The organism is Streptomyces sp. NPDC090022 (assembly GCF_044748145.1).
In the GTDB taxonomy this organism is placed as follows: domain Bacteria; phylum Actinomycetota; class Actinomycetes; order Streptomycetales; family Streptomycetaceae; genus Streptomyces.
Map to the genome: position 1 here is coordinate 166,334 of NZ_JBIVFN010000008.1, position 56,416 is coordinate 222,749.

Sequence of the window (56,416 nt, forward strand, 5' to 3'; positions counted from 1 at the left end):
TGATCCGGCTGCGGCGTGTGTACGAGGCACCGGACCCGGTGGCGGACGGCGTACGGGTGCTGGTGGACCGGCTGTGGCCGCGCGGGCTGGCGAAGGCGGCGGCGCGGGTGGACGAGTGGCCCAAGGTGGTGACGCCGTCCTCGGAGCTGCGCACGTGGTGGCACGGCGGGGGGTCGTGGGAGGAGTTCCGGGCCCGGTACGAGGAGGAGCTGCGGACGCCCGAGGCGGAGGCGGCGCTGGCGCATCTGCGGGCGCTGGCGGCGGCGGGTCCGCTGACGCTGGTGACGGCGGTCCGGACGCCGGAGTCCAGTCACGCGTCGATCCTGGCGGAGCTGCTGGCCGCGCCGTCCTGACGGCGCGGCCGGCGGCTCCGGGTCAGAGGCTGCGGCTCCGGGCCGGAAGGCCGGTCACCGCGCCCGTGGCACCGCGAAGCACAGGGCGTAGACGATGTAGAGGCCGATGGCGATGGCGATCAGCGACCACCACGGCTGGTAGGGCAGCCAGATGAAGTTCGCGATCACCGACAGCGTCGCGAGGACGAGGCCGGCGTACCGCGCCCAGGCCTGGCCCTTGAGGAGGGCGAGGCCGGTGACGAGCGAGAGCACGCCCAGGATCAGGTGGATCCAGCCCCACGTGGTGAGGTTGAACGCGAAGGTGTAGTCCCCGACGCCCAGGTAGACGTCGTCGTTCGCGAGGGCGGCGATGCCCTCGAAGATCGCGGACACGCCGAAGAGGCTGAGCATGAACCCGGCGAACGAGGCGGGTCCGGAGACCCATCCGCCGTACGGGTCCTTGGCGGCGGACGGGGTGGTGCGGGGTGCGCCGCCGGGTGTGGCCGTCATCGCGCCACCTTCCTCTCGTGGGACGGTCGGGCGATTCGAGCGTCCGCCGCGCCGCTGCCGGCGGCGACCCGCGGGCGGCCGAACGGGTGACGTGAGGGGCCACGGCGCACGGGCATGAGGTACGGAAACGGGCCGGGCCGGGAACCTTTCGGTTCCCGGCCCGGCCCGTGCCGATCGAGGGGTGGTCAGGCCCAGAGCTGGCCCTGGAGGACCTCGATGGCCTCTTCCGTGGTGGCCGCCGTGTAGACGCCCGTCGAGAGGTACTTCCAGCCGCCGTCGGCCACGACGAAGACGATGTCCGCCGTTTCGCCCGCCGCGACGGCCTTGCGGCCCACCCCGATCGCCGCGTGCAGGGCGGCGCCGGTGGAGACGCCGGCGAAGATGCCCTCCTCGCGCAGCAGTTCGCGCGTACGGGTGACGGCGTCCGCGGAGCCCACCGAGTAGCGCGAGGTGAGCACGGAGGCGTCGTAGAGCTCGGGGACGAAGCCCTCGTCGAGGTTGCGCAGGCCGTAGACCAGGTCGTCGTAGCGCGGCTCGGCCGCGATGATCCTGATGTCGGGCTTGTGCTCGCGCAGGTAGCGGCCGACGCCCATCAGGGTGCCGGTGGTGCCCAGGCCCGCCACGAAGTGGGTGATGGAGGGCAGGTCGGTGAGGATCTCCGGGCCCGTGGTGGCGTAGTGGGCGCCCGCGTTGTCGGGGTTGCCGTACTGGTAGAGCATCACCCAGTCCGGATGCTCCGCCGCCAGTTCCTTCGCCACGCGCACGGCGGTGTTGGAGCCGCCCGCGGCCGGCGAGGAGATGATCTCGGCTCCCCACATCGCCAGGAGGTCACGCCGCTCCTGCGAGGTGTTCTCCGGCATGACGCACACGATGCGGTAGCCCTTGAGCTTCGCGGCCATGGCCAGCGAGATGCCGGTGTTGCCGGAGGTGGGCTCCAGGATCGTGCACCCCGGGGTCAGGCGGCCGGCCTTCTCGGCCTGCTCGATCATGTGGAGCGCCGGGCGGTCCTTGATCGAGCCGGTCGGGTTGCGGTCCTCCAGCTTGGCCCAGATCCGCACGTCGGCGGAGGGCGACAGCCGGGGCAGCCGGACCAGCGGGGTGTGGCCGACCGCCGCGAGCGGGGAGTCGTAACGCATTACTTCGAGCCGCCGGCGACGGCCGGGAGGATGGTGACGTTGTCGCCGTCCTTGACCTCGGTGGCGATGCCGGCGAGGAAGCGGACGTCCTCGTCGTTGAGGTAGACGTTCACGAAGCGGCGCAGCTCGCCGCCCTTGGACTCGTCGACGATGCGCTCCTGGATGCCCTTGTGGCGGGTCTCGAGGTCGGCGAAGAGCTCGGCGAGCGTGCTGCCCTCACCGCTCACGGCCTTCTCGCCGTCGGTGTAGGTGCGGAGGATGGTGGGGATGCGGACCTCGATGGCCATGACAGGCTCCTGTTGTCACATGGGGCGCGCGGCTCTGAGCCCCCGCGCGAGAGGGGCTGTGGTGTGGTGCGGAAGGTACTGCGGCGGGCTCAGACAGCAGGACAGATGGCGCTGGCGAGGCGGCACAGGTCGACGTGCAGCCGCGCCACGAGCAGCACTGTGCCGGGCGTCTCGATGCTCACGTCGTGGGAAACCATGCGGTCATGTTAACGATTCCCCGATGGCGGTTTGGAGTGTGATCCCACATTCCGGACGCACCCTTCTCGCATGGTGGTCAGTAGGCCGCCACGACCTGCACTTCCTCCTCGGTGATCACGCCGTCGACGATGCGGTACGAGCGGAACTGGAACTCCCCCGCCCCGTCGGTGTCGGCCGTGGAGACCAGCACGTAGTGCGCGCCGGGCTCGTTCGCGTACGTGACGTCCGTGCGCGAGGGGTAGGCCTCGGTCGCGGTGTGGGAGTGGTAGATGATCACCGGCTCCTCGTCGCGGTCGTCCATCTCGCGGTAGAGCGCCAGCAGGTCCTTGGAGTCGAACTCGTAGAACGTGGGCGAGCGGGCGGCGTTGAGCATCGGGATGAACCGCTCGGGGCGGCCGGTGCCCGCCGGGCCGGCCACGACGCCGCACGCCTCGTCCGGGTGGTCCTTGCGGGCGTGCTCGACGATCTGGTCGTACAGGGCCTGGGTGAGGGTCAGCATGAGCGACAGGATAAGCAGACGGGCCCTCCCGTACCGAGGGGTGGTACGGGAGGGCCCGAATGCTGGACGGGGGTGCCGGGAGCGCCGGATCAGGCGTCGATGTCGACCGAGATCTTGACGCTGGTACCGCCGGAGCCGCCGGCGCGCTTGGTCAGCACCAGGTAGGACACGCCGAGGAGCAGACCCCACAGCGGGGCGCAGTACAGCGAGACGCGGGCGTCCTTGTCGGCGCCCATCATCACGATGACCATGCCGATGAAGAGCAGGGCGAACCAGCTGGTCCACGGGGCGCCGGGGGCGCGGAACGGGGACGCGGGCAGCTCACCGCGGTCCGACTTGGCCCGGTAGCGGATCTGGCAGACCAGGATCATGATCCAGGCCCACATGCCGGAGATGGTGGCGAAGGAGACGACGTAGTCGAAGGCCTTGCCGGGGGCCACGTAGTTGATCCAGACGCCGACCAGCATGAGCGAGGCCGAGAAGGTGGTGCCGACGAGCGGCGTGCCGTTCTTGGTCAGCTTGGTGAACAGCTTCGGGCCCTGGCCGTTGAGCGCGAGGTCGCGCAGCATGCGGCCGGTGGAGTACATGCCCGAGTTGCAGGAGGACAGCGCCGCGGTCAGCACGACGAAGTTGACGATGGCCGCGCCGACGCCGAGGCCCATCCGCTCGAAGGCGGCGACGAAGGGCGAGACGCCGGGCTGGAAGTGCGACCACGGCACCACCGACAGGATCATGATGAGCGCGCCGACGTAGAAGACGGCGATGCGCCACGGCACGGTGTTGATGGCCTTGGGGAGGGTCTTGGCCGGGTCCTTGGACTCGCCGGCGGTGACGCCGACCAGCTCGACCGCGAGGAAGGCGAACATCACGATCTGCAGGGTCATCAGCGTGCCGCCGATGCCCTTGGGGAAGAAGCCGCCGTCGTTCCACAGGTTGGAGACCGAGGCGGTGGCCGCGGCGTCCGAGAAGCCGATGGTGAGGATGCCGGCGCAGATCAGGATCATGCCGACGATGGCGGTGACCTTGACCATGGAGAACCAGAACTCCAGCTCACCGAAGAGCTTCACGGAGATCAGGTTCGCGCCGTAGAGGATCACGGTGAAGATCAGCGCGTACGCCCACTGCGGGAAGCTGTCGCCCGTCCAGTAGGCCATGTACTGCGCGGCCGCGGTCACCTCGGTGATGCCGGTGACCACCCAGAAGAGCCAGTACGTCCAGCCCGTCGCGTACCCCCAGAACGGGCCGAGGAACTCCCGGGCGTAGTCCGAGAAGGAGCCCGAGACGGGGCGGTACATGAGCAGCTCGCCCAGCGCCCGCATGATGAAGAAGATGACCAGGCCCGCGATGGCGTAGGCCAGGATCAGGCTGGGTCCGGCCTTGGAGATGGCCTTGCCCGCGCCGAGGAAGAGGCCCGTGCCGATGGCCCCGCCGATGGCGATCATCTGGATCTGGCGGGCGCCGAGTGCGCGGTGGTAACCGTCGCCCTCGCCCTCGCCGCCACCTGCCGGCTTGGCCGGCCCGTTGTCGTGCTGCTCGACCTGCACAGAGGTCATGTCTGGTGCGCCTTTCTCCACGCCGACCCGCGCCCTGGAAGGGGCGGCGGATCGGGTTCCTCGATCCCCCCGGATACGGATGGAGTTGCACGCCGGCGGTCAGCCGGTTCAAGCAGCGCCGCGGGGACAGGGGTGGCGTCCCGGCGGCGGTCGTGAAGATCTATCACGGGCTTATGGGTGACCGGCGGGACCGGATGTGACACGCGCCACGACAAAATCCGGACAGACAGCCCGAAAACGATCAGATCACCACATGGTGGTGATCTGATCGTTATCCGGATTTGAGCGTCCGCTGAGCGAACGGAAGGCGCCCAAAGGGTGACGAACGGGCGACGGACCCACTCCGCCGGCCGGGCCGGCCGGGACGAGACCCCCGTCAAGGCCTTCCGGCCCGGCGGGCCGGACTAGAGGGTCTCGATGAGGGTCTCCTGGAGCCCGCCCAGCCACAGGTACGCCATCACCATGGGCTTGCGCGGGTCGTCGTCCGGCAGCCGGAAGAGCTGCGCGCTCTCGTCGTCCTCGGTGATCTCCAGCCGCGCCCCGATGGTCAGCCGCAGGTCGTTCAGGGCGCCCAGCCAGCGCATCGGCAGCTCGCCGGTGAGCTCCAGCTCGGCCTCGCCGCCTCCGGCCGGCGCCACGGCGTCCAGGCTCCGTACGACGGCCAGCGCGTCCTCGCGCTTGCGGGTGCGCAGGTCGTTCTCGGTGAACCGGCGGAACTCCGCCGACATCGCCGCCAGCTCCGCCGGGTCGGCCCCCGGGGCCTGCGGGCCGGCCGGCCCGCCGTAGGCGTCGGGGAAGAGCCGCGCCAGCGCCGGGTCGGACGGGGGCTCGCTCGGCCCTTCCGCGAACAGCGCGGCCAGCGGATCGGCGTCGGCGGCCGGCTCGGGCTCGCCCGGCCCGATCAGCTCCAGCAGCTGGACGGCCAGCGAGCGCAGGATGGAGATCTCGATGTCGTCGAGGACGATGGCCGCGCCCCCGCCGTCCAGGGCCTGGAAGGTGCCGCCCATCAGCCGCGGTCCTGCGAGAGGGTGGCCCACAGGCCGTAGCCGTGCATGGCCTGCACGTCGCGCTCCATCTCCTCGCGGGTGCCGCTGGAGACGACCGCCCGCCCCTTGTGGTGGACGTCGAGCATCAGTTTGTGCGCCTTGTCCTTGGAGTAGCCGAAGTACGCCTGGAACACGTACGTCACGTAGCTCATGAGGTTGACCGGGTCGTTGTGCACCAGGGTCACCCAGGGGACGTCCGGTGAGGGGACCGCGAAGGTCTCCTCGGCGGATTCGGTGCGTTCGATCTCAATGGGAGCAACACTCACTCGTCCCATGCTGCCACTGTGACCGGTCGGTCGCACAAACGGGGTGCCCGATCTCGTCAGTTTGACGAAATGTGCGCTAGCATCCGTGGCATGAACCCTGCGGACCTGGGCCTGCCGGTGGACGTGCCGTCGACAGCGCTCTTCACGGACCATTACGAGCTCACGATGGTGCAGGCCGCCCTGGCCAACGGCACCGCCGACCGCCGCTCGGTCTTCGAGGTGTTCACCCGGCGGCTGCCCGAGGGCCGGCGCTACGGCGTCGTGGCGGGCACCGGCCGGGTACTGGACGCGGTGGAGAACTTCCGCTTCGACTCGGCGGTGCTGGAGTTCCTGCGGGAGCGGGCCGTCGTCGACATGCGGACCCTGGACTGGCTGTCCTCGTACCGCTTCTCGGGCGACATCTGGGGCTACCCGGAGGGCGAGGTCTACTTCCCGGGCTCGCCCGTGCTGCGGGTGGAGGGCAGCTTCGCGGAGTGCGTGCTGCTGGAGACGGTGATCCTGTCGATCCTCAACCACGACTCCGCCATCGCGGCGGCGGCCTCGCGGATGGCCTCGGCCGCCGGTGGCCGGCCGCTGATCGAGATGGGCGCGCGGCGCACCCACGAGCTGGCGGCGGTCGCCGCGGCGCGGGCCGCGTACGTGGGCGGCTTCTCCTCGACCTCGGACCTGGCGGCGGGCTTCCGGTACGGGATCCCGACGGTGGGGACGGCGGCCCACGCGTTCACCCTGCTGCACGACAGCGAGCGCGACGCGTTCCAGGCGCAGGTGTCCTCGCTGGGCGGCGGGACGACGCTGCTGGTGGACACGTACGACGTCGCGGAGGCCGTGCGTACGGCGGTGGAGATCGCCGGGCCGAAGCTGGGCGCCGTCCGGATCGACTCCGGCGACCTGCTGCTGGTGGCCCACCGGGTCCGCCAGCAGCTGGACGAGCTGGGCGCGACGGGGACCCGGATCGTGGTGACGTCCGACCTGGACGAGTACGCGATCGCCTCGCTGGCGGCCGCTCCGGTGGACGCGTACGGAGTGGGCACGCAGCTGGTCACCGGCAGCGGGCACCCGACCTGCTCGATGGTCTACAAGCTCGTCGCGCGGGCCGGGTCGGCGGACCCGAAGGCGCCGCTGGTGCCGGTGGCGAAGAAGTCCTCCGGCGGCAAGACCTCGATCGGCGGCCGCAAGTGGGCGGCGCGCCGGCCGGACGCGGACGGGGTCGCCGAGGCGGAGGTCATCGGCACGGGCCCGGTGCCGGCGGCGCTGTCGTCGCGGCAGCTGCTGGTGGAGCTGGTCAAGGGGGGCGAGGTGGTCGCGCGCGAGCCGCTGGAGGCGGCGCGGGAGCGGCACGTGGCGGCGCGGGCCGCCCTGCCGTTGTCCGCGACGCAGCTGTCGCGGGGCGAACCGGTGATCCCGACGGAGTACGCCTGACCCCACCGGGGGCTCCGCCCCCGGACCCTCCCCCAGACTCCGTCCGGGGGACCCCCAGCGCCTCAATCGCCGGCGGCGCCGGGTACGGCTGCCCGGCGGCGCCGGAAGGCCGCCCGGGAGCAGGCTGCGCTCAAACGCCGCGCGGGCTGGATACGCGCCCCTCGGCCCCCACACTTGGAGCCCCGCCGGCGATTGAGGCGCGCGGGGTCGGGGACCGAGGCCCGCATGTGGAGCCCCGCCGGCGATTGAGGCGCGCGGGGTCGGGGACTGGGCCCCGTTTCGGGAAGGGGCGGGGTGGGGGAAAGGCCCCGCAGGGAAAGCCGGCCGCCGAAGACATCGACCTAAGGACCGCGTCATGCACCGCGCACTGATCGTCGTCGACGTACAGAACGACTTCTGCGAAGGCGGCAGCCTCGCCGTGGCGGGCGGCGCCGACGTCGCCGCCGCCGTCACCGAGCTGATCGGCCAGACCACGGCGGGCTACCGGCACGTCGTGGCCACCCGCGACCACCACGTCGACCCCGGCCCGCACTTCGCCCGGCCGCCCGCCGAGCCGGACTACGAGACGTCCTGGCCGGTGCACTGCGTCGCCGGCACCGAGGGCGTCGGGTTCCACCCGAACTTCGCGCCCGCCGTCGCCTCCGGCAGCATCGCCGCCGTCTTCGACAAGGGCGCCTACGCCGCCGCGTACAGCGGCTTCGAGGGCGCCGACGAGAACGGCACCGGCCTGGCCCAGTGGCTGCGCGACCGCGACGTCAGCGAGGTCGACGTCGTCGGGATCGCCACCGACCACTGCGTCCGGGCGACCGCCCTGGACGCCGTACGCGAGGGCTTCGCCACCCGTGTGCTGCTCGGCCTGACCGCCGGGGTGGCCCCGCACACCACCCGGCGGGCCCTGGAGGAGCTCCGGGAGGCCGGGGTGGAGCTGACCGGCACCCCGGTCGTGGCGGGCGGCTAGACGGGCGGCTGGACGAGGCGGCGGCACCGGGCGGCTGTGCGGCGGCCGGGCGGGCCCTACGCGCCCCGCAGGAGGGCGCGTATGGGGTGCCAGAGCTCCTCGACGTCGTCCGGGACCGTCCGCCACAGCAGGCCGTCCGGGTGGTGCAGCACCGCCGTGACCTCGTCGGGGGTCGGCGGCTGGGTGTTGCCCCGCAGGTAGACGGCCCGCATGCCGACGTTGCGCAGCCTGGTCAGGGCGCGGGCCCGGTTCGCGGCGTGCACGAGGACCCGGACCGGGCCGCCGTCCCCGGCCGGTCTGGGCAGGGTCAGGGCGACCACGACGGTCCCGCTCGGGAGCTTGGTGAAACCTCCGCCTGGCATGGTGCATCTCCCCCGTGAGATGGAAAGGGGTTCGCGGTGCCGACGCCGGCGGTCGTGCCGGTGTCAATAACGAACCTCGCCCCCGCATCTAAACGCGATCGGCCGCCGCCCGCTAGAGGGCGACGGCCGATCATGCTTTGACCTGCGGTTTTACCAATTACTTCGAGGAGGGGCCGACCTCGATGGTCATGACCTCGCCGTCGTAGGTCTCCTTCAGGATCTTGATCTTGGTGTTGGTGTCAGTGACCTTCACCGAACCGGTCGGGTTCTCGTCGTAGTAGTACTTACCCTTGCGGTCGTCGAAGACCAGGTTCGCCGGCTTCGGCTTCAGGAACAGCGACTCACCGTTCTTGTGGAGGGTGAACGCGTCCGTCTTGTACGCGCTGAAGGTCGCGTCGTACGGCTGGATCTTGTTGCGCAGCAGGGTGCCGTCCGCCCACTTCATGGGCTTGGCGTTCGCGTCGACCGGCAGGATCAGGCCCTGGCCGGGGTGGACGCTGGTGTTGTTGTCCTTCTGGGAGGTGTCCCACTGCCAGATCAGCAGGCCGTCCTGGTACGGGTAGTGCTCGACCCAGTCGGGACGGGTGTTGGCGAAGCCGAAGTTGTACGGGCCGACCTGGAGGGTCTTGTCGTACGAGACGTAGCGGCGGTTCTCCGCGATGTAGTACTGCGCGTACTCCTTGGTGAAGTCCGCGCCGATCCGGGAGAAGCCCTTGAGGGTCCAGCCGTTGTCGCCGGCCTCGGCACCGTCGGTGAGCAGCTGCGCACCGTCCGCCGTCAGGGTGATCGCGTCGGCGGTGAAGCCCTTGCCGCCCGCGCCGCCGTCCGTCTGGTAGCGGAAGCGGAGGTCGACCTTCTTGCCCGCGTAGGCGTCGAGGCCGAACTTCAGGTCCTGCCAGCCGCCCGAGACGTCGGTCAGCGACGGGGAGCCCGCGGCGTCGACCGGGATGGGCTGGCCGTTGGCGGTGCCGGCGAGGGCGGTCCAGGTGGCGCCGCCGTCCGTGGACACCTCGGTGTACAGGTAGTCGTAGTCCTTCTCGATGTCCCACCAGCCCTTGAGGGACAGGGACGCGGAGGACTTGCCGGTCAGGTCGACCGAGCGGGTCAGGGTGTTCTTGAGGTCGTCACCCATGCCGCTCCACCACTGGGTGGAACCCTCGGCGGGCGCGACGACCTCGGTCTTGACCTGCTTCTTGGGCAGCTCGACGACCAGCGCCTGCTTGTCCTTGGTGTTGAACTCGGCCACGCCCAGCTTGTGGGTGGACTTCGTCGCGGCCTTGGCCTTGTCGTAGTTCAGCCAGCCCAGCTGGAGCTTGTCCCAGGCGGTCATGTCGCCCGGCATGTCGCCTATGGAGTCCTTGCCCTCGCCGAGCCAGGAGCCCGCCGACATCAGGGACCAGAAGCCGACGCCGTTCTCGCCGCCACCGGAGGTGTCGTAGAGGTCCGGCAGACCGAGGTCGTGGCCGTACTCGTGGGCGAAGACACCGAGGCCGCCGTTCTCGGGCTGCATGGTGTAGTCGCCGACCCAGATGCCGGTGTTGCCGATCTGCGTGCCGCCGGCCTTGTTGTTCTCCGGGCCGGTCTTGCCCGCGCTGGTGCCGTAGGCGTACCAGCGGTGGGCCCAGAGGGCGTTGGTGCCCTCCTTGCCGCCACCGGCCGACTCGTCCTCGCCCGCGTGGACGATCTGGAAGTGGTCGATGTAGCCGTCGGACTCGTTGAAGTTGCCGTCGCCGTCGAAGTCGTAGCGGTCCCACTGGTCGTACTGGGACAGCTGCGCCTTGATCTGCTCGTCGGTCTTGCCGGCCTTCTTCTGCGCCTCGGTCCAGGCGGTGACGCCGTCACGGACGGTGTCCCACACGTTGGCGCAGTTGGAGCTGCCGCAGTAGTTCGAGCCGTAACGGGCCTCGTTGTACGGCACCTTGACCCAGTCGGAGACCTCGCCCTCGACCGAGTAACGGCCCGAGGAGGTCTTCTCGTAGTAGGTCTTCAGCGAGTGCTTGCCCTCACCGGTACCGAAGTACAGGTCCTGAAAGTAGTCGCGGCTGAAGTCGGCGCGCCAGGCGGTGCTGTTGTCCTTGGCGCGGTCCGGCTTCGGGATGGAGTTGCGCAGCGGGCCGGGCTCGCCGCCGTACTTGGGCACCGGCGGCTTGGGGCCGGGGCCGTCCGGGTCGTGCATGGTCGTGCTGTCGACCTGGTCGCCGAACTCGACGAGGATCGTGAAGATCTTGTCGGTCTTCTCGCGGCCGAGCTCGACGTACTTCTTGTCGTCGAGCTTGACGACCTTGGAGGCGCCGCGCTGCTCGACGTCCTTCTTGCCGGACAGCACCTGGTCCAGGGCGGCCTCGCGGGCCTGCTCCTGCTGCTTGCTGAACGGGCCCTGGAGGTCGTGGTCGACCTTCGTCTTCGCCGGGGCCGCCGGGTCCTGGCGGTCGACCGCCGGGGCACCCGGGCCGGAAACGGCCTGAGCCGTGGTGAAAGCGGCGGCGGTGGTGGCGCACGCGGCGAGCGCCACACCCACGGCCGCGGCGCGCAGGGCGCGCCGCCTCACGGAATTGCTGGTCACTTGATGTGTTCCCCTCCCGCGGCCGCATGGACTGTCGGAACTTCTCCATAGGAGTGGGGGGTTCCGCGCGGCGCGCGTCTCAAGTGACGACATTTGACCGGACAGGCTCAAGAAAAGACAGACCTTGACTTGACCAGGTCAACTGCACTATGCGGTCAGTCAGTTCCGCTATCCGGACGTTCCCCAGCCATATGGGGCGAACGGCGCGTCCACACCCCCGCGGGGCGTGCGCGATGCCCCTGTGCGCCCCCCTTGCTCCCCGGCACCGTGGGTCAGGTCACGCTTACTGGCGGTTCCCCCCGGGAATCCCCCGTCGTAGAGTCTCTTGACAGCGCGACCGAGTTGAGCCGACTCCCCTCCCCGCCTCCGAGGACGGAAATCGCCATGCCGCGACCGACTGCCGCACAGCTCGCCTACGGGACCGCCACCGTCGTCGTGTCGACCATCGCCATGCTGCTGCTCTCGCAGACGCGTACGGGGCTCGGCGTCGCGGTCATCGCCGCGGCCGCCCTCGCGCTCGGCCTGCTCGTGGCGCTCACTGTACCCATGCCGAAGCGACGCGGCGCCGGGCGTGCCGCGGCAGCCGCTTCCGCCGCCGCCCCGCAGGCGGCACCCGCACCTGCGGCCGCCCGGGTGCCGGAGCCCCGGGCGGCCGCAGCCGAACATCCCGTCCACCACTGAGTACTGACAGCGGGTCGTACCCGTGGGGCGCGCCTCAGGTCGTGGTGACCACCACCGTCTTGGCGACCTTGTCGTGCAGCGCCTGCCGGTAGGGCTTGTCGACCAGCATCGAAATGATGAGCGCGATCGGCCACAGGCAGAAGCAGCAGATCAGGGTCGGCAGCCACAGCACGGCGGCGCGGGCGAGCGCGGCACCGGAGGGCGGGACGCTGCCGTCGTTGAGCATCGCCACGCGCAGGCCCAGCGCCTTCTTGCCGAGGGTCTGGCCGCTCTTCTGGGTGAAGAACCAGTCGTAGCCGACGAACGCGATGATCCCGATCAGGGTCCAGATCAGCCCGGTGCCGCTGTACGACCTGCTGATGATCTCGGTGACGTCGTCGCCCTGGTCGGTCTCGACCGTGTACCGGCGGTTGTTGAACGGCAGCTGGATGAGGAAGAGCGGGATCGCCACGATCAGCACGTCCAGCACGCGGGCGGCCAGCCGCTTGCCGAAGTCCGCGAGCGGGGGCATGCCCGCGAGCGGGTCCGGCATGCCGTACCCGCCGGGGCCGCCGCCTCCGTACGGGCCACCGGGCGGCGGGGGCGAGGGAGGCGGGTACCCCCCGCCCCCGCCGGCGCCGCCGCCGTACGGGCCGCCGGGCGGCGGAGTGCCTTCCGGGGGCGGCGGTGAGCCGTACGGCGAACCGCCCGACGGAGGCGTCGGTTCCTGGGGCTTCTTGAGGAACGGGTCGTCCTCGGGTCGCTCGCCCGGCGGCGGCTGATCGGTACTCATGGCCCGAGTCGAACCCGGGTGTCCGCACCCCGCAACGGGAGAGCCGCCGTCCGGGCGACCCGTTGCGCTCAGCGGGCGACGAAGGTGCCCGCCGCCTTGTCGTGCCAGGCCTGCCGCCAGGGCCGGTCGACCAGCGCCCACAGGGCTCCGGGCAGACCGAGCAGCGCGTACACCAGCCAGCGCCGCAGCGCCGCCCCGAAGGTGGGCGGCCGCCGGGTCGCGGCGCCCAGGACCCGGATCCCGCACAGCTTCTTGCCGGGCGTACGGCCCCACTTGGCCGTCGGTACGGCTTCGTAGAACACCCCGAAGAGCAGCAGCGCGCCCAGGACGATCCCGACGTAGCCGGCGGTGGTGGCGTCGAGCAGCCAGACGGTGACCGGCTGCCCGCTCCCCAGCGCGGCGGCCGCGTCGACCTTGGCCTGGAGGTGGGCGGTCACGTCGGGGGCGAAGGGCAGGGCGACGGCCGTGCCGACGGCGGCGAAGACGAGGCCGTCGAGGGTACGGGCGAGCAGCCGGCGCCCGAACCCGGCGGGCCGGGGGTCGGGCTTCGCCATCCGCTCGAAGACCTCGCGGGTGGCGGCGGCGCCGCGGACGGGGCCGTCGGCGGCGGCGCCGTCGGTCCGCCGGTCCGGTTCCCGGCCCGGGGCACGCTCGGGCTCGGGCGCGGTCCTGGCCGAGGGCGCGGTCCTGGCCGCGGTCTCCGGCGCCGTGCTCGGCGTCGGCGCGGGCACCGGGTTCGGCGCCGGGGCCGGGTCGGGAGCGGGCGCCGGGCGCGGGGCGTGCTCGGCGGTGTACCGCGCGGGGGCCGGGCGCAGGGGCTCCGGTGCGGGTTCGCGTACGGGTTCGCGTACGGGTTCCCGTACGGATTCACGGACGGATTCACGGACGGATTCACGGACGGGCTCGTACGCGGGTTCCCGTACGGGCGGGGCGGGTGCCGGTGCGGCGGCGGCCGGGCGTACGGGCTCCGGGTCGGGGCGGGGTGCGGGCCGGACCCGGGGCTCGGGCTCGGGCGCCGGTACCGGGCGCAGCGGCCGGGGGGACGGCGGGTGCGGCGCGGCCTCCTCCTCGGCGCGCCCGGCCTCGGGCCAGACCGGGGCCGGCGGGGCGGCCTGGGCGGCGACGGCGGCACTGCGGCGCAGCGAGACGCCCGCCGGGGCCGGGGCGGCCGCGGCGGCCCGGGACGGGACCGGCACGTCGGGGTCGCCCCAGGAGACCCTGCGGTCGTGGGGGCCGCCGAAGCCGGCCTGGTGGAGGGGATCCGCCTGCCACGGGGAGGGGGCCGGTGCCGGGATCGGGGACGGGACCGGGACCGGGGACGGCCGGGGGTCGGCCAGGACCTCCGACAGCGAGGTGTCGTCGAGGAAGACCGGTCCGGTCTCGTCGGCCGGGGCGGCCGGGCGGCTCGTACCGGGCACCCAGGCCCCGCCGTTCCAGTACCGGACGTACCCGGGGATGGACGGGTCGGGGTAGTAGCCCTCGCGGGCCGCGTGCTCGCCGTCACCAGGGGAGGCCGTCAATGTCCCCAACTCCGATCGTGGCTTGAGGCTTGTGCAGGGCAGGACCATAGCCAAGAACCCCGCCCCGGCAGGCCGGGTAACGGGAGAATCCAGGCCTTCGGGGGAACGGGAGCCCGAAGGCCTTTTTCGGTCAGCCGACAGAATCCGGCCAGTTTTCGGAAAACCTCGCGAAGTCGCGTCACAACCGGGCGTCCCGGCGCTCTCACGGGTGTGGGGCCCGGACCGGGCCGCGCGCACCGCACCGAGCCGAACTGAACCGAAGCGAGGCACCCCATGCACCACTCCCCCGTCATCGAGCGCGAGCTGGAGCTCAAGCTGGTCCTGTCCCCCGAGCGCAGCGTCGCCGTCCCCGCCCGGCTGAGCTACCGCGCCGACGACCCGTACGCCGTGCACATCACCTTCCACACCGGGTCCAGCACCCCCGTCAACTGGACCTTCGCCCGTGAGCTGCTGGTCGAGGGGGTGTTCCGGCCGTGCGGGCACGGGGACGTGCGGATCTGGCCCACCAAGGTCGACCACAGGGCGGTGCTGTGCATGGCGCTCAGCTCCCCCGACGGCGACGCCCTGCTGGAGGCCCCGGCCGCCTCGGTGTCGGCGTGGCTGGAGCGGACCCTGCGCGTGGTGCCGCCGGGGGACGAGGCCGCCCTGCTGGGCCTGGACGACGCCCTGGCGGAGCTGCTGACCCCGACCCCGGCGGACGAGCTGTGGCTGCGCGACCCGTGGCCCTCGGACGACTCCGGGGAGGGCGACGCATGAACACCGTCACGACGACGCGGGAGCGGGAGCCGGGGCGCCGCCGTCAGAACAGCTTGCCGGGGTTGAGCAGTCCCAGCGGGTCGAAGGCCTCCTTGACCTTGCGCTGGAGCTCCAGTCCGACCGGGCCCAGCTCACGGGCCAGCCACTCCTTCTTCAGTACACCGACCCCGTGCTCGCCGGTGATGGTGCCGCCCAGCTCCAGGCCGAGCGCCATGATCGCGTCGAAGGAGGCGCGGGCCCGGGCGGCCTCGTCGGCGTCGGCCGGGTCGAAGCAGACCACCGGATGGGTGTTGCCGTCGCCGGCGTGGGCGCAGACGCCGATGGTGAGGTCGTACCGGCCGGCGATGGCGCTGGTGCCGTCGAGCATCTCGGCGAGCCGGGAGCGCGGCACGCACACGTCGTCGATCATGGTGGCCGGGCGCAGTGCCTCCAGGGCGGTCAGGGACATCCGGCGGGCCTGGAGCAGCAGTTCGGATTCCGCCTCGTCCTCGGCGGGGACGACGGCGGTGGCCCCGGCCGCCGTGCACAGCGCGCCCACGGCGGCGAGGTCGTCGGGCGCGTGCGGGGTGTCGAAGGCGGCGAGCAGCAGCGCCTCGGTGCTCTCGGGCAGCCCGATGCGGCCCAGCGCGTTGACGGCGCGGACGGTCGTGCGGTCCATCAGCTCCAGCAGGGAGGGGGTGAACCCGGCCTCCATGACCGCGCAGACGGCGGCGCAGGCGGCCGCGGCCGAGGGGAACTCGGCGGCGAGCGCGAGCTGCCGGGGCGGGGCCGGGCGCAGGGCGAGCACGGCCTGGACGACGATGCCGAGGCTGCCCTCGGAGCCGACGAAGAGCCGGGTGAGGTCGTATCCGGCGACACCCTTGGCGGTGCGGCGGCCGGTGCGCAGCAGCCGCCCGTCGGCGAGGACCACGTCGAGGCCGAGGACGTACTCGGCGGTGACGCCGTATTTGACACAGCACAGACCGCCCGAGGCGGTGCCGATATTGCCGCCGATGGTGCACTGCTCCCAGCTGGAGGGGTCGGGCGGGTAGTACAGGCCCTGGGCGGCGACGGCCCGGGAGAGGACGGCGTTGACGACGCCCGGTTCGACCACGGCGGTCCGGTCGACGGTGTTGATCTCCAGGATGCGGTCCATCGCGAGCAGGGAGAGCACGATGCATCCGTCGGAGGCGTTGGCGGCGCCGGACAGCCCGGTACGGGCGCCCTGGGGGACGACCGGGACGCCCAGGGCGGTGGCGGTGCGCATGACGTGCTGGACCTGCTCGACCGTACGGGGCATGACGACGGCGGCCGGGGTGCCGGCGGCGCAGAAGCTGGCCATGTCGGTGGCGTAGGAGGCGGTCACCTGCGGATCGGTGTGCAGGGCCGCGTCGGGCAGACCCGTCCGGAGGGCGGTGTGGAGCCTGGCGTGGAGATCGTCCTTGGGATCCATGAGGTCAGCGTGGCACTCGGGGCCATCGGTGTGAACCGTGCCGCGACCCTCTTCGGACACCGCCGCGCGCTCTTCATATTGACGCACAGTGAGCGCATGGACATGGACGAGGATTCGCACCCGGCGCCGCCCGTGACCTTCACCGGCCGCAAGACGCTCGTGGCGGCTGCGGTCGCCGTGGTCCTGATCGCCGGCGCGCTGCTGATCCGGCCGGCCCGGCAGGACGACGACGCGCGCCCGCCCGGGCCGAGCCAGCGGGCCGCGGCGGCGGTGGGGATGGGCTCGCCGGTGGCCGCGATGGAACTGACGGCCCTGGTCACCGACCGCGAGGCGTGGCTGAAGAAGCACGCGGACGACGACGCGTCGTGGGCGGTGCTGGGATCGGCGTACCTGGAGCAGGCCCGGCGGACGGCGGACTCGGCCTGGTACCCGAAGGCGGAGCGGGCGCTGAAGAAGTCGCTGGAGCTGCGGCCGGCGGAGAAGGACAACTTCGACGCGATGACGGGCATGGGCACGCTGGCCAACGCCCGGCGGGACTACGGGACCGCCAAGAAGTGGGGCGAGCTGGTCCGGGCGCAGGCGCCGAAGCACTGGACGGCGTACCCGGTGCTGGTGGACGCGTACAGCGGGCTCGGCGACTACAAGGCCGCCGACAGGGCGCTGGAGCGGCTGCTCGAACTGCGGCCGGGGCTGACGGCGTACGCGCGGGCCTCGGCCGTCTACCGCGACCACGGCTGGCGCGAGGACGCGGTGCTGTCGATGGAGCACGGCGCGGGCGCGGCGAAGACGCCGGCGGAGAAGGGGTACGCGCTGTACCGGCTGGGCGAACTGGCGTGGGAGCGCGGGGAGCCGTCGGAGGCGCTGCGCCAGTTCGAGGGCGCGCTGCGCGCCGACCCGGGCTCGGGCGCGGCGCTGGGCGGCCGGGCGCGGGTGCTGGCCGCGCTGGGGCGGGACGGGGAGGCCGTACGGGACTACCGGATGGCGCTGGGGCGGGCGGCGGTGCCGGCACTGGCGCTGGAACTGGGCGAACTGCTGGAGGCGCGCGGGCGGACGGACGAGGCGAAGGATCCGTACGCGAAGCTCGGCGGGCTGGTGGCGCGGGGGACCGCGCACGGGGTGAACGAGTCGGTGGTGCTGGGCCTGTACGAGGCGGACCACGGGGACGCGACGGCGGCGGTGACCCGGCTGACGGCGGAGTGGGCGCGGCACAAGAGCGTGCAGGTGGCGGACGCGCTGGGATGGGCGCTGCACCGGGCGGGGGACGACGAGGAGGCGCTGGAGTACGCGAAGAAGGCGACCGATCTGGGGCTGCGGAGCGCGGAGTTCTCCTACCACCGGGCGCAGATCGAGCGGTCGCTCGGGGACGCGGGGGCTGCGCGGCGGCACTTCGAGGAGGCGCTGCGGACGAACCCGCGGTTCTCGCCGCTGCGTGCCCCGTTGGCGAAGCAGGCCCTGGCCGCCCTGGGCAACCCGCCCCCGGGCGGCCCGGAGAACGTCCGCCCCCGGGGCCGGTGGGTCCAACCGGAGGTGACGGTGGTCCCCAAGTCCGCGCCGTAGCCCTTCCGGTGCCCGGCGGGCGCAGAACACACCAACCGTACGGGGGCTCCGCCCCCACTCCCCCGCGCCTCAAACGCCGGCGGGGCTGGACTGGGGGCCGGCGGCGCTGGAGGGCTGCCCGGCGAGCCCGGTTTCGGGGGCTCCGCCCCCACACCCCCGCGCCTCAAACGCCGGCGGGGCTGGAGTGGGGCCTGGCGGCGCTGGAGGATGCCCGGTGGGGCTGGGGTGGCAATTCCAGCCTGCGCGGCGTTTGAGCGCACGGGCGCGGAGCGCCCGTTTCCGGCTCGGGGCGAAGCCTCGGTATGCCTAGGCAGCCCCGCCGGCGCTTGAGGCGCGGGGGCCGGGCGCCCGGGGTCCGGTCCGGGCCGGGGGTGGGTTGCCCTGGCCCGGAACCCGGAATTACAGGTTGCCGCGCTTGTCCTGCTCCCGCTCGATCGCCTCGAACAGCGCCTTGAAGTTGCCCTTGCCGAAGCCCATCGACCCGTGCCGCTCGATGATCTCGAAGAAGACCGTCGGCCGGTCCTGCACCGGCTTGGTGAAGATCTGCAGAAGGTAACCGTCCTCGTCACGGTCCGCCAGGATCTTCAGCTCGCGCAGCTCGTCGATCGGGACCCGGGTGTCGCCGACCCACTCGCCCAGGGTGTCGTAGTAGGTGTCCGGCACCGTGAGGAACTGCACGCCCGCCGCCCGCATGGACCGCACCGTCGCGACGATGTCGTTCGAGGCGAGCGCGATGTGCTGGACGCCCGGGCCGCCGTAGAACTCCAGGTACTCGTCGATCTGCGACTTCTTCTTCGCGATCGCCGGCTCGTTGATCGGGAACTTGACCTTCTTCGTCCCGTCCGCGACCACCTTCGACATCAGCGCCGAGTACTCGGTCGCGATGTCGTCGCCCACGAACTCCTTCATGTTCGTGAAGCCCATGACCTTGTTGTAGAAGCCGACCCACTCGTCCATCCGGCCGAGCTCGACGTTGCCGACGCAGTGGTCGATCGCCTGGAAGGTCCGCTTGGCGGGCGCGGCCACCATCGGCTCGGCGGCCACGAAGCCGGGCAGGTACGGGCCGGTGTACGCCGACCGCTCCACCAGGGTGTGGCGGGTCTGGCCGTACGTCGCGATCGCCGCGAGGACGACCGTGCCGTGCTCGTCGCTCACCTCGTGCGGCTCCTCCAGACCCCGCGCCCCCTGCTCGACCGCGTAGGCGTACGCCGCCCGCGCGTCCGGCACCTCGATGGCCAGGTCGATGACGCCGTCGCCGTGCTCCGTGACGTGCTCCGCCAGGAAGCGGCCGTGGTCGGTCGTCGCCTTGATGACCGAGGTCATCACGAAGCGCGCCGAGCCGTTGGTGAGGACGTAGCTCGCCGTCTCGCGGCTGCCGGTCTCCGGTCCGGAGTAGGCGACGAGCTTCATGCCGAAGGCGGTCGAGTAGTAGTGGGCGGCCTGCTTGGCGTTGCCCACGGCGAACACGACCGCGTCCATGCCCTTCACCGGGAAGGGGTCGGCCTCACGCGCGGTGTCGGGGGTGTGATGCAGGGTCTCAGTCATGAGCGCAGAGTCCCGCCGAACCACAAGCTGCGCAATAGTTTCCATTTTGCCTGGACAAGATGTACAGCTCGGTCCCAGCATGGCTGGAGTATCTGTGCAGTATGACCAGCGAAGGGCTCCTCATGGGCATCGACAATCTCGATGGCAGGCTCATCGTTCTTCTGGCCCGTGAGCCCCGGATCGGCGTCCTGGAGGCCTCCCGCCGGCTCGGGGTCGCGCGCGGCACGGTCCAGGCCCGGCTGGACCGGCTCCAGTCGAACGGGGTCATCCGCGGCTTCGGCCCGCAGGTGGACCCGACGGCGCTGGGCTACCCGGTGACCGCCTTCGCCACGCTGGAGATCAAGCAGGGGCAGGGTGCGGACGTACGGGCGCACCTGGCCGGGGTCCCGGAGGTGCTGGAGCTGCACACCACGACGGGGCACGGGGACATGCTGTGCCGGCTGGTCGCCCGCTCGAACGCCGACCTGCAGCGCGTGATCGACCGGGTCGTGGGGTTCGAGGGCATCGTGCGGGCGTCGACCGCGATCGTGATGGAGAACCCCGTACCCCTGCGGATCATCCCGCTGGTCGAGCAGGCGGCCGAGGACGACTGAGCCGGCCGCCGGGCACCGCGTGCAAAAAAGGCGTTGCATAGGAGTCTTTGCAACTCTACCGTCGCGTCCGTGCCCGACAGAGAGCTCAACATCCGCACGCTCGACGCCCGTTCACTGCGCGGCCTCGCGCACCCGCTGCGCATCCGGCTGCTGAGCGCGCTGCGGCACCACGGACCGGCGACCGCCTCCCGCCTCGCCGAGCGGCTCGGCGAGTCCAGCGGCGCCACCAGCTACCACCTGCGCCAGCTCGCCGCGCACGGCTTCGTCGTGGACGCCCCCGAGCGCGGCAAGGGGCGCGAGCGCTGGTGGCGGGCCGCCCACGACGGCACGCTCTTCGACGAGAACCTGATCCACGACCCGGACCCGGCCGTGCGCGGCGCCGCCGACGTCTTCCTCCAGCAGGTCGCCTCGATCCACGCCCAGGAGCTGAACCGCTGGCTGGGCGGCGCACAGCACTGGCCGCTCGCGTGGCGGCGCGGCTCGGACCTCAGCGACTTCACGCTGCGGCTCGGCCCCGAGCAGGCGCTGGACCTCATCCACCAGCTGCACGCCGTGATCGACAGCTTCCGTGACCGGGTCCCCGACGGCGTCCCCGACGGGGACGCCCCGGGCGCCGAGGGCGTCGAGTCGGTGCGGGTGCAGGTCCACGTCTTCCCGCGCGCCGACAGGTAGCGGCGCGCGCCGCCCCCGCCACCCCCCGCCGCCCCCGCCGCCCTCTCCGCCTCCCGAAGGAGTTCTGCATGCACGCCATCAGCACCGCCGGGACAGCCGGTCCCGGCCCGGTGCGCCGCCGGGGCCCGCTGGCCGCCGTACTGGCCGCCAACACCGTGTCCATCGCGGGGAGTTCGCTCACCCTCATCGGCGTCCCCTGGTTCGTCCTCCAGACCACCGGCAGCGCCGGCCGGGCGGGCGTGGTCGCCTTCTGCGCCACGCTTCCCGTCGTCGTCGCGGCCCTGATCGGCGGGCCCGTGATCGACCGGCTCGGCCGCCGCCGGGTCTCGGTGGCCTCCGACGCCGTCTGCGGTGTCGCGGTGGGTGCGATCCCGCTGCTGCACTACGCCGGGCTGCTGCAGTTCTGGATGCTCTGCGCGCTCATGGCGGTCGGCGGGCTGGTCCACACGCCGGGCCTGACCGCCCGCTACGTCCTCTTCCCCCACCTCGCCGAGGAGGCGGGCACGACCCTCGGGCGGGCCGCCGGTCTCTACGACGCCGTCTCGCGCGGCGCCCGCATGATCGGGGCGGCCGTGGCCGGCCTGCTCATCGCCGTGCTCGGCGCCGAGGCGGTGCTGCTGCTGGACGCGGCGACCTTCGCCGTCTCGGCGGCGCTCGTCGCCTTCGGGGTGCGGGGTGTGGCGGCGGCCGAGCCGCAGAAGGCGGCCGGGAAGATCACCCTGGCCGGGTACCGGGCCGAACTGGGCGAGGGCTGGGCGTTCCTGGCCCGCAGCCGGATGCTGCTGGGCATCACCTTCATGGTCATGATGACCAACGGCATGGACCAGGGCTGGAGTTCGGTGCTGCTCCCGGTGCACGGCCGGGACGAGCTGGGCGGGGCTGCGGCCGTGGGGCTGCTGATCTCGCTGTTCGGCGGGTTCGCGCTGCTGGGCGCCCTGCTGTACGGGGCGTACGGCGAACGCCTGCCGCGCCGGACGGTGTTCGCGGTCGCCTTCCTCATCTCGGGGGCCCCGCGCTACCTGATGGCCGCGCTGACCGACACCACGCTGCCGCTCGCGGTGACGATGGCCCTGGCGGGGCTCACGGCGGGCATTCTCAACCCGGTCCTGACGACGGTCATGTACGAGCGGATCCCCGACGCGCTGCGCAGCCGGGTCGCCGGGGTGACCACGGCCGGGTGCGAGCTGACGATGCCGCTGGGCGGGCTCGCGGCGGGCCTGCTGGTGGAGGGCTTCGGGCTGACGTCGGCGCTGCTGCTGTTCGGCGGTCTCTACCTGCTGACCACGCTCTCGCCGCTGGTCTTCCCGGCCTGGCGGGAGATGGACCGGCGGCCGGCCGCCGCCGTCAGCAGGACGGAACCTCTCCCCCACGGTTCAGCGCGCGAAGAGAGTTCACCGCGTCCGACAGCGAAGTGACGGGGATCAGCCGCAGGCCCTTGGGCAGGTCGGCGCGGGCGTCGGAGCACTCCGCCGCCGGTACGAGGAACACCGTCGCGCCGTCCCGGCGGGCGGCCTGGGTCTTCAGCGCCACGCCGCCCACCGCGCCGACCTCGCCGTCGGCGCCGATGGTGCCCGTACCGGCGATGCTGCGCCCGCCGGTGAGGTCTCCGCCGCTGCCGTCGCCGTCGAGCTTGTCGACGATGCCGAGGGAGAACAGCAGGCCGGCGCTGGGGCCGCCGACGCCAGCGAGGTTGAGGTCGACCTTCACGTCGTCCGGGTTCTTGTGGAGGAAGCCGAGGGCCGCCTTGGCGGCGGTCGTCTGCGAGGAGGTCATTTCCTCCAGATTGTGCTTCTCGATCTCCTCGTCGCTTCCGCCCGTCGGGTAGACGGCCTCCTTGGGCATGACGGCCCGGTCGGTGCGGAACCACATCCGGGCCAGCTCCATGAGGTTGGTGTTGTCGGAGGGGCCGGTGGCGCTGATGGTGGTCATGCGCAGCTGGCCGGAGGTCTCGCGGGTCGGCGCGCCGCTGACGCTGATGACGGGCTTGCCGTCCTCGGAGCCGAGCACGTCGGCCGTCGGCCCGGGCAGTGCGATGGCGAAGGGCAGCGGCGCGAAGACCGCTACGGCGAGCAGGGCGGCCAGGGGCGCCGCGCAGATGGCCAGGGCGGCGGGACGCGGCAGACGTGAGAGGCGAGTGAGCACCCGGCCAATCTAACCGCCCACCGCGACGGGACCGGGAGCGGCGGTCCGCGCGTGCGGACGTACGGAGCGGTGGCCGCCGGGCCCACCGCGGGCCGGACCGCCCGAAGCCCGGGGGCCGCCCGGCCGCGGCCGACACCGGGCGGGGGCCGAGGGCCGGGCGGGGGCCGAGGGCCGGGCGGGGGCCGAGGGCCGGGCTCGTGCGCGGCCACCGGGCACGAATGGTGGCGCCCGTTCCCCCTACCGTCGGGCTGCAAACGTCGATTTTCGGTCAGCGGAGGGCGTCGGCCACCTCGCGGGCCGCGTCGACCACGCGGGGGCCGACCCGTTCGGGCACGGCGTCGGCGAGCATGACCACGCCGACGCTGCCCTCCAGGCCCGTGATGCCCACCAGGGGCGCGGCGGCGCCGCTGGCGCCCGCCTCCAGCTCGCCGTGGGTCAGCGTGTAGCCCGGCTCGGTCAGCGAGCCCTGACGGGCGGCCAGGATGGCCCGGCCGGCGGCCCCGCGGTCCAGCGGGTGCCGGAACCCGGCCCGGTAGGCCACGTGGTAGTCGGTCCAGGTCGGCTCGACGACGGCCACGGCCAGCGCCTCCGTACCGTCGACGAGGGTCAGGTGCGCGGTGGCCCCGATGTCCTCGGCGAGCGAGCGGAGCGCGGGCAGCGCGGCCTCCCGTACGAGCGGATGGACCTGGCGGCCCAGCCGCAGCACGCCGAGGCCGACCCGGGCGCGGCCGCCGAGGTCGCGGCGGACCAGGGCGTGCTGCTCCAGCGTGGCCAGCAGCCGGTAGACGACCGTGCGGTTGACGCCGAGTCGGTTGGACAACTCGGTGACCGTCAGCCCGTGGTCGGTGTCGGCAAGCAGTTTGAGGACCCTGAGCCCTCGGTCGAGAGTCTGGGAGGTCTCCGCGGTCACGACGCCTCTCCCTCTGTGGTGAGCGGCGGGTGACTCTCACGGGCGGAGCGTGCCGGTCCCTTTCGGCGACGCACGGAGAGGCCGCCGGTAAGGCCATGGCACCGGCTGCGCTCCCGCGGCGGCTCTGCCACGGGGCGTTCGATGCGGGGACAGTAGCGAGCGGGTCCGCTGAGCGGAAGGGCTCGTCCAGAATCCGGGCGCCGTCAACCGTTATGCGCGGGTACGCGACCGCGTCCACGGCCGTTCATGGCGACTTCGGGTCCATGCCGGGCCGTACCTACGCACCGCCCGCGCCCCGCGCCACCTTCGTCCGTTTCTCCCGGAATGACTGTTGGTATTGCGTTCAACTTGTGATCCGCCGTGGCCGAAAACCGCTTTACCTGCCGATTACCCTGATCCTGTTCAAAAAGTGAGTGGGTGGTCCGGAGCAGCGTGCCCGGCGCCCCTGTAGGGGGAGCAGCAACAGATGAAGCTCAAGCACGTGGCCCTCGCGGCCGCTGCCGCCGTCGCCGGTCCGACGGTCCTGATGGCCTCGCCGGCCATGGCCCAGGAGAACCCGGCCGTCATCGTCCCGGACGCCGAGCCGAAGGGCGACGGCTCGCCCGCCGCGGCCCCGGAGACCAAGACCGAGACCCCGGCGGCGCAGACCCCGGCGGCCGAGACCCCGGCCAAGGACGGCGCCGCCGTCACCCCGCCGGTGCCGGCGCAGCCCGCCGTGCAGCCCCCGGCGGTCCCGGCCCCGCCCGTCGCGGAGAAGCCGCAGACGCCGGCGCCCGCGGCCAAGGCCGACGAGGAGCTCGACCTCGACCTCGACGAGGAGTTCGTCGCCAACGGCCCGAAGGTCACGCTGAGCGGCGTGCCGTCCAGCTTCACCGCGGGCGGCGACTGGAAGACGTTCACCCTGCACGTGGACAACTCCGCCGGTGGCGACCTGGAGGACTACGCCCTGGGTCTGAACCTCATCGCCACGGACACCCTGAAGATGAACGCCGACCAGATCCACCTGGAGGCGTACGTCGAGGGCGACGGCGGGTACTTCGACTGGTACCCGGTCGAGGCCTACGGCTCCGAGGAGGCCTACGGCCTCTTCATCGGCAACGGCCCCATCGCCAAGAAGGACAGCGTCGACATCAAGCTGCGCCTGAAGTTCTCCAAGGGCACCCCGGCCACCGGCATCGGCCTGCACACGGTCGGCTTCAGCCTGACCGAGGGCGAGGAGATCTGGTCGGACAGCGTCATGTACCGCTCGAAGATCGTCACCGGTGGTGGCGGCACGGGCGGCAACACCGGCAACACCGGTAATACGGGCAACACCGGCGGCGGCAACACCACCAAGCCCAACGGTGGCACCACCACCACGCCGATCGTCGCCCCCAACACCGGCACCGGCACCGGCACCACCGCGACCGGCGGCGGCCAGCTCGCCGAGACCGGCTCCGACGCCGCCACCAGCTGGGCCCTCGGCGCCTCCGGCGTGGCCCTGGCCATGGGCGCGGCCCTCGTCGCCGGCACCGGCCGCCGTCGCCGCCCCACCGCGTGACGTGTGACGCGTGAGCGCGTAGCGCCGTAGCCCCCCGGCTCCGGCGCACACACGCCGACGGGGTCCGTGCGAACCTCCGCACGGACCCCGTCGTACCTTCCGCAGGACGACGCGGGCTACCGCATCCGCGTCGCCCACTCCTGAACCTTCTTGATCCGCTCCCGCAGCTGCCCCGCCGTCGCCTCCGCGCTCGGCGGCCCGCCGCACACCCGGCGCAGCTCGGTGTGGATCACCCCGTGCGGCTTGCCGCTCTGGTGGACGTACGCGCCGACCATCGTGTTCAGCGACTTCCGCAGCTCCAGCAGCTCCTTGTGGGAGACCACCGGCCGCCGCTCCGCCGGCAGCTCCAGCAGGTCCGCCGCCGCGTCCGGCTTGCGGCGGCTGTGCGCGATCTGCCGCGACTGCCGCTTCTGCAGCAGCAGCTGCACCTGGTCCGGCTCCAGCAGACCGGGGATCCCGAGGTAGTCCTGCTCCTCCTCGCTGCCCGGGTGCGCCTGCATGCCGAACTCGGCGCCGTCGTAGAGGACCCGGTCGAAGACGGCGTCGGACTCCAGCGCCTCGAAGGACATCTGCTCGTCCTCGCCGGTGTCCTCGTCCTCCTGCCGGTTCGCCTCCTCCATCTCCTTCTCGGACTCGGCGTACGGGTCCTCCTCGCCCTGCTTCTTCGGCCGGTCGAGGACGTGGTCGCGCTCGACCTCCATCTCGTTGGCGAAGCCGAGCAGGTAGGGGATCGTCGGAAGGAACACGGACGCGGTCTCGCCGCGCCTGCGTGAACGTACGAAACGCCCGACCGCCTGAGCGAAGAACAGCGGCGTCGAGATGGTCGTGGCGTAGACGCCGACCGCGAGGCGCGGTACGTCGACGCCCTCGGACACCATCCGGACCGCGACCATCCAGCGTTCGTCGTTCCCGCTGAAGGTGTCGATGTTCTTCGAGGCGCCGGTGTCGTCGGAGAGGACGAGGGTGGCCTTGGTGCCGGTGATCTCCCGGATCAGCTTGGCGTAGGCGCGCGCCGAGTCCTGGTCGGAGGCGATGACGAGGCCGCCCGCGTCCGGGATGCCCTTCCTGACCTCCGTCAGCCGCTGGTCGGCGGCGCGCAGCACGTTCGGCATCCAGTCGCCGCGCGGGTCCAGCGCCGTACGCCAGGCCTGCGAGATGGCGTCCTTGGTCATGGGCTCGCCGAGCCGGGCGGCGATCTCGTCGCCGGCCTTCGTGCGCCAGCGCATGTTGCCGCTGTACGACAGGAAGATCACCGGCCGGACGACGCCGTCGCCGAGCGCGTTGCCGTACCCGTAGGTGTAGTCGGCGGAGGAGCGCCGGATCCCGTCGTTGCCCTCCTCGTACGTGACGAAGGGGATGGGGTTGGTGTCCGACCGGAAGGGGGTTCCGGTCAGGGCCAGCCGGCGCGTCGCCGGGTCGAAGGCCTCCAGGCACGCCTCGCCCCAGGACTTCGAGTCACCGGCGTGGTGGATCTCGTCGAGGATGACGAGGGTCTTGCGCTGTTCGCAGCGATTGCGGTGCAGCATCGGCCGTACGCCCACGCCGGCGTAAGTGACGGCGACGCCGTGGTACTCCTTGCTCAGCGGCCCGGCCGAGTACTCGGGATCGAGCCGGATGCCTATCCGGGCCGCGGCCTCGGCCCACTGCTTCTTCAGGTGCTCGGTGGGGGCGACGACCGTCACCTGCTGCACCACGTGGTGGTGCAGCAGCCAGGAGGCGAGGGTCAGCGCGAAGGTGGTCTTTCCGGCGCCGGGGGTGGCGACCGCGAGGAAGTCCCGCGGCTGGGTCTGGACGTACTTGTCCAGCGCTCCCTGCTGCCAGGCACGCAGCTTGCTGGCCGTGCCCCACGGGGCACGGCCGGGGAAGGCGGGTGAGAGGTGGTGGGAGGCGGTAGTAGTCACGGTCTCCGGTTCGGGCTCTCGGCGTATCTGGTACGCGCAGGCTGTTGCGGTCGTACGTAGGACAACCGGGCCACCCTACCGGTGCGGGCCCGCCCCGGTGGGCGGGACAGGCCCGTGACCTCGGGGGGTGCGGCGAGGGTCACACGGCGGCGTGCGGGGTGGCGTGCAGGGCGCGCAGCCGGGCGGCGATCCGCGGGAGATCGGCCTCGGCGCCGGAGGCCACGTCGATGACCAGGTCGTACGCCACGTCCTGGTCGGCGTCGGCCAGATCGGCCCCGTTGACGGCGAGGAAGGTGACGGCCGCGAGCCAGGCGGTGCGCTTGTTGCCGTCCACCAGTGGGTGGTTGGTGGCGAGGGCGTGCAGCAGCGCGGCCGCCTGCTCGTACAGGTCCTCGTACGCGGACGTGCCGAGCATGCGCGCCCGGGGCCGGTGGACGGCCGACTCCAGCAGCCCCGGGGCGCGCAGCTCGACCGTCTGGTCCCGGGCGAGGCAGGCGTACGCGGCGAGGTCGGTGACCTCGGCGAGCGTCAGGTGGCGCACCTGCTCGGGGGCCTGCCGCGCCGCCCGGTCGCGGGCGCTCATGCGCCGAGCCGCTTCAGCAGGGCGGCGTGCCGCAGGGCCAGCCGCTGGGCGTGCCGCCCCACGCTCTGCCGGTCGGCGGTCAGCCGCTCGCGTACGGCGTCCAGCGCCAGCTCCTCGGGCGTGCGCCCGGTGGCGTCGGCGAGGTCGTCGAGCGCGGTGCGCTCGGCCGGGGACAGGGTCAGGATGAACTCGTTCACCCGGCGACGGTACCGCCCGGAGCCGGGCCGATCAGCCGGTTTTCCCGGACGCGGCCGGCTTCGCGTGGAGGCGGGTGGCGACCCACGCGCCGACCAGGGCGACCGCCGCCATCGGCAGGAACACGGCGACGAACGCACCCGGGTGGGAGGCGGTCGCGGCGCCCTCGGTGAGCGTGTGCGCCGCCCCCACCGCGCCGCCGCCGAGCGCGGCGAACGCCGCCCCGCCGCCGGCCAGCAGCACGACGTTGGCGAGGGCGTCGGAGATCTGCAGGGCGGCGGAGTTCGTGCCCGCCTCCTCCGGCGGCGACAGCTTCAGCAGCAGCACGCTCGTCGAGCCGATCACCAGGCCCATGCCGAAGCAGCCCACGGCCCAGACCGCGGCCGTCGTCCACACCGGTACGGCGTCGACGAGCACGGCGGGCGCGCCCGCGACGGCGAGGGCCACCATGATCATCCCGAGCACCATCAGCCGCTCGCGGTAGGGCTGCACGCGCCCCTTGGACTGCACCCAGGAGCCCAGCGCCCACGTCACCCCGCCCAGCGCCAGCGAGAACCCGGCCAGGGTCGGGCTCAGCCCGCGCTGGGTGACCAGCATCAGCGGGACGAAGCTCTCGGCCGCGATGAACGAACCGGCCGCGACCCCGCGCAGCAGCACCACCGAGGGCAGCCCGCGCCGCGCCCGGTAGGTGCCGCGCGGCAGCAGTCCCCGCACCGCCGGCACCAGCAGCGCGACGCCCACGGCACCGGGCAGGAGCGAGTGCCACCGCAGGTCCTGGGCGGCGTACTGGAGCAGGGCCGCACCCAGCGCGATCCCCAGCGCCAGCCGGATCCGCCGCCGGTCGAACGGCACGGGCGGCGCACCCGGGTCCACGGGGCCGGACGCGGTCCGGCGGATCGCGGGGAGCGCGACGGCCAGCGGTACGACGACCAGGACCGGGATGGCGAGGAAGACCCAGCGCCAGCCGAGGTGCTCGGTGACGGTTCCGGAGGCGAGCGGTCCGACGATGGACGGCACCAGCCAGCCCGCGGCGAACGCCGCCATGATCGCGGGGCGCAGCCGTTCGTCGTAGGCGCGGCTGACGACGACGTACAGGGCGACGATCACGAGGCCGCCGCCGAAGCCCTGGACGGCGCGGCCGATCAGGAACACCCACATGGCGCCGGCCGTCCCGGCCAGCACCAGGCCGGCCGCGAAGGAGGCGATGCCGACGGTCAGGGGGCGCAGCGGGCCGCTGCGGTCGGACCACTGGCCCGAGAGGACCATGGCGAAGAGGCTGGTGGTGAAGTAGGAGGAGAACGCGAACGCGTACAGCCCGACCCCGTCCAGCTCGTGCGCGGCGACCGGCATGGCGGTGCCGACGGCGATGGCCTCGAAGGCGATGAGGAAGACGACGGAGATGATCCCGATGCTGAGCGTCCGGTGCGCGGGCCCCAGGATCCCGCCCCGCGGCGGTGCCGGCGGGGCGGGATCGGATATGTGCGGGGCTGCGGGGTCCAGGGAGGCGCTCATCGCCCCAGCGTAAGGTCCGTGACGGCTTCTGGCCCCTGTCCAGCGGACGGATTTCCCCTCGGTCGCGGGACGTAGGTCCGGGGCCGGGTCGCCACCGCTCCGGCTGCCGCTGACCACAGCCCGGCAGCCGCCCGACACCCCGGCCCACCCCCTGCGCGATTCCGGTCACGGCCTCCGGCCTGGGCCACCCGGGTGACGCACCGGGCGACCTTCGGGTCTCTGCGTCACGGGGCGCAGTGGAGCTCCTTGCTGGCGAAGGCCTGGAAGTCCTTCATCAGCTGGGTGTTCCGTGCCCTTGCGTCATTGCGGTCCGACACGGTGTAGCTGATGTCGAGCTCGAGCTCGAAAGCCTCCGTCGGGGTCCGGCAGGTGTAGAGGAGCAGCGCACCGGAGTCGAATACCAGGCCCTTGCGCCCGAAGTCGAGCTTGTCGGGATGCAGCGGATCGGTGGACTGCCAGAATGCGTCACTACCCAGCGGCTTGCGCCAAGCCGACGCAGTCAACAGGATCGCCCCGTCCATCCCGACCCGACACGTGACCTGCTTCAGATCGGCGGGCAAGGAGAACGTGTCCCTGGACTCATCAGTGATCTTCTTTCCACTGCCCAGCAGGGGCACCACCGCCTTGCCTTCGAAGGCCCCCCAGCACAGCCTCTCCGGCGCCTCTGGAACAGCGGCCTTCTCCTTCTCGCCTGAACAGCCGGCCAGCAGGGCTCCGACCGCCAGCAGGGCGGCAACAGCCCGCGTGGACTTCACGGCCGACCCTTCGAGCTGGCCACGAGGCTGCGGCCGACCGAATGGGCTGTCGACGACTCCGCGGACGCCACACCGGTCAGAATGTCGATCTCCTGCTGGGACAATCCCGAACCAGCCGCAGAGTTGCGCACCGCGCTCTCCGCCGCCTGGCTAGTTCTCTTGTCTGCCTTGGAGTACATGTCCGCGACATCCTTCTCGGTGTTGGCCGTTTTCTCCTTGCCTTCCTCCTTGGCCTTGTCGACGAAGTGCTCGGTGACATCCTCCTGGACCCACTCCACCACGTCGCCCGCGATGGGCACCAGTTCGAGGTACTTACCGCCGGCAGCCGTGATACCGCGGTTGATCCACTTGGCGCCGTCCTCGACGCCCTTCACGTACTCCTCGTTCTTGTGGGCGGTCTCGGCATGCATGTTCTGGGCGCGGGCCTCCGTCATCATGCCTGCAATCTGCCCACCCGGTGTGACGGCGTTGGTTATGGAGCTGCCCAGAAGATTGTGCCCGTCTCGGTGCTGGATGGCGTCGTTGACCAGGACCGCCGTGAACGCCTGGTTGGCATTGGTGATCACGCCGTATGCCTCTGGATCCTGACCGACCGCGCCGAGGAAGCGGGCCACGCTCGCCTCATCGAACTCCGCCATCACGCCATTGGCCTTGATCTGCTTCCCGCCGTTCTCGGCGATCGCCTGGAAGTCCGCGATGTACTCCGCCGTCATGTTGCCGAAGTGACCCGCCAGCGCCCCGAGCTTCGGCTTCTCGCCCTTCTTCTCCGGATCCGCCGCTACCAGGCCCGGGTCGTCGCCCACCTTCTCGACGACCCGTTCCATGACATCCGTCATCTCCTTGGTGTGCGGCACCGGCTTGGCGTCCTCTTCGCCCGGGATGGCACGGCCGGTGACCGCCGCCTCCAGCGCGTTGCCCACGGCCTGCTGGGCCGGCAGCGCACCGCCGCCCGGGTGTCCGACCGCCAGGTCGAAGCTGCCGGCCCACGACTCCTTGTCCAGCATGTAGTCGACCATGCCCTGCATCTTGCCGTGCTGGCCCTCGACCACCTTGTCGGCCGTCGTGACGATCCCGTCGCGGTTGCTGTCCTGCCGCACCGGCTCGTTGAAGAACGCCGTCGCCGCCTCCGGGTTCTGGGACATCGCGTCCATCAGCCCGGTCAGCGGGTAGTACCCCCGGCTGCCGTCCTTGCCCTGGCTGAGCACCGTCTTGGGGTCGATCGGCGCGTTGTGCTCCCAGATCTTCGGGTTCTGGCGGTCCATCGCCACCATGTCCCGCCCGACCGACGTCAGGAACTCCTTGTCGTACTTCCCCTCGTGCAGCAGCGCGCCCAGCGCCTGGTAGCCGTACACCGGCGACACCCGGCCCACGTCCATCGGCTTGCGGCCAGCCTTCATCAGCTCGGTCGTCCAGGCCGCGTCCAGGTGGTTCGGCACGTTCTTCTGCGTCGCCAGACCCAGCATCGCGCCCATGTCGCTCTGGATGTTGCCGACCATCGCCAGCCGGTCCTTGCCCGGCTCACCCAGCGAGGAGGCGTCGATCGACATCCGGGCGTACGCCTCCAGCGCGCCCTCGGGACCCATGGTGCGGTAGAAGGCGGTCGAGAACTCCGGGTCCGTGCGGTTGTCGTCGAGCAGGTCCTCCAGCTCGCGCAGCTCCTCCACGTTGCGCGCCGTACCGCCCGGGTCCTTGCTGATGGTCTTCATCAGCTGCGCCGCCCGGTCGGCCTGCTCCCCGTCCAGGGAGGTGTACTTCGGCGCGGTGAAGTTGTGGTCGTCGGTGACGTTGGCGCGCAGCGCGCGGGCCAACGATTCGTCGGCGTCCTGGCAGTCCTCGACCAGCCGGTCGATCTTCGCCTGCCAGGCCTTGCGGTTCTCCTCCTGCTTGCGCAGGACCTCCGGGTAGTCCGGGTCGTGCCGGGCGGCGTACGCGGTCTTGGGGTCCATCGGGATCGCCGAGACCTTGCCGGCCTCGTCCACGCGGAACCCGGCCGCCGGAGCCTCCTCGTCGACGACCTTCTTCAGCTGGTCCCGGGCGAACTTGATCGTCGTGTGCCCGTCCGACAGCAGCTGGTGGATGCCCTTGGCCTCCTTGGCGGCGTCCTCGAACTCCTTCGCCGTCTTGTGCACGAACGGCTTGGTGACGTCGGCGTTCACGCCGGACCAGTCCGCCTTGTCGGCGCGCGCCTTCATCCCCGTACGGGCCGACTCGGCCAGTTCGTCGAGCTTCTTGACCATCGCGCCCCAGTCCGTGACCGCGGTGTTCAGCTGGTCCAGGGGCGCCTTCATCACGTTCTCGAACGTCAGCATGCGCTCGTGCCTTCCTCGGCTACTTGAGGTACTCGTTGATCTTCGAGGCGTTGAGCGTGGTGACGAGGTCGCGCTCTTCGTGTTCGTGATGGGTGACGGTGTAGTCGCAGTGGTTGGAGATGTTCGCGCAGGCGGCGACGAGCACCTTCAGCTGGGAGCTCCAGCGGTCGTGGACCATGAGGAGGGCGGAGCCGCTGGTGAAGTTCTGCCGTGTGAGCGCGTTCGCACCCTCGAAGGTGGCGACGCGGGCGTGGTCGCCGTCGGTCTGGAGGCGGTTGTGCAGCTTGAACGCCTCGCTGCCGATGGCCCCGATGTGGTCGTCCTCGATCTTCAGATCGGCCTTGCCGCCGCTGCCGCCGCCGGGTTCGGGGGCGACCTGGTTGAGCCGCATCGCCACGCCGGTGTGGGCGCCGGAGCGCGCCGAGGACCACTCTTGCTCGAAGGACATGCGATGTTCCCCGTTCTCGGTGTGTGCGACCAGCGACCGGCGACCGGCGGGGCGGCCCGCTCGGTTCGGCGCCGCCTTGTCTACCGGTTCCGCTGCCTGACGACAACCGCCGTGACCGCGCCGCCGATCAGCACGCAGGCTGCGATCCCGAGCCCGATCCAGGTCCAGGGCAACCCGTCGGTGTCCTGCTGCGCCTTGGGCGCGGCAGCGTCGTCCGACCCGGTCGCCGGCGAACCGGCGGGCTCGGACGGCGACTTCGACCCGGCAGCCGCGGCGGCGAGGTCGGGCATCGGGAACTCGTTGGCGGGGCCGGGATCGCCGGGGGTGGTGAGGGCGACACGGGGGCGGACGGTGCCGTAGCCGATGGAATCGTTACGCTGCGCGCCGTCGCGGGGCTTGCCGGCGGTGTTGAGGAGGACGCGCAGGACCTGGTTGTTGGTCCAGTCGGGGTGGGCGGACCAGATCAGCGCGGCGGAGGCGGATACCAAGGCCGTACTGGCACTGGTGCCATGGCTGTTACAAACGCCTGTCTTTCCTGCGCAACCCGAGACGATTTCCATCCCAGGGGCAGACAAGTCGACCTGAGGCCCGTGTTGGGACTCCTTGGTCATGTTGGCTTGCTTGTCAACGGCGGACACGCCGACAACGCCCGGAGTGGCTGCAGGGTACAGAACCTCGTTCGTTCCAGCACCGGTGTTGCCTGTACCAGCAAAAATCAGCTTGCCTTTGGACAGGGCATACTTCACCGCATCTGCCAGGCCTGCGTCTTCCTTTGATCGCGCCAAGGACATATTGATGATCTTGGCGTCCGAATCCGCTGCGTAGCGAATAGCCATCACCCACGCGTTATCGCTCTTGGCTTGGCTGCCCTGGTGTCCGACGCGGATGGGCAGGATCTTGGCACCGGGCGCGAGCCCAAAGGACCCATCGCCCCCCGGCCCCTTGCCCGTGCCTGCGATGAGAGCCGCGATCGACGTTCCGTGAGTCTCGTAGTCCGTCCGCTCGTCACCCTCGTACGAGTCCGGCGCCAAGTCCTTGCCGGGAAGAACCTGGCCCTCCAGCTCGGGCAGACGCCCCACACCACTGTCGATGACAGCAACCGTGACGCCCCTGCCCGTGCTGGTCTTCCACATCTCGTCGGCCTGCATCGAGTCGAGATGCCATTGCATGGACCGGATGGTCTCCGCGTGGGCCGGAGTGGCGGTGACTCCGGCCAGCAGGAGGCCGATCAGGGCAGACGTGGTCTTACGCATGCGCATCTCGTGCAGGATCCGTTCGCTCAGTCGATCACGGGCGGGACAACACGACGGTTGCCCTGCCACGTCTCTTCGTCCTCGGTCAGGTAATCAGGGCGCTCGCCGTTCGGACCCTCGCGACGCTTGCCCGCGGTACGGGCGCCCGCGCCGGCGTGACCGACGGGACCGCCGACCGCGCCGGGGCCCTGGTTGCGTACGAGACCGGAACCGCCCTGCGTGAAGGGCTGACCGCCCGTACCCGAACGGCCGCCCGCACCCGGCTGGCGTCCGCCGACCAGACCGCCCGGCTCCTGAGCCAGACGTCGGCCACCGGCGGTGTTGTTCGGTCCGCCGACGTTGCCGCCCAGACCGCCGCCACCGCCCATCGCACGCCCGGTCTGGCCGGACTGTCCGCCCTCGCCGTGGCCGATGACCGTGCTGCGCGGGATCCCGGTGTTCGGGCCGCTCGTCGTGATCTGACGGCCACCGCTGATGCCGTTGTCGCGCGGGGGCAGGCCGGGGGAAACCGGGCTCTTGCCGAGAGGGCCAGGACCGGACTGCGGCGGGCGGGTGCCCGGACCACCGGGGCCGGGGCCGGGCAGACCCGGGCCGGGTCCGGCCGTCGGCGGAAGGGTGAAGGGCGGGAACGGACCCGGGTTACCCGGACCGGGACCGGGACCGACAGGAGGCCCGGGAAGGTTCGGCGTCACGGGCTGCGTCGAGGGCGGAAGCGTCTGGACGCTGTCGAGGTCGACGTTCACGTCCTTGTCGGGAATCGACGGAGGCGGGGTGGATACCGACGGCACCGTGGCGTCCGGGTTGGGGCCGTGTCCAGGCACCCACCCGGGCTTGTTGTCCGGCGTACTGCGATCATTTGCGACAGGCGTCGTCTCGCTGCTCGTGGTACGGCGAGCCCCATCACCCGTGCCCGGGTCGCGATAAACGTCCTGTCCGTCAAGAACGACTTCCGGAACGAACGTGTCCGGCGGCGGATTGAACGTAGGCGGCGTCAGGCCGTTCAGCCCCGTCGTCGACGCTTCGTACGACTGCGCCAGCCGCGTCATCGCGGTGATCGCCTCACGCCGGTCCGCCGCCAGCTTCGCCTGGGCCTTCGGGCCGATCGTCGCGGAGTCCGGGTCGTTGCGGTACTTGCGGGCCGCGTCGTAGTTCTCCTGCGCCGACGTGTCGAACGCCGGCATCGCCGACTTCGAGTCGCCCATCGTCGCGGCGGCGCGCGTCATCCACTTGCCGCTCTCGTCGCTGTACTCGGCCAGTCGCAGCGTGGTGTTGCCGGTCTCGTTGACCCATTCGTTGAAGGCGTCGGCGGCCTCGCCCTCCCAGTCCGCCACGCGGTACTTCTTGAGGTCCTCGCCGATCTGCTTGATGACCTTCGCCGCTTCGATCAGGTCCTTGCCGCGGCCGCTCGCCGCACCGCTGTTGACCGAGGCGATCATGGCCAGCAGCTGCTGGTGCGTGTAGTCCTCGAAATTCGTCGTCGCCATCAGAACTCACCCCCGGCCGTGCTGCCGTTCCCGACACGCCGCGCGTTCGGGTCGCGCTTCGCGTCGTACTTCTCCGAGATCGTCGCCGCCAGCCCCGCCATCCTGCGCTTCGTCTCGTCGTCCATGTTCTCGTAGCCCTTGCGCGAGAACACGACCGCGATGGCCAGTGCCTCCAGCTGGAGGGTGAGCACGTGGGAGAGCGTCTGCAGCTCGGTGACGGTCTTCGTGTACGCCGTGTGCAGCGCCGTCGCCTCGGTGAAGCCCGTGCCCAGGTTGTTCTTGGGCAGGTCGCCTTCCTTCTTCAGGTGCTTGTCACCCGCGGCCGAGCCCTCGAGCTTCGCGATCAGCTCGTCGACGCGGCTCTTGTACTTGTCCAGCTGGTCGTACTCGACCGAAAGCCTCTTCGCCTGTGCCGCGATCAGCGATGCCGTGCTCGACATGCTGCCCCCGAGCGAGGCGAACACCCCTTCCCATGCCACGATGGCCTCCCCGACTCCCCGTTGCTCCCCGTTGACACGGCGTTGCCGCCGCGCCTCGTCCCCGTACCCGTACTTGTCCCCGTCCCCGGGCCCGTTCGCACCCGTTCGCGCGCGGACTCACGCAGACGTACCGATCACTCTAGCGACCGGTTCCGACAGTCCCAAGTACGGGGTTGCACGTGCAATGCGGGTCACACGGTCACGAGTTGGATCCCGCCACCGCCGAGGAAGGGCGGATCGGGAGCCTGTTGACCGGGCGGCCAGTCGCCGCACGTACGGCCGAGGCTACCGCCGCGGGCGCCGTCACCACAGGGACCGCGCTCGCCGCCTTGGCACCGAAGGGGGCCACCACGTCGCGCTCCTCGACCAGTTTGACGATGCGGACCGACGGCGCGTCCAGGGCCGTCGGGAGGGCGTAGCCCGTCAGGTCCGGGTGGCGGACCAGGCCGGCGACGGTGCGGAGGTTCTCGGTGAGGGCCGCTCCGACGCCCTGGGTGACGCCCGCCTCGATACGGGCGTGCAGCTGGCGGGGGTTGAGGACGCGGCCGACGTCCTGGGCGACGGCGAGTTCGACGACGCGGACCGAGCCGAGCTCGACGTCCACGTCGACCACCGCGCGGATCGCGCAGAAGGCGAGGCCGACGAACGCGTCGCCCTGGCCGTCGGCGTCCAGCGGCTCGGTGGGGTGGGGGCGGCACTGGGCGGTGGCCCAGAGTTCCTTGCCGGCCACCGCCTCCGCCACCGTGGTCGAGAACGCGCCGTCGTACGACGTGATCCGGCCGTCCGTGATCTGGAGCAGCTCGGTGGACATGCCGAGCTGGTGCGCCATCGGCTGGAGCAGCTGCGTACGGACCATCTTGGCCGCCCGTTCGACCGCGCCGCCCGAGACCCAGGTGTGGCGGCCGTGCGTGGCGGGGCCGGCCGGGGGCTGGTCGGTGTCGACGGGGGCCACGACGACCTCGTCCAGGCCCAGGACCTCCTGGACGATCTGCCGGGCCAGCGTCGCGAAGCCCTGACCGGTCTCCACGGCCGCGCAGATGACGGTGGCGATGCCGCCGTGCACCTTGACGGTGGCCGTCGAGACCTCGTCGGCGCCCTCCGCGCCGAGCATGTGGACCATGCCGACGCCGTAGCCGACGCCGCGCCGTACGGCTCCGGGCTCGCCCGCGCCCTCGGGACCGCCGGGCAGCAGCCAGTCCTCGGCCGGGGAGTCCTTGGGCAGGGAGGGAAGTTCGGCATCGCGCACCGCGCGCAGGAGTTCGGCGACCGGGGCCGGGCAGGTCACCGTCTGGCCGGTCGGGAGCAGGTCGCCGGTGGCCAGGACGTTGCGCAGGCGCAGTTCGGCGCCGTCGATGCCGAGGGCGGCGGCGAGCTTGTCCATCTGGCCCTCGTAGGCCGCGCAGACCTGGAGGGCGCCCTCGCCGCGGACGTGGCCGGAGGGCGGGTTGTTGGTACGGACGGCCCAGCCCTCGACGAAGGCGTGCGGGACGACGTACGGGCCGCAGGCGAAGGCCACGGCGGCGGCGAGCGATTCGGCCGAGGAGTCGGCGTAGGCGCCGGCGTCCATCAGGATCTGCGCCTCGACCTTGACCAGGCGGCCCTCGGCGTCCGCGTGGTGGCGGTAGCGCAGCAGGGTCGGGTGGCGGTGGGCGTGGCCGAGGAAGGACTCCTCGCGGGTGGCGGCGAGCTTGACCGGGCAGCCGGTGCGCAGCGCCAGGAGGCCGAGCGGGAGCTGGAAGGCGGAGTCCTCGCGGTCGGAGGTGGCGCCGGGGACGCCGGTGACGACGACCTTGACCCGCTCGGGCTCCAGGCCGAAGCAGGCGGCGGCCAGGTCGCGGTCGGTGTGCGGGTCGGTGGAGGCGGTGTAGAGCTCGACGCCGCCGTCGGGGCGGGGCACGGCGAGGCCGGCCTCGGCGCCGATGGGCGCCGGGTCCTGGCGGCCGATGCGGTAGAGGCCCTCGACGACCACCTCGCCGGTGGCCTCGGGGTCGCCGTAGCGCAGCGGGATGTGGCGGATCAGGTTGCCGTCCGGGTGGAGCGGGGCGGCTCCGAAGGACTGCTCGGGGTCGGTGACGGCGTCCAGCAGCTCGTACTCGACGGCGATCGCGGCGGCGGCCAGGCGCGCGGTGTCGGGGTGGTCGGCGGCGACGGCGGCGATGGGCTCGCCGTGGTGGCGCACGACGTCGTGGGCGAAGACGGGCCGGTCGGCGATGCGGCGGCCGTGCGTGGTGGCGCCGGGGACGTCGGCGTGGGTGACGACGGCGCGTACGCCCGGCATCTCGCGGGCGGCGGAGGTGTCGACGGAGAGGATGCGGGCGTGGGCGTGCGGGGAGCGGAGCACGGCGGCCCACAGCAGCCCCTCGGCCCAGAGGTCGGCGGCGTAGGGGAAGGTGCCCTCGGTCTTGGCGCGGGCGTCGGCGGGCAGGACGGAGGCGCCGAGTCCGCGCGGGGCGGACTGCGGTCCCTCGTCGCCCGCGCGGGCGCCCGTACCGCCGAGGGGGTCGGCCGTGGCCGTCACGCTCCCCGTCGCCGTCGCCGCGTCGTTCCCGCTCACGCCATGCCTCCGTGGTGGTCGGGGTGGATACCGCCCTCGCCGGGGGCGGCCTGGTGCGGGATACGGGGTTCGGGGCCGGGGCCGGGGCCGGGGCCGAAGCCAGGGCCAGGGCCGGGGCCGGGGCCGAAGCCAGGGCCAGGGCCAGGGCCAGGGCCAGGGCCAGGGCCAGGGCCGAAGTCGGGGTTGGGGCCCGCGGCGGTCGCTTCGGCGGCCGCGGCCGCCGCGGCGGCGTCGCGCTCGGCGACGACGTCGCGGACGGCGTCGACGACGCCCTGGTAGCCGGAGCAGCGGCAGAGGTTGCCGCAGAGGGCCTGGCGCGTCTCCAGCTCGCTGGGGGCGTGGTTGCCCTCCAGCAGGTCGTGGATGGTCATGGCCATGCCGGGCACGCAGAAGCCGCACTGAACGGCGCCGGAGCGGCACAGGGCCTGCTGTACGTCGGACAGCTCGCCGTTCTGGGCGAGGCCCTCGACGGTACGGACCTCGCTGCCGGCGGTGGTGGCGGCGGGCACGAGGCAGGACGCGACGAGCCGGCCGTCGACCTTGACGGCGCAGGCGCCGCACTCGCCCTGCGAGCAGCCGTCCTTGGCGCCGGCGAGGCCGAGGCGCTCGCGCAGCACGTAGAGCAGCGACTCACCGATCCAGGCGCCGGTGACGGGGCGGTCGGCGCCGTTGACGCGGAGGACGTAGGAGGCGAGCGGGTGCTCGTGGTGCCCCCCGTGATCGGGGGCGGTCCCGGTCGCATCGGCCTGCGCGGTCACCTCCCCCTCGGGCAGTTGGGCACCCGGGTCCGGGGTCTGCGCCCCGTCGGCGGGGGTGTCCCCCGCGTGTACGTCGCCATGCCCGGCGACCGCGATTCCCTCGGCCGGGGTGTGCCCGGCGTACGGGTCGGCGTGCTCGCCCCCGGCGACCGCCGCACCGGGCAGGGCAACGCCCTCGGCCGGCGTGTGGCCCGCGTGCGCGTCGCCATGCCCGGCGACCGCGATTCCCTGGGCCGGGGTGTGACCCGCGTGTACGTCGCCGTGCCCGGCGGCCGCGATTCCCTCGGCCGGGGTGTGACCGGCGGCGTCGGGGGCCGGGGCCGGGTCCTCGGGCAGCGCGACACCCCTCGCCGGGGTGTACGTCCCGGCGGCGTCGGCACCGAAGTGCTCCTCGGTGGCGCCGGGGAAGGCGACTCCCCCGGGGGGCGTGTGCGCGGCGTACCCGTCGGCCTCGGCCGGCGCGGCGCCGGGGAAGGCGACCCCCTCGGCCGGGGTGTGGCCGCCCGCACCTGCGTACGGCTCGCCGTCGGCGCTCGCGCCACCGGGGAACGCGGTCCCCTCGGCCGGCGTGTGACCGGCGTACGCGCCGGTGGCGGTGAACGGCGTACCGGCGGGCGGGGTCCCGGGCGCGGCGGACGTCGGGGGGAGGTGATCGGCCGAGACGGCGTACGCACCGCCCGACGCGTACGGGTCGCCCTGCTCGACGATGGCGAACGAGACGCCCCCGCCCAGCGTGTGACCGGAGCCCTCGCCGGGGACCGGCACGCCGCCGCCCAGCGTGTGACCGGAGCCCTCGCCGGGGACCGGCACGCCCCCGCCCAGCGTGTGACCGGAGCCCTCGCCAGAGACCGGCACGCCCCCGCCCAGCGTGTGACCGGAGCCCTCGCCGGGGACCGGTACGCCGTTCGCCGGGGTGTGCTCCGGGGCGCCGGGGTAACCGGCCGCCGCTGCGTACGGGTCGCCGTGGCCGGTGGCGTCGGCGAACGACACGCCGCCGCCCAGCGTGTGGCCGTGCGGGGCCGCGTACGGATCGGTGTGCTCGGCGCCCGTGAAGGAGATGCCCTCGCCCAGGGTGTGGCCGGAGGCCGGGCTGCCCGTCGGGTGCGGGCGTTCGGCCGACGCCGGGGCGGGGGCCGTGGCGTGGGTGGCCTCGACGTCCGGGGCCGGGTGGACGCCCGGCTCGCCCTCGGGGAGGGTGCCCACCCCGGGGCCGCCCAGGACGCGCCGGAACGCCGGGGTCGTGCCGACGCCCGGACCGCCCAGCAGTCGCTGGCCGGATCCCGACGCCGGCGCCGCGGCCGTGGTGTCCGGGAGGACACCGGCGCTCAGGGTGGCCGGCGCGTGGCCGCCCTCGGGCTCGCCGGCGTCCGCGTCGGGGGCGGACGCGGCGGCGAAGTCCGGGTGGGAGGCCCACGGTGCGGCCGCTCCGCCCGGGAGGGTGGCCGGCGCCTGGCTCCAGTCGGCGGACGGCGTCGCGGGCGCGGCGGGCGTGGCCCGCACGGCCTCCGGGAACTGCCACTCCGCCGTCGACGTGTCGGCTCCGCCGCCGTCCGCGCCCGCCTCCGGCCACTGCACCGGAAGCGTCCACGTGCCCGTCGCCGACGGGTCCGCGGTGGCCGCCGTGTTCAGCGGCACGATCATCGGCGGCGGGACGTACCCGTGCCCGGGCGCGGCCAGCGGTTCGCCCGTGCCCAGCGCCTCCAGCATGTCGTCGGGCAGCTCGACGAACGCCGTGGCGTCCGAGTCGTAGTCGCCGCCGTGCGGCACCGGCTCCCAGCCGAAGCCGCCGGTGCCGGAAACGTTCTCGTTCTCACTCATGAGGTCAGCGCCCTCCCCAGGGCCCTCCGTGCCAGCACGGCCACCGTCCGCCGCAGATGCAGTACGCCCGCCGGAACCGGGTCGCCCTGGTCCGGAACGCAGGCGGCCGCCACGTACTCGCCGAAGGCCTCCAGGGCCTCCGGTGCCAGCGACCGCTCCCCGTCCCAGTCGATCAGCGAGGCCACCCACTGCTCGGCCTCCAGCGGCCGCAGCGGCATCGGCGCGACCGCGCCGACCGCGCAGCGCACACCGCGCCGGGCGGGGTCGAGGACCAGGCCGACCGAGGCCACCGCGCGGCCCGGCCCGGTCCGGCCGGTGGCCTTCAGGAACACCTGGGGGGCGTGCAGCAGCGGCACCCGTACGTAGCCGATCAGTTCGCCGGGGCGCAGCATCTCGCGGCCCGCCAGCAGGTGCGAGACCGGGATCTCGCGCCGGCCCTCCGGGCCGACGATGACCAGCACCGCCTCCAGCGCGGCCAGCACCGGCAGCGCGTCGCCCGAGGGGGCCCCGCTGGCGATGTTGCCGCCGAGCGTGCCGGCGTTGCGGATCTGCGGCGGGCCGGCGGCGCGCGCGGCCGCGGCCAGCGCCGGGATCAGGGCGGCGAAATCCGGCCGCCCCATCCGGGCGTGGGTGAGTCCCGCGCCGAGGAGCGCGTGTCCGTCCTGGTACTGCCAGCCGCGGATCTCGTTGATCCGGCCGAGGCCGACCAGTGCGGCGGGCCGCAGCAGTCCGGCGTTGACGGCCGCCATCAGATCGGTGCCTCCGGCAACCGGTACTGCGGCAGGCATGGCGGCGAGCGCCGCCACGGCCTCGTCGAGCGAGGCCGGCAGCGTCACGGACTGCGCCGCCTGCGCTGCGTGCGGTGCGTGCGTGGTCAACCCAGCTGCCCCTTCCCGATGTCCCGGTCCCGGCGCTCGCGCCTGTCCGCCGTACGGTACGTGCTCACCGCCGGGACGTGGCAACTCTGGCACATCTTCCGCACCGCCCGGCGCGAGGGTCCGCCGGGCGCCCCCTGGGCCACCTCCTCCCCCGCCCACCGCACCAACTCGCCCGATTTGCCCCGTACCAGGGGACATTCCGGCAGATGTGGCACGTTTCCCGGATCGGCCACGTCGCGACCCCAGGCCTGCCTGCCACGACCCCACGCGCCCCGGGCCACGGCCTCGCACCCGACGGCCACGGCCCCCGCCCCGCACCCGACGGCCACGGCCTCACGCCCGCGGCGGCGCGCCCTCCCTCGGGCGTCCCGGCACGCCCGGCCGCCGCTGCCACGGCCGCGGCCCGCCCGGCGGCCGGTAGTCGACCCCCAGCGCGTCCAGCCGGGCGTAGTGGGCCGCCATCCGGGCGGCGAAGCCCGCCCAGTCGCGCTCCGCGGGGGCCGGCAGGGCCGACCACATCACCTCGGCGAAGGCGGTCAGCCGGGGGAACGCCTGGTAGTCCACCCGGTTCTGGTTCTCCATCACCTCGGTCCACACGTTGGCCTGCCCGCCCAGGACGTGCGCCGCGGCCGCCGGCGACAGCTCCGGCGGCACCGGCTCGAAGCGGTAGACGTCCTCCAGCGTGCGCACGTACCCGATGGGCACCGGCTCGTCCGTGCCGCCGTCCTGACGGTGGTCCAGATAGACCTGCTGCTCCGGGCACATCACCACGTCGTGCCCGGCCTCCGCCGCCGCGACGCCGCCCGCGTAGCCGCGCCAGGAGGACACCGCGGCGCCCGGGGCCAGTCCGCCCTCCAGGATCTCGTCCCAGCCGATGAGGCGGCGCCCGCGCGCGGCGAGCCAGGTGTCGAAGTGCCGGACGAACCACGCCTGCAGCTCGTCCTCACCGGCCAGCCCGAGCTCACGGATCCGGCCCTGCGCGACCGCCGAGGCCCGCCACTGCGTCTTGGGGCACTCGTCGCCGCCGATGTGCACGAACGGCGAGACCTCCGCCGGGAAGAGCTCCAGCAGCTCCTCGAAGACGCCCTCGTAGAAGCGCAGGACGGCCTCGGTCGGCGCGAGCACGTTCTCGCTGATGCCCCACCGGTCCCACACGCCGAGCGCGGCGGTGTCGACGACGTCGGTGTTCCCGAGCTCCGGGTACGCCGCGATCGCCGCCTGCGCGTGGCCCGGCACGTCGATCTCGGGGACGACGCGGATGTGCCGCTCGGCGGCGTACGCGGCGATCTCGCGCAGGTCGTCCTGGGTGTAGAAGCCGCCGTGCGGGGTGTCGTCCCACAGCCGCGAGGAGCCGTGGCCCCGCCGGCTGCGGGGCCGCCACGCGCCGACGCCCGTGAGCCGCGGATAGCGCTTGATCTCCACGCGCCAGCCCTGGTCGTCCGTCAGGTGCAGGTGCAGGACGTTGAGCTTGTGCGCCGCGAGCAGGTCCAGGTAGCGCAGGACGCCGTCCTTGGGCAGGAAGTGCCGGGCGACGTCGAGCATCAGGCCGCGCCAGGCGAAGCGCGGGGCGTCCTCGATCGCGGTGTGCGGCAGCCGCCAGGGGCGGCCCGGCCGCAGCGGCGCCCGCCGGTACGCCCGCGGCCCCAGCAGCTGACGCAGCGTCTGCGCGGCCCAGAACACCCCGGCCGCGCTCCCGCCGGCCAGCGCCACCCCGTCCGCGCCGACGGTCAGCCGGTACGCCTCGGGAGCCAGCCCCGCGTCGACCCGCAGCCGCACAACGTCCGGTACGCCGTCCCGTACGCCCTCCGCCCGACCGTCCCGCACGCCGTCCCGTACGCCGCCCGCCCCGCCGTCCCGTACGCCGCCCGCCCCGCCGTCCCGTACGCCGCCCGCCCCGCCGTCCCGTACGCCGCCCGCCCCGCCGTCCCGTACGCCGTCCGGCCGCGCGGTGGGCAGCTCCCAGCCGGTGGCCGCCCCCAGCTCCCGGCGCAGCCAGCGGGCGACCCGCTCGGTGCCGGGGCCGACCGCCAGGGCGGGGTCGAGGAGTTCGAGGTGGCCGGGGCCGACGGCCACGTGCACCGGTGCCGGAATGAGATCCATGACGTCCCTTCGCCGGACGGACGCGCAGGACGCGTAGACCGTTGCACGATGCGCAACGACCGTTTCGCGGAGCGCTTTGCCGCCGACCCTAGTACGCCGAGGGCCCCCGGAGCGCGCGGTTGCGCGCCCCGGGGGCCCTCGGTCGTACGTCGTGCGTCGTGCGTCGTGCGCCGTGCACCGTCCCCCGGCAGCGGGAGCCCCGGCCGTGGCCGTGACCCCGGCCGGACGGCCGCTCGGTGGGGGCTACTTGTCCTTGCCGCCCTTGTCCTTGTCCCCGCCGGGACCCATGGAGTCGTAGATCTCCTTGCACATGGGGCAGACCGGGTACTTCTTCGGGTCGCGGCCCGGCACCCAGACCTTGCCGCAGAGCGCGACGACGGGAGTCCCGTCGAGTGCGCTCGCCATGATCTTGTCCTTCTGGACGTAATGGGCGAAGCGCTCGTGGTCGCCGTCGCCGTGGGACACCTGCGGCGTCGGCTCTACGAGGGTCCCCGCGCCAGTCCCGCGCTCGGGCTCAAGAGTGCTCATACCGGCAAGGGTACTGAACCCCGCGGGCCTCAGTTGAGCGACGGGTCGTCCGGATAGGTGGCGACCATCGCGAGCTCGCTGCGCTGGCGTCGCAGGACCGCCCGCCACAGCTGCTCGGGCACCGGGTGGGACACGTCCCCGGGCTCGGACTCCACCACGTACCAGGCGCCGTCGCTGAGCTCGTCCTCCAGCTGGCCGGGGCCCCAGCCGGAGTACCCGGCGAAGATCCGCAGCGACCCCAGGGCGCTGGCCAGCAGCTCCGGCGGCGCCTCCAGGTCCACCAGGCCGATGGCGCCGTGCACCCGTCTCCAGCCCAGCGGGCCCTCCTCACCGGGGATCACCGCGATGCCGAGGGCGGAGTCGAGGGCGACCGGGCCGCCCTGGAAGACCACCCCCGGATCGCCGGCCAGCGCCGCCCAGGGCAGCAGGACGTCGCCGACGTCCACGGGGGTGGGCCGGTTGAGGACCACGCCGAGCGAGCCCTGCTCGTCGTGGTCGAGCAGCAGCACCACCGCGCGGTCGAAGTTCGGGTCCGCGAGGGCGGGGGTGGCCACGAGCAGCCGCCCTGTGAGGGAGGACACCTCGGTCATGCCGACATGATCCCGCATCTTCGCCCTCCGGGGGGAGCGGGCGGTCGTACCGGATCGTACGCAGTTCAGGGCGCACGGCAGCAGCGAGGAGCGCGCGTACGGCCGGCCGGCGGAATGCAACACTCCGCCATGACACCGCCACTCAGGGTGCTGTGGCGAATTCATGACAGTCCTACGGCCACGTCAGCCTTACGAACCGGGGGGTGGTGCCCCTTACCCTTCTACCTGGCCCCCTGCCCACCCTCTCTCCGGCCCTGCCGGAAAGAACTCCGGAACGCGAGATTCATGACCGGCACAGACGATGTCCTGCTTGTCCACGGCGGTACCCCGCTCGAGGGCGAGATCCGTGTCCGCGGTGCGAAGAACCTCGTGCCCAAGGCCATGGTCGCCGCTCTGCTCGGCAGCGAGCCGAGCCGCCTGCGCAACGTGCCCGACATCCGTGACGTCCGGGTCGTGCGCGGCCTGCTGCAGCTGCACGGCGTAACGGTCCGCCCCGGCGAGGAGCCGGGCGAGCTCGTGCTCGACCCCACCCACGTCGAGAGCGCGAACGTCGCCGACATCGACGCCCACGCGGGTTCCTCGCGCATCCCGATCCTCTTCTGCGGCCCGCTGCTGCACCGCCTCGGCCACGCCTTCATCCCGGGCCTGGGCGGCTGCGACATCGGCGGCCGGCCGATCGACTTCCACTTCGACGTGCTGCGCCAGTTCGGCGCCACCATCGAGAAGCGTGAAGGCGGTCAGTACCTCGAGGCCCCGCAGCGGCTGCGCGGCTGCAAGATCCGCCTGCCCTACCCGTCGGTCGGTTCGACCGAACAGGTGCTCCTGACGGCCGTCCTGGCCGAGGGCGTCACCGAGCTGAGCAACGCCGCGGTGGAACCGGAGATCGAGGACCTCATCTGCGTCCTGCAGAAGATGGGCGCCATCATCTCCATGGACACCGACCGGACCATCCGGATCACCGGTGTGGACCGCCTCGGCGGCTACAACCACAAGGCGCTCCCGGACCGTCTGGAGGCCGCGTCGTGGGCCTCCGCGGCCCTGGCGACCGGCGGCAACATCTACGTGCGCGGCGCCCAGCAGCGTTCGATGATGACCTTCCTGAACACGTACCGGAAGGTCGGCGGCGCCTTCGAGATCGACGACAACGGCATCCGCTTCTGGCACCCGGGCGGCCCGCTGAACGCGATCGCCCTGGAGACGGACGTCCACCCCGGCTTCCAGACCGACTGGCAGCAGCCGCTGGTCGTGGCGCTGACGCAGGCCTCGGGCCTGTCCATCGTCCACGAGACGGTCTACGAGTCGCGCCTGGGCTTCACCTCCGCGCTCAACCAGATGGGCGCGCACATCCAGCTCTACCGCGAGTGCCTGGGCGGCTCCGCCTGCCGCTTCGGCCAGCGCAACTTCCTGCACTCCGCGGTCGTCTCCGGCCCGACCAAGCTGCAGGGCGCCGACCTGGTCATCCCCGACCTGCGCGGCGGCTTCTCGTACCTGATCGCGGCCCTGGCGGCCGAGGGCACCTCGCGGGTCCACGGCATCGACCTGATCAACCGCGGCTACGAGAACTTCATGGAGAAGCTGGTGGAACTCGGCGCGAAGGTCGAGCTCCCCAACGGCGACCTCGTGTAGGGCCCGTAGCGGCGAACATGCCGAAGGGCGGCCACCCGGTACCGGGTGGCCGCCCTTCGTCGTTCTACGAGGCCTGCGAGCCGTCGTACAAGGGACTTACTTGCCCTTGGCGGCTTCCTTGAGCTTGGAGCCCGCGGAGACCTTCACGCTGTAGCCGGCCGGGATCTGGATGGGGTCGCCGGTCTGCGGGTTGCGCGCGGTGCGAGCGGCACGGTGGGTGCGCTCGAAGGTCAGGAAGCCGGGGATGGTGACCTTCTCGTCGCCCTTGGCGACGACCTCGCCGATGGTCTCGGCGAGCGCGGCCAGAACGGCGTCGGCGTCCTTGCGGGTCACCTCGGCGCGCTCGGACAGAGCGGCCACCAGCTCACTGCGGTTCATGTTGTACTCCCGTGTTCAACTTGCCTATGAGGCGTGAGATCGAAAGCCGATGCTGCCAGGGCCCTCGGACAGTCCCCGGACCCGGGTCTGCCGTCAGACCCTCTCGCCACGGTTACGCATCCTGCCCCCACCAGCGGCGGGAAAGCCAATCCGGCACCCGCCAGGGTCACACGAAAAGCGCCACAGTCACGCCGCGGTGACGCTCCGTCCGCGCCCGTGGGTGAAACGGGGACGCGGCAGCCGCGGACCACGCGGGCATCCCCGCAACCCTAGAGGCGGCCCGCACCCGCCGCATCCCGCGACGCGCCGGGATCAGACGGACGTGGGGCCCGTCACAGCGGCCGTGGCGGCCTTGCGGACGGCTCCGGCGACCGCGCCGGCCACCTTGTCGTTGAAGACGGACGGAATGATGTAGTTCGCGTTCAGCTCGTCCTCGCCGACGACGTCGGCGAGCGCGCTGGCCGCGGCGAGCATCATGTCCGTGTTCACGGTGCGGGACTGAGCGTCCAGCAGACCGCGGAAGACGCCCGGGAAGACCAGCACGTTGTTGATCTGGTTCGGGAAGTCCGAGCGGCCGGTGGCCACCACGGCGGCGGTCTGACGGGCGACGGCCGGGTCGACCTCGGGGTCCGGGTTCGCGAGAGCGAACACGATGGCGCCCTCCGCCATGGCCGCGACGTCCTCCCCGCCGAGGACGTTGGGGGCCGAGACGCCGATGAACACGTCGGCACCGACGACGGCTTCCTTCAGGGTGCCGGTGTAGCCCTCGGGGTTGGTGTTGTCGGCGATCCAGCGCAGCGGCGAATCGGCGTGGGCGTCGACGAGGTCGGCGCGGCCCGCGTGCACGACACCGTGGATGTCCGCGACGACGGCGTTCTTCACGCCGGCCGCGAGCAGCAGCTTGAGGATGGCCGTACCGGCCGCGCCGGCACCGGACATGACGACCTTGACGTCCCCAACTGCCTTGCCCACGACGCGAAGTGCGTTGGTGAGGGCGGCCAGGACGACGATGGCGGTGCCGTGCTGGTCGTCGTGGAAGACCGGGATGTCCAGGGCCTCGCGCAGGCGCGCCTCGATCTCGAAGCAGCGGGGGGCGGAGATGTCCTCCAGGTTGATGCCGGCGAAGCCGGGGGCGATGGCCTTGACGATCGCCACGATCTCGTCGGTGTCCTGGGTGTCCAGGCACAGCGGCCAGGCGTCGATGCCCGCGAACCGCTTGAAGAGGGCCGCCTTGCCCTCCATGACGGGCAGCGCGGCCTTGGGGCCGATGTTGCCGAGGCCCAGGACGGCGGAGCCGTCCGTCACGACTGCGACGGAGTTGCGCTTGATGGTCAGACGCCGGGCGTCCTCGGGGTTCTCGGCGATCGCCATGCACACGCGGGCCACGCCCGGGGTGTAGATCATCGAGAGGTCGTCACGGTTGCGGATGGGGTGCTTGGACGCCATCTCGATCTTGCCGCCGAGGTGCATGAGGAACGTACGGTCGGAGACCTTGCCCAGCGAGACGCCCTCGATGCCGCGCAGCTTCTCGACGATCTCGTCGGCGTGCGCCGTGGAGGTGGCGGCGATCGTGACGTCGATACGGAGCTTCTCGTGGCCGGAGGCCGTCACATCGAGGCCGGTGACCGAACCGCCGGAGGACTCCACGGCGGTGGTGAGCTGGGAGACCGCGGTTCCGCTCGCGGGCACCTCCAGGCGGACCGTCATCGAGTACGAGACGCTGGGCGCCGTTGCCATGGCCGTGTTCCTCTGCATTCCCTGGGTTCCCTGTTTTCGCTGTACACGGGCCCCACACGCGGCGGGCGCGGCGGGACCTGTTGTCCGATCGTCCCACCTACTGGCCGGTACAAGGTAACCAGCTACAAATTTCGGAAAGACACTTCCACCATACGAGATACGCGGGGGTGCGGGGAAGGGTGGGCCCCTACGAAAAAGGTCCGCGCCCCTCACGAGGTGAGGGGCGCGGACCTGTAGAAACGTCTATGACACCGGCCCGCCATGCTCGCCTCGCGGCAAGTGGTCGCTCTAGGCGACGAAGGTTGGGCCCGGGGGCTTGGATCGAGCCGGTGTCGCTACCCAGGCTAACAAAGGATCGCCGGAACGGATCCCCCTCCCGGCAGCTGACCCGGCCTCACCACGCGAGTGGGCGCGGCCCGTCCGGCGGTACGCCCCACGCCTGGTCGCTACGCCTGGTCGCGCAGGAGTTCCGGGACGCCCGCCGCGTCCGGGGTGTCGCGGTCGTCCGAGACCACCGTCAGCTGCTGCGTGGCGCGCGTCAGGGCGACGTACAGCACGCGCAGGCCGGCCGGGGACTCCGCGGCGATCTCCGCCGGGGAGACGACCACCGTGGCGTCGTACTCCAGACCCTTGGCCTCCAGGCTGCCCAGGGCCACCGCCCGCTCGCCCAGGCCGGCCAGCCAGCCGGCCGCCTGCGCGCGCCGGTCCATGGCGACCACGACGCCGACCGTGCCGTCCACCTGGCCCAGCAGCCGCTCGGTCTCCGCGCGGACCGCCTCGCCCAGACCGTCTGCACCGGCACCCGCACCCGCACCCGCACCCGCGGCCACGAATCGGGGCGTGAGACCCGTCGAGCGGACCGCCGTCGGCGGCTCCATCCCGGGCATGGCCAGCCGCAGCACCTTCGCCGCGAGCGCGGCGATCTCCGCCGGGTTGCGGTAGTTCACGGTCAGCGTGAAGCGCCGGCGGGGCCGGCTGCCCAGCGCCTCGTCCCGCGCGGCCGCCGCCTCCTGCGGGTCCGACCAGGAGGACTGCGCCGGGTCACCGACCACCGTCCACGTGCCGTGCCGGCCGCGCCGGCCCACCATCCGCCACTGCATCGGCGTCAGGTCCTGCGCCTCGTCGACGATCACGTGCGCGTACTCGGTACGCTCCGCCGCCAGCCGCTCCGCCCGCTCCCGCGAGGTCTCCTCACGGGTCGGCATCAGCTCCTCCAGGCCCGTGAGCTGGTCCAGCGGGTCGAACTCCCGCTTGCGCCGCGGCCGCGCCGGGGCGCCCAGCAGCCCGTGCAGCTCGTCCAGCAGCGCCACGTCGTGCACCGACAGCTCCGCGCGGCGCAGCGAGCGCGCCAGCCGCCGGGTCTCGCCCGGGTTGAGCACCCGCCGCGACCAGCGGCCCAGCCGCCGCTCGTCGGCCATCGCCGTCAGGACCCCGCGCGGGGTCAGCTCCGGCCACCAGGCGTTCAGGAACTCCAGGAAGGAGTCCTCGGTGGAGACGTCGTCGTCGAAGCCGGAGCGCAGCTCGGCGGCCAGCTCCGGGTCGGTGTGCCGGCCCGCGCCGCCCGACTTGGCCCACAGGGCGTCCAGCAGCAGCCGGCGCGCCCGCGGCCGCAGCAGGTTGACCGGCGTGGAGGCGCCCAGCACCGACTGCCGGATCCGGTTCAGCTCGTCGGCCTCCAGCTCCTGGCGGCGGCCGAAGGCCACCACCCGCAGCCGGTCGGGGGCTCCGCCCAGCTCCAGGGATCCGTGGACGGCCTTGCGCAGCACCTTGAGCATCCGCGAGGAGCCCTTGATCCGGGCCACCGCCGGATCGTCGTACGTCGTCGCCTCGGCGCCGTCCACCAGCGAACCGAGGGCGCGGATGGCGACCTGGCCCTCCTCGCCGAGCGAGGGCAGCACGCCCTCGGTGTACGCCACCAGCAGCGGTGTCGGCGAGACGATCAGGATGCCGCCGGAGTAGCGGCGCCGGTCCTGGTAGAGCAGGTAGGCGGCGCGGTGCAGGGCGACCGCGGTCTTGCCGGTGCCCGGCCCGCCGGAGACCTCCGCGACCGAGGCGGCGGGCGCCCGGATGACCAGGTCCTGCTCGGCCTGGATGGAGGAGACGATGTCGCGCATGGAGTGCGTACGGGCCCGGCCGAGCGCGGCCATCAGCGCACCGTCGCCGATGGCGGGCAGCTCGACGCCGTCGAGGAACGCGGTGACCTCGGGACGCATCAGGTCGTCCTCGACGCCGAGCACCTTGCGCCCCTTGGAACGGATCACGCGCCGGCGCACGACCCGGCCCGGGTCCTTGGGCGTGGAGCGGTAGAACGGCGCGGCGGCCGGGGCCCGCCAGTCGATGACCAGCGGCGAGTAGTCGGCGTCGAGGACGCCGATGCGGCCGATGTGCAGGGTCTCGGCGACGTCGGCGGTGAGGTCGGCACGGATCGCGTCGTCGGCCGGCTCGACCGAGGTGTAGGCGCCGTCGGGACCGCGCTCGCCGTCCTTGCCGAGGACGAGGTCGATGCGGCCGAAGAGGAAGTCCTCGAACTCGTTGTTGAGCCGGTTGAGGTGGATCCCGGCCCGGAAGACCTGCGCGTCGCGCTCGGCGAGCGCACCGGGAGTGCCGACCTGGCCCCGCTTGGCCGCGTCGTTCATCAGGAACTCGGCCTCGTGGATCTTCTCCTCGAGGCGCCGGTACACCTGGTCCAGATGCGTCTGCTCGACCGCGATCTCCCGATCGCGGACGGAATCCGCCGTGCTGTCGACAGCGGCATCCTGCGCGGCCACCAAGGCCCCCTTCTGACGTGCGTGGGCGACCGTCAACCGTACGCGACCGGACCGGGTGTCCGCACGCCCGTACCGCGCGCCGGACGGCACGCGTCCCGTCCTCGGGACGACCGGATCGGGGCCGCGGTCGCGCCGGACCCCGGGCCCGGTCGCGCCCCGGACCCCGGGCCCGGTCGCGGGCCCGCGGTTATGCCGGCTTCGCCGCCAGGGTGCGGCGGCGGTGGCGCGCCACCCGCTCGCGGTTGCCGCACAGCTCGCTGGAGCACCAGCGGCGCCGGTGGCCGCGCGAGGTGTCCAGGTAGACGCGGGTACACCCGTCGCCCTCGCAGGCCCGCAGCAGGGCCACCTCGCCCGGGTCGGTCAGCAGCTCGACGGCGTCCCGGGCGACGGCCGCGAGCAGGGCCCCGCACTCGGCGCCGCCGCACAGCTCCCGCACCAGGTGTCCCTCCTGGTCCCGTACGGCACACAGGCCCGGGGGCGGACCGGCGGCCAGCGCGTTGACCCGGGTCAGCGCCGCGTCCTCGGGGACCGCGCCGCCGAGTTCGGCCCGTACGAGCGCGGCCACGTCCGCGCGCAGGGCCCAGAAGGGTGCCAGCCAGTCCGCTCCCACGCAGGTCAGCGGCGTCCGGTCGGGCACCAGCCCGGCTCCGGTGAGCCACTGGCGCAACGCGTCGCCGTCCCGGATGCCCTCCTGGGGCGTGAAGGTGGCCACCAGGTCCAGGCAGACCCGCCCGGAGTCGAACCACATGCCCGTCACCGCCTCGGTCGCCGTAGCTCCCCCAGAGTGCCCCCGCCCGCCGAGGAGCGGAAGACCTCAGGAGGGTGGCGGGTCGTCGTGCAGGATCCGCTGGAAGAGCCGGTGGTCCCGCCAGGCGCCGTTGATGTGCAGGTACTGGGGGGCGACGCCGTATGCGAGGAATCCCGCCTTGGTCAGCACCCGCTGCGAGGCGTGGTTGTCCAGGAGCGTGTTGGCCTCGACCCGGTGCAGCCCGATCTCCTCGCGGGCGATCCGGCAGACCTCGTGGACGGCGGCCGTGGCCAGACCCTTGCCGCGGCAGGCCTCGTCGACCCAGTAGCCCAGGCACCCGCTGGACAGCGGCCCGTGCTGGATGTTGCTGAGGTTCATGGTCCCGAGCGGGGCGCCGGTGGCGGCGTCGACGAGGACGAACGGCAGCAGCCGGCCCTCGGCGCGGCCCTGCAGCTGCTGCTCGATCCGCTCCCACTGGCCCCGCTCGGTGTAGAACGCCTCGGGGCGGACGGGTTCGAAGGGGCTCAGGTACGCCCGGTTGCGGACCAGCGCCTCGGCCAGCCCCGCCGCGTCGTCGGGCCCGACGATCCGCAGCTCCACACCGTCAATGATCATCATCCGTGCACACTAGTGCCGCGACCGGCGGCGCGGCCAGGGCCGGTCGGCAACCGGCTCAGGCGTCCGCGTACTTGCCCTCCGCGCCGGCGTCGAGAGCCAGCCGGTAGCCGCGCTTGACCACCGTCTGGATCAGCTGGGGCGTGCCCAGCGACCCGCGCAGCCGGGCCATCGCGGTCTCCACGGCGTGCTCGTCGCGGCCCGCTCCGGGCAGGCGGCGCAGCAGGTCGGCGCGGGCCACCACCCAGCCCGGGCGGCGGGCCAGCGCCCGCAGCAGCGCCATGCCGGCGGGCGGTACGGGCCGCAGCGCGTCGTCGACCAGCACGGCGTGCCCGCGGATCTCCAGGCGGTGCCCGGCGACCGGCAGCACCCGGGCCCGGCCCGGCAGCTCCTGGCACAGCAGTTGCACCAGCGGGCCCAGCCTGAACCGCTCCGGGTGCACCGTGTCCACGCCCGCGCCCTGCAGCGGCAGCGCGGTCACCGGTCCCACGCAGGCGGCCAGCACCTCGCCGCGCAGCGCGGAGACCAGGGCGCTGCCGAGCCCCCGTACCTCGGCCCGCGACAGCAGCGAGGCCGCCGCCGGTGCCGAGGTGAAGCAGACCGCGTCCAGGGTCCCGGCCACCGTCGCGTCCAGCAGCCGGTCCAGCGGGGCCAGGTCCTCCGGCGGCATCCACCGGTACACCGGTACGACGACCACGTCGGCGCCGCCCTCGCGCAGCGCCTCGACGAACCCCGGCAGCGGCTCCCCGTGCAGCTGGAGCGCCACCCGCCGGCCGGCGACACCGTCGGCGAGCAGCCGGTCCAGCACCTCGGCCAGCGACTCGGAGTCCGGGGACCAGCGCTCCACCAGCCCGGCGGCCCGGATCGCGCCCTTGACCTTGGGGCCGCGCGCCAGCAGCTCGGCTCCGCGCAGCCGGGCCAGCAGGTCCTCGCCGATCCCCCAGCCGTCGGCGGCCTCGATCCAGCCGCGGAAGCCGATCGCGGTGGTCGCCACGACCACGTCCGGGGCGCAGTCGATCAGCTCCTTGGTGGCGGCCAGCAGTTCGCTGTCGTCCGCCAGCGGCACGATCCGCAGCGCGGGCGCGTGCACGACGGATGCCCCGCGCCGGCGCAGCAGGGCGATCAGCTCGTCGGCGCGCCGGGCGGCGGTGACCCCGACGGTGAATCCGGCGAGCGGGCCGGCACTGGGCACAGCGTTCTCATCCATCGTGACCTGCCTTGTTCAACCGAGGGGGGTACGCCGGAACCGAGCCTGCCAACAGGGCGTATCAGGCTCGGTTCACGCGTATTTCGCGCCGGTTACACCGACGTGAGCTGCGGTTTCGCATGGGCGTCCGGGGCGGGCGCGGCCGCGGCGGCCGGCCGCCGAAGGTATACCGACCAGGTCACCGCGCAGCAGACGGCGTAGAAGGCGAGGAAGGTGACGAAGGCGGCGGTGCCGGAACCGGAGGAGGAGAACGCCTCCCGGAAGACCAGGTTGATGCCCAGGCCGCCGAGCGCGCCGACCGCGCCGATGAGCCCCATCGCCGCGCCGGACAGCCGCCGTCCGTACGCGTCGGCCGCCTCGCCCGCCATGCCGCGGGCCCGGGCCTGCGCCTGGAAGATGCCGGGGATCATCTTGTAGGTCGAGCCGTTGCCGAGGCCGCTCAGCACGAACAGGGCCACGAACCCGACCAGGAACACGGGCAGCGACTCCCGGACCGAGGCGGCGATCACCACGCCCGTCGCGGCCGCCATGGCCACGAAGGTGCCCAGGGTGATCCGCGCGCCGCCGAACCGGTCGGCGAGCCAGCCGCCCAGGGGCCGGACCAGCGATCCGAGGAGCGGCCCGATGAAGGTCAGCGAGGCGGCCTGGAGCGGGGTCCGCCCGAACTGCGTCTGGAGCACCAGCCCGAAGGCGAAGCTGTAGCCGATGAACGATCCGAAGGTGCCGATGTAGAGGAACGCCATGATCCAGGTGTGGCGCTCGCGCAGCGACTCCTTCACGGCGCCGGTGTCGTTGCTGACGGGCGCCAGGTTGTCCATGCGCAGGGCCGCGAGCGTCGCCGCGATCACGATCAGCGGGAGGTAGACGCCCAGCAGCAGCCGGGGGTGGGCGGCCCCGGCCGTACCGATGATCAGCAGGGCGATCAGCTGCACGACGGGGACGCCGATGTTGCCGCCGCCCGCGTTGAGCCCGAGCGCCCAGCCCTTCCTGCGCAGCGGGAAGAAGGCGTTGATGTTGGTCATGGAGGAGGCGAAGTTGCCACCGCCGACCCCGGTGAGCGCGGCCACCAGCAGGAACGTCGTGTAGGAGGTCCCCGGCTCCATCACCGCGAAAGCGGCGGCCGTCGGCGCGAGCAGCAACAGCGCGCTGACCACGGTCCAGTTGCGGCCGCCGAAGCGGGCGACGGCGAAGGTGTACGGCACGCGCACGAGGGCGCCCACGAAGGTCGCCGTCCCGATCAGGAAGAACTTCCCGGCCGGGTCGATGCCGTACTGCGGGCCCATGAACAGCACCATCACCGACCACAGCGACCAGATGGAGAAGCCGATGTGCTCGCTCAGTACCGAGTAGACGAGGTTGCGCCGGGCGATCCGCTCTCCCGTCTCCTTCCAGAAGGTCTCGTCCTCGGGATCCCACCGCTCGATCCAGCGGCCGCCCGTGCGCGGTGCGGTCATCACGCCTCCAGCTGTCGTGTCCGTGATGACCGACCGTAGGGACGACGCGTTTCGGCCCCGGTCCCCGCCCGATGACCGCCGCGCAACCTTGCACTCACCCCCCGGACCCGCCGCGTGTGAGCCCGACGCGTTCTCCAGGAGGTCAGACGCGTTCCCCAGGAGGTCAGGGGAGCCAGCAGCCGTCGGGGATGGCCAGCCAGCCGCGGGCGGTGGCCAGTTCGGCGGCGGCCGCGCGCAGCGCATCCAGCGCCGGGTGGCCGGAGCCTTTGCGCCACACCATCGACAGCGGCGACAGCGGGACGGGGTCCACCAGCGGCCGCTTCACGGAGCCGGGCATGTCCAGGAAGTCGACGGTGACCAGGACCGGGTTGCGGGTCTTGGTCATCACCCGCCGGAACTCCTCCTTCCCCACGGCAACCGGCGCCGGCGGCGCCAGCGCGACGCCGCGCCCCTCGAAGAGCCGCCGGGCCAGCTCCGTCCACTCCAGCG

52 protein-coding genes (3 of these 52 running past the window's edge) are annotated in these 56,416 nt (G+C 72.6%); 12 read left to right on the plus strand and 40 right to left on the minus strand.

What is annotated here, in order from left to right; genetic code table 11:
* On the plus strand, positions 1-3 hold the end of the coding sequence (locus ACIPXB_RS17955; protein WP_401450577.1) for a hypothetical protein. The gene continues 414 nt to the left of window position 1, outside the view; 3 of the gene's 417 nt are visible here — the last part of the coding sequence; its start codon lies off the left edge, out of view; it ends in the stop codon at positions 1-3.
* Positions 1-353 carry the 3' portion of a DUF488 domain-containing protein gene (locus ACIPXB_RS17960; protein WP_401450580.1) on the plus strand. It extends 1 nt beyond the left edge of the window, so 353 of the gene's 354 nt are visible here — the last part of the coding sequence; its start codon straddles the left edge of the window (only 2 of its three bases are visible, at positions 1-2); the stop codon is at positions 351-353. Before ACIPXB_RS17955 ends, ACIPXB_RS17960 begins: the two co-directional genes overlap by 4 nt.
* Positions 354-407: 54 nt before the next feature.
* On the opposite strand, the gene ACIPXB_RS17965 is transcribed toward ACIPXB_RS17960, so the two are convergent.
* The 8 genes from ACIPXB_RS17965 to clpS all read right to left on the minus strand — a co-directional run bounded on the left by ACIPXB_RS17965 (position 408) and on the right by clpS (position 5,836).
* A complete protein-coding gene (locus ACIPXB_RS17965; protein WP_401450583.1) occupies positions 408-842 on the minus strand; it encodes a hypothetical protein in 435 nt (144 codons plus the stop codon).
* Positions 843-1,027: 185 nt separating this feature from the next.
* A complete protein-coding gene (locus tag ACIPXB_RS17970; RefSeq protein ID WP_401450586.1) occupies positions 1,028-1,978 on the minus strand; it encodes a PLP-dependent cysteine synthase family protein in 951 nt (316 codons plus the stop codon).
* Positions 1,978-2,265: a MoaD/ThiS family protein gene (locus tag ACIPXB_RS17975; protein ID WP_401450589.1), complete on the minus strand. Its 288-nt coding sequence runs from the start codon at positions 2,263-2,265 to the stop codon at positions 1,978-1,980. Before ACIPXB_RS17975 ends, ACIPXB_RS17970 begins: the two co-directional genes overlap by 1 nt.
* An 89-nt stretch (positions 2,266-2,354) precedes the next feature.
* Positions 2,355-2,462: a putative leader peptide gene (locus tag ACIPXB_RS17980; protein ID WP_401450591.1), complete on the minus strand. Its 108-nt coding sequence runs from the start codon at positions 2,460-2,462 to the stop codon at positions 2,355-2,357.
* Positions 2,463-2,539: 77 nt separating this feature from the next.
* Entirely contained in the window at positions 2,540-2,962 is a 423-nt protein-coding gene (locus tag ACIPXB_RS17985; protein WP_401450594.1) for a Mov34/MPN/PAD-1 family protein, read from the minus strand.
* Between the two features lie 89 nt (positions 2,963-3,051).
* Positions 3,052-4,515, minus strand: coding sequence for an amino acid permease (locus ACIPXB_RS17990; protein ID WP_401450597.1), 1,464 nt, complete (start codon positions 4,513-4,515; stop codon positions 3,052-3,054).
* A gap of 404 nt (positions 4,516-4,919) precedes the next feature.
* Positions 4,920-5,522, minus strand: coding sequence for a DUF2017 domain-containing protein (locus tag ACIPXB_RS17995; protein WP_401450599.1), 603 nt, complete (start codon positions 5,520-5,522; stop codon positions 4,920-4,922).
* Positions 5,522-5,836 (minus strand): ATP-dependent Clp protease adapter ClpS, encoded by a 315-nt coding sequence (gene clpS / locus ACIPXB_RS18000; protein ID WP_401450602.1) that lies wholly within the window; start codon positions 5,834-5,836, stop codon positions 5,522-5,524. The genes ACIPXB_RS17995 and clpS overlap by 1 nt, the downstream gene beginning before the upstream one ends.
* An 81-nt stretch (positions 5,837-5,917) precedes the next feature.
* On the opposite strand from clpS, the gene ACIPXB_RS18005 reads away from it, so the two are divergent.
* Both ACIPXB_RS18005 and ACIPXB_RS18010 read left to right on the plus strand, forming a co-directional pair.
* A complete protein-coding gene (locus tag ACIPXB_RS18005) occupies positions 5,918-7,246 on the plus strand; it encodes a nicotinate phosphoribosyltransferase (protein WP_401450604.1) in 1,329 nt (442 codons plus the stop codon).
* A gap of 355 nt (positions 7,247-7,601) precedes the next feature.
* A complete protein-coding gene (locus ACIPXB_RS18010; protein ID WP_401450608.1) occupies positions 7,602-8,204 on the plus strand; it encodes an isochorismatase family protein in 603 nt (200 codons plus the stop codon).
* A gap of 56 nt (positions 8,205-8,260) precedes the next feature.
* Here the strand turns inward: ACIPXB_RS18010 and ACIPXB_RS18015 are convergent, their stop codons facing one another.
* Positions 8,261-8,566, minus strand: a complete 306-nt coding sequence (locus ACIPXB_RS18015) for a hypothetical protein (protein ID WP_401450610.1) — start codon at positions 8,564-8,566, stop codon at positions 8,261-8,263.
* A gap of 157 nt (positions 8,567-8,723) precedes the next feature.
* Positions 8,724-11,129 (minus strand): immune inhibitor A domain-containing protein, encoded by a 2,406-nt coding sequence (locus ACIPXB_RS18020; protein WP_401450613.1) that lies wholly within the window; start codon positions 11,127-11,129, stop codon positions 8,724-8,726.
* 384 nt (positions 11,130-11,513) lie between these two features.
* Between ACIPXB_RS18020 and ACIPXB_RS18025 the strand changes: the two genes are divergently transcribed.
* Positions 11,514-11,810 (plus strand): hypothetical protein, encoded by a 297-nt coding sequence (locus tag ACIPXB_RS18025; RefSeq protein ID WP_401450615.1) that lies wholly within the window; start codon positions 11,514-11,516, stop codon positions 11,808-11,810.
* A 34-nt stretch (positions 11,811-11,844) separates the two neighbouring features.
* On the opposite strand, the gene ACIPXB_RS18030 is transcribed toward ACIPXB_RS18025, so the two are convergent.
* Together ACIPXB_RS18030 and ACIPXB_RS18035 are read right to left on the minus strand one after the other, a co-directional pair.
* Positions 11,845-12,582 carry an RDD family protein gene (locus ACIPXB_RS18030; RefSeq protein ID WP_401450618.1) on the minus strand — a complete coding sequence of 246 codons (738 nt, stop codon included), beginning with the start codon at positions 12,580-12,582 and terminating at the stop codon, positions 11,845-11,847.
* A 68-nt stretch (positions 12,583-12,650) separates the two neighbouring features.
* Entirely contained in the window at positions 12,651-14,102 is a 1,452-nt protein-coding gene (locus tag ACIPXB_RS18035) for an RDD family protein (RefSeq protein WP_401450621.1), read from the minus strand.
* A gap of 273 nt (positions 14,103-14,375) precedes the next feature.
* Here ACIPXB_RS18035 and ACIPXB_RS18040 point away from each other — a divergent pair, with 273 nt between their 5' ends.
* Positions 14,376-14,858, plus strand: coding sequence for an SsgA family sporulation/cell division regulator (locus tag ACIPXB_RS18040; RefSeq protein ID WP_401450624.1), 483 nt, complete (start codon positions 14,376-14,378; stop codon positions 14,856-14,858).
* 43 nt (positions 14,859-14,901) lie between these two features.
* On the opposite strand, the gene ACIPXB_RS18045 is transcribed toward ACIPXB_RS18040, so the two are convergent.
* A complete protein-coding gene (locus ACIPXB_RS18045; protein ID WP_401450627.1) occupies positions 14,902-16,290 on the minus strand; it encodes an FAD-binding oxidoreductase in 1,389 nt (462 codons plus the stop codon).
* On the opposite strand from ACIPXB_RS18045, the gene ACIPXB_RS18050 reads away from it, so the two are divergent.
* The gene (locus ACIPXB_RS18050; RefSeq protein ID WP_401450630.1) at positions 16,267-17,847 is read left to right on the plus strand and encodes a tetratricopeptide repeat protein; all 1,581 of its coding nucleotides are present in this window, start codon (positions 16,267-16,269) and stop codon (positions 17,845-17,847) included. The two genes, ACIPXB_RS18045 and ACIPXB_RS18050, sit on opposite strands and share 24 nt — an antisense overlap.
* Before the next feature lie 399 nt (positions 17,848-18,246).
* Here the strand turns inward: ACIPXB_RS18050 and hppD are convergent, their stop codons facing one another.
* The gene (gene hppD, locus ACIPXB_RS18055; protein WP_401450632.1) at positions 18,247-19,392 is read right to left on the minus strand and encodes a 4-hydroxyphenylpyruvate dioxygenase; all 1,146 of its coding nucleotides are present in this window, start codon (positions 19,390-19,392) and stop codon (positions 18,247-18,249) included.
* Between the two features lie 122 nt (positions 19,393-19,514).
* On the opposite strand from hppD, the gene ACIPXB_RS18060 reads away from it, so the two are divergent.
* The 3 genes from ACIPXB_RS18060 (at position 19,515) to ACIPXB_RS18070 (ending at position 22,072) form a co-directional block, all read left to right on the plus strand.
* Positions 19,515-19,985 (plus strand): Lrp/AsnC family transcriptional regulator, encoded by a 471-nt coding sequence (locus tag ACIPXB_RS18060; RefSeq protein ID WP_401450807.1) that lies wholly within the window; start codon positions 19,515-19,517, stop codon positions 19,983-19,985.
* 69 nt (positions 19,986-20,054) lie between these two features.
* Positions 20,055-20,657: an ArsR/SmtB family transcription factor gene (locus ACIPXB_RS18065; protein WP_401450634.1), complete on the plus strand. Its 603-nt coding sequence runs from the start codon at positions 20,055-20,057 to the stop codon at positions 20,655-20,657.
* A gap of 68 nt (positions 20,658-20,725) precedes the next feature.
* Complete coding sequence (locus ACIPXB_RS18070; RefSeq protein WP_401450637.1) at positions 20,726-22,072, plus strand: MFS transporter; 1,347 nt, start codon at positions 20,726-20,728, stop codon at positions 22,070-22,072.
* On the opposite strand, the gene ACIPXB_RS18075 is transcribed toward ACIPXB_RS18070, so the two are convergent.
* The gene (locus tag ACIPXB_RS18075; protein ID WP_401450640.1) at positions 22,002-22,799 is read right to left on the minus strand and encodes a PDZ domain-containing protein; all 798 of its coding nucleotides are present in this window, start codon (positions 22,797-22,799) and stop codon (positions 22,002-22,004) included. The genes ACIPXB_RS18070 and ACIPXB_RS18075 overlap by 71 nt on opposite strands.
* Before the next feature lie 268 nt (positions 22,800-23,067).
* A complete protein-coding gene (locus tag ACIPXB_RS18080) occupies positions 23,068-23,709 on the minus strand; it encodes an IclR family transcriptional regulator (protein ID WP_190182650.1) in 642 nt (213 codons plus the stop codon).
* Positions 23,710-24,175: 466 nt separating this feature from the next.
* Here ACIPXB_RS18080 and ACIPXB_RS18085 point away from each other — a divergent pair, with 466 nt between their 5' ends.
* Entirely contained in the window at positions 24,176-25,249 is a 1,074-nt protein-coding gene (locus tag ACIPXB_RS18085) for a hypothetical protein (RefSeq protein WP_401450643.1), read from the plus strand.
* A gap of 116 nt (positions 25,250-25,365) precedes the next feature.
* Here ACIPXB_RS18085 and ACIPXB_RS18090 read toward each other — a convergent pair whose 3' ends face one another.
* The 16 genes from ACIPXB_RS18090 to ACIPXB_RS18165 form a co-directional block, all read right to left on the minus strand.
* Positions 25,366-27,150, minus strand: coding sequence for a DEAD/DEAH box helicase (locus ACIPXB_RS18090; protein ID WP_401450645.1), 1,785 nt, complete (start codon positions 27,148-27,150; stop codon positions 25,366-25,368).
* 139 nt (positions 27,151-27,289) lie between these two features.
* On the minus strand, positions 27,290-27,733 hold the full coding sequence (locus ACIPXB_RS18095; RefSeq protein WP_401450647.1) for a type II toxin-antitoxin system death-on-curing family toxin: 444 nt from the start codon (positions 27,731-27,733) through the stop codon (positions 27,290-27,292).
* Positions 27,730-27,930: a hypothetical protein gene (locus tag ACIPXB_RS18100; protein ID WP_401450650.1), complete on the minus strand. Its 201-nt coding sequence runs from the start codon at positions 27,928-27,930 to the stop codon at positions 27,730-27,732. Before ACIPXB_RS18100 ends, ACIPXB_RS18095 begins: the two co-directional genes overlap by 4 nt.
* A gap of 31 nt (positions 27,931-27,961) precedes the next feature.
* Positions 27,962-29,440, minus strand: coding sequence for an MFS transporter (locus ACIPXB_RS18105; RefSeq protein ID WP_401450652.1), 1,479 nt, complete (start codon positions 29,438-29,440; stop codon positions 27,962-27,964).
* Between the two features lie 224 nt (positions 29,441-29,664).
* Complete coding sequence (locus tag ACIPXB_RS18110) at positions 29,665-30,195, minus strand: hypothetical protein (protein ID WP_401450654.1); 531 nt, start codon at positions 30,193-30,195, stop codon at positions 29,665-29,667.
* Positions 30,192-32,504 (minus strand): DUF6571 family protein, encoded by a 2,313-nt coding sequence (locus ACIPXB_RS18115; protein WP_401450656.1) that lies wholly within the window; start codon positions 32,502-32,504, stop codon positions 30,192-30,194. Before ACIPXB_RS18115 ends, ACIPXB_RS18110 begins: the two co-directional genes overlap by 4 nt.
* Before the next feature lie 19 nt (positions 32,505-32,523).
* Positions 32,524-32,952 carry a hypothetical protein gene (locus tag ACIPXB_RS18120; protein ID WP_401450658.1) on the minus strand — a complete coding sequence of 143 codons (429 nt, stop codon included), beginning with the start codon at positions 32,950-32,952 and terminating at the stop codon, positions 32,524-32,526.
* An 80-nt stretch (positions 32,953-33,032) separates the two neighbouring features.
* Positions 33,033-34,205, minus strand: a complete 1,173-nt coding sequence (gene mycP, locus ACIPXB_RS18125) for a type VII secretion-associated serine protease mycosin (protein ID WP_401450661.1) — start codon at positions 34,203-34,205, stop codon at positions 33,033-33,035.
* 26 nt (positions 34,206-34,231) lie between these two features.
* Positions 34,232-35,689, minus strand: a complete 1,458-nt coding sequence (locus tag ACIPXB_RS18130) for a WXG100 family type VII secretion target (protein WP_401450664.1) — start codon at positions 35,687-35,689, stop codon at positions 34,232-34,234.
* On the minus strand, positions 35,689-36,168 hold the full coding sequence (locus ACIPXB_RS18135) for a hypothetical protein (RefSeq protein ID WP_401450666.1): 480 nt from the start codon (positions 36,166-36,168) through the stop codon (positions 35,689-35,691). Before ACIPXB_RS18135 ends, ACIPXB_RS18130 begins: the two co-directional genes overlap by 1 nt.
* 199 nt (positions 36,169-36,367) lie before the next feature.
* Positions 36,368-38,686 (minus strand): xanthine dehydrogenase family protein molybdopterin-binding subunit, encoded by a 2,319-nt coding sequence (locus ACIPXB_RS18140; RefSeq protein ID WP_401450809.1) that lies wholly within the window; start codon positions 38,684-38,686, stop codon positions 36,368-36,370.
* 32 nt (positions 38,687-38,718) lie between these two features.
* On the minus strand, positions 38,719-41,298 hold the full coding sequence (locus ACIPXB_RS18145; RefSeq protein ID WP_401450668.1) for a 2Fe-2S iron-sulfur cluster-binding protein: 2,580 nt from the start codon (positions 41,296-41,298) through the stop codon (positions 38,719-38,721).
* Positions 41,295-42,176 (minus strand): FAD binding domain-containing protein, encoded by an 882-nt coding sequence (locus tag ACIPXB_RS18150; RefSeq protein ID WP_401450671.1) that lies wholly within the window; start codon positions 42,174-42,176, stop codon positions 41,295-41,297. Before ACIPXB_RS18150 ends, ACIPXB_RS18145 begins: the two co-directional genes overlap by 4 nt.
* Before the next feature lie 333 nt (positions 42,177-42,509).
* Positions 42,510-44,276 (minus strand): beta-N-acetylhexosaminidase, encoded by a 1,767-nt coding sequence (locus ACIPXB_RS18155; protein WP_401450673.1) that lies wholly within the window; start codon positions 44,274-44,276, stop codon positions 42,510-42,512.
* A gap of 243 nt (positions 44,277-44,519) precedes the next feature.
* Positions 44,520-44,804 carry a DUF3039 domain-containing protein gene (locus ACIPXB_RS18160; RefSeq protein ID WP_401450676.1) on the minus strand — a complete coding sequence of 95 codons (285 nt, stop codon included), beginning with the start codon at positions 44,802-44,804 and terminating at the stop codon, positions 44,520-44,522.
* Between the two features lie 29 nt (positions 44,805-44,833).
* On the minus strand, positions 44,834-45,394 hold the full coding sequence (locus ACIPXB_RS18165; protein ID WP_401450678.1) for a YqgE/AlgH family protein: 561 nt from the start codon (positions 45,392-45,394) through the stop codon (positions 44,834-44,836).
* A 285-nt stretch (positions 45,395-45,679) separates the two neighbouring features.
* On the opposite strand from ACIPXB_RS18165, the gene murA reads away from it, so the two are divergent.
* Positions 45,680-47,020: a UDP-N-acetylglucosamine 1-carboxyvinyltransferase gene (murA, locus tag ACIPXB_RS18170; RefSeq protein WP_401450680.1), complete on the plus strand. Its 1,341-nt coding sequence runs from the start codon at positions 45,680-45,682 to the stop codon at positions 47,018-47,020.
* A gap of 96 nt (positions 47,021-47,116) precedes the next feature.
* Here the strand turns inward: murA and ACIPXB_RS18175 are convergent, their stop codons facing one another.
* The 8 genes from ACIPXB_RS18175 to ACIPXB_RS18210 form a co-directional block, all read right to left on the minus strand.
* Positions 47,117-47,398: an HU family DNA-binding protein gene (locus ACIPXB_RS18175; protein ID WP_030875040.1), complete on the minus strand. Its 282-nt coding sequence runs from the start codon at positions 47,396-47,398 to the stop codon at positions 47,117-47,119.
* Positions 47,399-47,710: 312 nt separating this feature from the next.
* Complete coding sequence (locus tag ACIPXB_RS18180) at positions 47,711-49,135, minus strand: NAD-dependent malic enzyme (RefSeq protein WP_401450683.1); 1,425 nt, start codon at positions 49,133-49,135, stop codon at positions 47,711-47,713.
* Between the two features lie 446 nt (positions 49,136-49,581).
* Complete coding sequence (locus tag ACIPXB_RS18185; protein ID WP_401450686.1) at positions 49,582-51,903, minus strand: HelD family protein; 2,322 nt, start codon at positions 51,901-51,903, stop codon at positions 49,582-49,584.
* A 187-nt stretch (positions 51,904-52,090) separates the two neighbouring features.
* Positions 52,091-52,651: a CGNR zinc finger domain-containing protein gene (locus ACIPXB_RS18190; protein ID WP_401450688.1), complete on the minus strand. Its 561-nt coding sequence runs from the start codon at positions 52,649-52,651 to the stop codon at positions 52,091-52,093.
* Positions 52,652-52,717: 66 nt separating this feature from the next.
* Positions 52,718-53,266 carry a GNAT family N-acetyltransferase gene (locus ACIPXB_RS18195; RefSeq protein WP_401450811.1) on the minus strand — a complete coding sequence of 183 codons (549 nt, stop codon included), beginning with the start codon at positions 53,264-53,266 and terminating at the stop codon, positions 52,718-52,720.
* Between the two features lie 58 nt (positions 53,267-53,324).
* Positions 53,325-54,473, minus strand: a complete 1,149-nt coding sequence (locus ACIPXB_RS18200) for a uroporphyrinogen-III synthase (protein ID WP_401450691.1) — start codon at positions 54,471-54,473, stop codon at positions 53,325-53,327.
* Positions 54,474-54,565: 92 nt separating this feature from the next.
* A complete protein-coding gene (locus ACIPXB_RS18205; protein ID WP_401450693.1) occupies positions 54,566-55,927 on the minus strand; it encodes a nitrate/nitrite transporter in 1,362 nt (453 codons plus the stop codon).
* 163 nt (positions 55,928-56,090) lie between these two features.
* Positions 56,091-56,416 carry the final stretch of a LysR family transcriptional regulator gene (locus ACIPXB_RS18210; protein WP_401450814.1) on the minus strand. 613 nt of this gene lie beyond the right edge of the window, so 326 of the gene's 939 nt are visible here — the last part of the coding sequence; its start codon lies off the right edge, out of view; its stop codon occupies positions 56,091-56,093.

Bases quoted from the DNA above. Each gene is read 5' to 3' on its own strand.
- ACIPXB_RS18200 (WP_401450691.1), bottom strand. From the start codon at position 54,473: ATGGATGAGAACGCTGTGCCCAGTGCCGGCCCGCTCGCCGGATTCACC.
- mycP (WP_401450661.1), bottom strand. From the start codon at position 34,205: ATGCGTAAGACCACGTCTGCCCTGATCGGCCTCCTGCTGGCCGGAGTC.
- ACIPXB_RS18060 (WP_401450807.1), top strand. From the start codon at position 19,515: ATGGGCATCGACAATCTCGATGGCAGGCTCATCGTTCTTCTGGCCCGT.
- ACIPXB_RS17965 (WP_401450583.1), bottom strand. From the start codon at position 842: ATGACGGCCACACCCGGCGGCGCACCCCGCACCACCCCGTCCGCCGCC.
- ACIPXB_RS18025 (WP_401450615.1), top strand. From the start codon at position 11,514: ATGCCGCGACCGACTGCCGCACAGCTCGCCTACGGGACCGCCACCGTC.
- ACIPXB_RS18005 (WP_401450604.1), top strand. From the start codon at position 5,918: ATGAACCCTGCGGACCTGGGCCTGCCGGTGGACGTGCCGTCGACAGCG.
- murA (WP_401450680.1), top strand. From the start codon at position 45,680: ATGACCGGCACAGACGATGTCCTGCTTGTCCACGGCGGTACCCCGCTC.
- ACIPXB_RS17985 (WP_401450594.1), bottom strand. From the start codon at position 2,962: ATGCTGACCCTCACCCAGGCCCTGTACGACCAGATCGTCGAGCACGCC.
- ACIPXB_RS17995 (WP_401450599.1), bottom strand. From the start codon at position 5,522: ATGGGCGGCACCTTCCAGGCCCTGGACGGCGGGGGCGCGGCCATCGTC.
- ACIPXB_RS18015 (WP_401450610.1), bottom strand. From the start codon at position 8,566: ATGCCAGGCGGAGGTTTCACCAAGCTCCCGAGCGGGACCGTCGTGGTC.
- ACIPXB_RS18040 (WP_401450624.1), top strand. From the start codon at position 14,376: ATGCACCACTCCCCCGTCATCGAGCGCGAGCTGGAGCTCAAGCTGGTC.
- ACIPXB_RS18030 (WP_401450618.1), bottom strand. From the start codon at position 12,582: ATGAGTACCGATCAGCCGCCGCCGGGCGAGCGACCCGAGGACGACCCG.
- ACIPXB_RS18070 (WP_401450637.1), top strand. From the start codon at position 20,726: ATGCACGCCATCAGCACCGCCGGGACAGCCGGTCCCGGCCCGGTGCGC.
- ACIPXB_RS18160 (WP_401450676.1), bottom strand. From the start codon at position 44,804: ATGAGCACTCTTGAGCCCGAGCGCGGGACTGGCGCGGGGACCCTCGTA.
- ACIPXB_RS17975 (WP_401450589.1), bottom strand. From the start codon at position 2,265: ATGGCCATCGAGGTCCGCATCCCCACCATCCTCCGCACCTACACCGAC.
- ACIPXB_RS18115 (WP_401450656.1), bottom strand. From the start codon at position 32,504: ATGCTGACGTTCGAGAACGTGATGAAGGCGCCCCTGGACCAGCTGAAC.
- ACIPXB_RS18175 (WP_030875040.1), bottom strand. From the start codon at position 47,398: ATGAACCGCAGTGAGCTGGTGGCCGCTCTGTCCGAGCGCGCCGAGGTG.
- ACIPXB_RS18120 (WP_401450658.1), bottom strand. From the start codon at position 32,952: ATGTCCTTCGAGCAAGAGTGGTCCTCGGCGCGCTCCGGCGCCCACACC.
- ACIPXB_RS18155 (WP_401450673.1), bottom strand. From the start codon at position 44,276: ATGGATCTCATTCCGGCACCGGTGCACGTGGCCGTCGGCCCCGGCCAC.
- ACIPXB_RS18190 (WP_401450688.1), bottom strand. From the start codon at position 52,651: ATGTGGTTCGACTCCGGGCGGGTCTGCCTGGACCTGGTGGCCACCTTC.
- ACIPXB_RS18130 (WP_401450664.1), bottom strand. From the start codon at position 35,689: ATGGCGACGACGAATTTCGAGGACTACACGCACCAGCAGCTGCTGGCC.
- ACIPXB_RS18195 (WP_401450811.1), bottom strand. From the start codon at position 53,266: ATGATCATTGACGGTGTGGAGCTGCGGATCGTCGGGCCCGACGACGCG.
- hppD (WP_401450632.1), bottom strand. From the start codon at position 19,392: ATGACTGAGACCCTGCATCACACCCCCGACACCGCGCGTGAGGCCGAC.
- ACIPXB_RS17990 (WP_401450597.1), bottom strand. From the start codon at position 4,515: ATGACCTCTGTGCAGGTCGAGCAGCACGACAACGGGCCGGCCAAGCCG.
- ACIPXB_RS18165 (WP_401450678.1), bottom strand. From the start codon at position 45,394: ATGACCGAGGTGTCCTCCCTCACAGGGCGGCTGCTCGTGGCCACCCCC.
- ACIPXB_RS17980 (WP_401450591.1), bottom strand. From the start codon at position 2,462: ATGGTTTCCCACGACGTGAGCATCGAGACGCCCGGCACAGTGCTGCTC.
- ACIPXB_RS18010 (WP_401450608.1), top strand. From the start codon at position 7,602: ATGCACCGCGCACTGATCGTCGTCGACGTACAGAACGACTTCTGCGAA.
- ACIPXB_RS18095 (WP_401450647.1), bottom strand. From the start codon at position 27,733: ATGAGCGCCCGCGACCGGGCGGCGCGGCAGGCCCCCGAGCAGGTGCGC.
- ACIPXB_RS18180 (WP_401450683.1), bottom strand. From the start codon at position 49,135: ATGGCAACGGCGCCCAGCGTCTCGTACTCGATGACGGTCCGCCTGGAG.
- ACIPXB_RS18145 (WP_401450668.1), bottom strand. From the start codon at position 41,298: ATGAGTGAGAACGAGAACGTTTCCGGCACCGGCGGCTTCGGCTGGGAG.
- ACIPXB_RS18205 (WP_401450693.1), bottom strand. From the start codon at position 55,927: ATGACCGCACCGCGCACGGGCGGCCGCTGGATCGAGCGGTGGGATCCC.
- ACIPXB_RS17970 (WP_401450586.1), bottom strand. From the start codon at position 1,978: ATGCGTTACGACTCCCCGCTCGCGGCGGTCGGCCACACCCCGCTGGTC.
- ACIPXB_RS18105 (WP_401450652.1), bottom strand. From the start codon at position 29,440: ATGAGCGCCTCCCTGGACCCCGCAGCCCCGCACATATCCGATCCCGCC.
- ACIPXB_RS18085 (WP_401450643.1), top strand. From the start codon at position 24,176: ATGAAGCTCAAGCACGTGGCCCTCGCGGCCGCTGCCGCCGTCGCCGGT.
- ACIPXB_RS18045 (WP_401450627.1), bottom strand. From the start codon at position 16,290: ATGGATCCCAAGGACGATCTCCACGCCAGGCTCCACACCGCCCTCCGG.
- clpS (WP_401450602.1), bottom strand. From the start codon at position 5,836: ATGGGACGAGTGAGTGTTGCTCCCATTGAGATCGAACGCACCGAATCC.